53 protein-coding genes, 1 tRNA gene and 1 other RNA gene (1 of these 55 running past the window's edge) are annotated in these 57,671 nt (G+C 46.7%); 28 read left to right on the top strand and 27 right to left on the bottom strand.

Annotation, left to right across the window (positions count from 1 at the left end):
* From gldG to ACXYMU_RS06790, 5 genes are all read right to left on the bottom strand, one after another.
* Positions 1-192: the start of a gliding motility-associated ABC transporter substrate-binding protein GldG gene (gene gldG, locus ACXYMU_RS06810; protein WP_458985614.1), read on the bottom strand. It extends 1,494 nt beyond the left edge of the window; only the first 192 of its 1,686 coding nucleotides appear in the window; it begins with the start codon at positions 190-192; its stop codon lies off the left edge, out of view.
* Positions 192-920 carry a gliding motility-associated ABC transporter permease subunit GldF gene (gene gldF / locus ACXYMU_RS06805; protein ID WP_458985613.1) on the bottom strand — a complete coding sequence of 243 codons (729 nt, stop codon included), beginning with the start codon at positions 918-920 and terminating at the stop codon, positions 192-194. Before gldF ends, gldG begins: the two co-directional genes overlap by 1 nt.
* Positions 921-1,029: 109 nt before the next feature.
* Positions 1,030-1,941 carry a gliding motility-associated ABC transporter ATP-binding subunit GldA gene (gene gldA, locus ACXYMU_RS06800; RefSeq protein ID WP_458985612.1) on the bottom strand — a complete coding sequence of 304 codons (912 nt, stop codon included), beginning with the start codon at positions 1,939-1,941 and terminating at the stop codon, positions 1,030-1,032.
* Positions 1,942-2,056: 115 nt separating this feature from the next.
* Positions 2,057-2,761, bottom strand: a complete 705-nt coding sequence (locus tag ACXYMU_RS06795) for an SDR family oxidoreductase (RefSeq protein WP_458985611.1) — start codon at positions 2,759-2,761, stop codon at positions 2,057-2,059.
* 87 nt (positions 2,762-2,848) lie between these two features.
* A complete protein-coding gene (locus tag ACXYMU_RS06790; protein ID WP_458985610.1) occupies positions 2,849-3,556 on the bottom strand; it encodes an SDR family oxidoreductase in 708 nt (235 codons plus the stop codon).
* A 112-nt stretch (positions 3,557-3,668) separates the two neighbouring features.
* Here ACXYMU_RS06790 and ACXYMU_RS06785 point away from each other — a divergent pair, with 112 nt between their 5' ends.
* Together ACXYMU_RS06785 and ACXYMU_RS06780 are read left to right on the top strand one after the other, a co-directional pair.
* A complete protein-coding gene (locus tag ACXYMU_RS06785; protein ID WP_458985609.1) occupies positions 3,669-4,400 on the top strand; it encodes an MlaE family ABC transporter permease in 732 nt (243 codons plus the stop codon).
* A 16-nt stretch (positions 4,401-4,416) separates the two neighbouring features.
* Positions 4,417-5,199: an ABC transporter ATP-binding protein gene (locus ACXYMU_RS06780; RefSeq protein ID WP_458985608.1), complete on the top strand. Its 783-nt coding sequence runs from the start codon at positions 4,417-4,419 to the stop codon at positions 5,197-5,199.
* A gap of 91 nt (positions 5,200-5,290) precedes the next feature.
* Here ACXYMU_RS06780 and ACXYMU_RS06775 read toward each other — a convergent pair whose 3' ends face one another.
* The 4 genes from ACXYMU_RS06775 to ACXYMU_RS06760 form a co-directional block, all read right to left on the bottom strand.
* On the bottom strand, positions 5,291-6,595 hold the full coding sequence (locus tag ACXYMU_RS06775; RefSeq protein WP_458985607.1) for a NupC/NupG family nucleoside CNT transporter: 1,305 nt from the start codon (positions 6,593-6,595) through the stop codon (positions 5,291-5,293).
* A 100-nt stretch (positions 6,596-6,695) separates the two neighbouring features.
* The gene (locus tag ACXYMU_RS06770; protein ID WP_458985606.1) at positions 6,696-7,298 is read right to left on the bottom strand and encodes a bifunctional nuclease family protein; all 603 of its coding nucleotides are present in this window, start codon (positions 7,296-7,298) and stop codon (positions 6,696-6,698) included.
* A gap of 13 nt (positions 7,299-7,311) precedes the next feature.
* Positions 7,312-8,286, bottom strand: a complete 975-nt coding sequence (locus tag ACXYMU_RS06765) for an electron transfer flavoprotein subunit alpha/FixB family protein (protein WP_458985605.1) — start codon at positions 8,284-8,286, stop codon at positions 7,312-7,314.
* Between the two features lie 4 nt (positions 8,287-8,290).
* On the bottom strand, positions 8,291-9,031 hold the full coding sequence (locus tag ACXYMU_RS06760; protein ID WP_458985604.1) for an electron transfer flavoprotein subunit beta/FixA family protein: 741 nt from the start codon (positions 9,029-9,031) through the stop codon (positions 8,291-8,293).
* A gap of 66 nt (positions 9,032-9,097) precedes the next feature.
* On the opposite strand from ACXYMU_RS06760, the gene ACXYMU_RS06755 reads away from it, so the two are divergent.
* Positions 9,098-9,430: a tetratricopeptide repeat protein gene (locus ACXYMU_RS06755; RefSeq protein ID WP_458985603.1), complete on the top strand. Its 333-nt coding sequence runs from the start codon at positions 9,098-9,100 to the stop codon at positions 9,428-9,430.
* A gap of 234 nt (positions 9,431-9,664) precedes the next feature.
* Here ACXYMU_RS06755 and ACXYMU_RS06750 read toward each other — a convergent pair whose 3' ends face one another.
* On the bottom strand, positions 9,665-9,961 hold the full coding sequence (locus ACXYMU_RS06750; protein WP_458985602.1) for an antibiotic biosynthesis monooxygenase family protein: 297 nt from the start codon (positions 9,959-9,961) through the stop codon (positions 9,665-9,667).
* Between the two features lie 357 nt (positions 9,962-10,318).
* Between ACXYMU_RS06750 and ACXYMU_RS06745 the strand changes: the two genes are divergently transcribed.
* From ACXYMU_RS06745 to ACXYMU_RS06720, 6 genes are all read left to right on the top strand, one after another.
* Entirely contained in the window at positions 10,319-11,038 is a 720-nt protein-coding gene (locus tag ACXYMU_RS06745) for an SDR family NAD(P)-dependent oxidoreductase (RefSeq protein WP_458985601.1), read from the top strand.
* Between the two features lie 54 nt (positions 11,039-11,092).
* Complete coding sequence (locus ACXYMU_RS06740; protein WP_458985600.1) at positions 11,093-12,391, top strand: cryptochrome/photolyase family protein; 1,299 nt, start codon at positions 11,093-11,095, stop codon at positions 12,389-12,391.
* A 189-nt stretch (positions 12,392-12,580) separates the two neighbouring features.
* Positions 12,581-13,438, top strand: a complete 858-nt coding sequence (locus ACXYMU_RS06735; protein ID WP_458985599.1) for a DUF2279 domain-containing protein — start codon at positions 12,581-12,583, stop codon at positions 13,436-13,438.
* 128 nt (positions 13,439-13,566) lie between these two features.
* Positions 13,567-14,520 carry a DUF2027 domain-containing protein gene (locus ACXYMU_RS06730; protein WP_458985598.1) on the top strand — a complete coding sequence of 318 codons (954 nt, stop codon included), beginning with the start codon at positions 13,567-13,569 and terminating at the stop codon, positions 14,518-14,520.
* Positions 14,521-14,653: 133 nt separating this feature from the next.
* Positions 14,654-15,102, top strand: an RNA gene (gene rnpB, locus ACXYMU_RS06725) — RNase P RNA component class A.
* 207 nt (positions 15,103-15,309) lie between these two features.
* A complete protein-coding gene (locus ACXYMU_RS06720; RefSeq protein WP_458985597.1) occupies positions 15,310-16,302 on the top strand; it encodes a hypothetical protein in 993 nt (330 codons plus the stop codon).
* 61 nt (positions 16,303-16,363) lie between these two features.
* Here ACXYMU_RS06720 and ACXYMU_RS06715 read toward each other — a convergent pair whose 3' ends face one another.
* The 3 genes from ACXYMU_RS06715 to ACXYMU_RS06705 all read right to left on the bottom strand — a co-directional run bounded on the left by ACXYMU_RS06715 (position 16,364) and on the right by ACXYMU_RS06705 (position 17,912).
* Positions 16,364-17,071: an SIMPL domain-containing protein gene (locus ACXYMU_RS06715; protein ID WP_458985596.1), complete on the bottom strand. Its 708-nt coding sequence runs from the start codon at positions 17,069-17,071 to the stop codon at positions 16,364-16,366.
* Between the two features lie 151 nt (positions 17,072-17,222).
* Positions 17,223-17,567, bottom strand: a complete 345-nt coding sequence (locus tag ACXYMU_RS06710; RefSeq protein ID WP_458985595.1) for a hypothetical protein — start codon at positions 17,565-17,567, stop codon at positions 17,223-17,225.
* Positions 17,568-17,639: 72 nt separating this feature from the next.
* Entirely contained in the window at positions 17,640-17,912 is a 273-nt protein-coding gene (locus tag ACXYMU_RS06705) for a hypothetical protein (protein WP_458985594.1), read from the bottom strand.
* 208 nt (positions 17,913-18,120) lie between these two features.
* Here ACXYMU_RS06705 and ACXYMU_RS06700 point away from each other — a divergent pair.
* Positions 18,121-18,192, top strand: a tRNA-Glu gene (locus tag ACXYMU_RS06700).
* A gap of 159 nt (positions 18,193-18,351) precedes the next feature.
* Here the strand turns inward: ACXYMU_RS06700 and ACXYMU_RS06695 are convergent.
* The 5 genes from ACXYMU_RS06695 to ACXYMU_RS06675 all read right to left on the bottom strand — a co-directional run bounded on the left by ACXYMU_RS06695 (position 18,352) and on the right by ACXYMU_RS06675 (position 21,976).
* Entirely contained in the window at positions 18,352-19,074 is a 723-nt protein-coding gene (locus tag ACXYMU_RS06695; protein ID WP_458985593.1) for a DsbA family oxidoreductase, read from the bottom strand.
* A 36-nt stretch (positions 19,075-19,110) separates the two neighbouring features.
* A complete protein-coding gene (locus ACXYMU_RS06690; protein WP_458985592.1) occupies positions 19,111-19,875 on the bottom strand; it encodes a nuclear transport factor 2 family protein in 765 nt (254 codons plus the stop codon).
* 198 nt (positions 19,876-20,073) lie between these two features.
* The gene (locus tag ACXYMU_RS06685) at positions 20,074-20,943 is read right to left on the bottom strand and encodes a helix-turn-helix domain-containing protein (protein ID WP_458985591.1); all 870 of its coding nucleotides are present in this window, start codon (positions 20,941-20,943) and stop codon (positions 20,074-20,076) included.
* A 294-nt stretch (positions 20,944-21,237) separates the two neighbouring features.
* On the bottom strand, positions 21,238-21,543 hold the full coding sequence (locus ACXYMU_RS06680) for a hypothetical protein (protein ID WP_458985590.1): 306 nt from the start codon (positions 21,541-21,543) through the stop codon (positions 21,238-21,240).
* A 142-nt stretch (positions 21,544-21,685) separates the two neighbouring features.
* On the bottom strand, positions 21,686-21,976 hold the full coding sequence (locus ACXYMU_RS06675; protein ID WP_458985906.1) for a DUF983 domain-containing protein: 291 nt from the start codon (positions 21,974-21,976) through the stop codon (positions 21,686-21,688).
* 274 nt (positions 21,977-22,250) lie between these two features.
* Between ACXYMU_RS06675 and ACXYMU_RS06670 the strand changes: the two genes are divergently transcribed.
* The 3 genes from ACXYMU_RS06670 to ACXYMU_RS06660 all read left to right on the top strand — a co-directional run bounded on the left by ACXYMU_RS06670 (position 22,251) and on the right by ACXYMU_RS06660 (position 25,006).
* A complete protein-coding gene (locus ACXYMU_RS06670) occupies positions 22,251-22,814 on the top strand; it encodes an AraC family ligand binding domain-containing protein (RefSeq protein WP_458985589.1) in 564 nt (187 codons plus the stop codon).
* 78 nt (positions 22,815-22,892) lie between these two features.
* Positions 22,893-23,141: a helix-turn-helix domain-containing protein gene (locus tag ACXYMU_RS06665; protein ID WP_458985588.1), complete on the top strand. Its 249-nt coding sequence runs from the start codon at positions 22,893-22,895 to the stop codon at positions 23,139-23,141.
* A gap of 764 nt (positions 23,142-23,905) precedes the next feature.
* Positions 23,906-25,006: a Gfo/Idh/MocA family protein gene (locus tag ACXYMU_RS06660; RefSeq protein WP_458985587.1), complete on the top strand. Its 1,101-nt coding sequence runs from the start codon at positions 23,906-23,908 to the stop codon at positions 25,004-25,006.
* A 711-nt stretch (positions 25,007-25,717) separates the two neighbouring features.
* Here the strand turns inward: ACXYMU_RS06660 and ACXYMU_RS06655 are convergent.
* Complete coding sequence (locus ACXYMU_RS06655) at positions 25,718-26,494, bottom strand: response regulator transcription factor (protein WP_458985586.1); 777 nt, start codon at positions 26,492-26,494, stop codon at positions 25,718-25,720.
* Positions 26,495-27,030: 536 nt separating this feature from the next.
* Here ACXYMU_RS06655 and ACXYMU_RS06650 point away from each other — a divergent pair.
* Positions 27,031-28,980 (top strand): T9SS type A sorting domain-containing protein, encoded by a 1,950-nt coding sequence (locus ACXYMU_RS06650; RefSeq protein WP_458985585.1) that lies wholly within the window; start codon positions 27,031-27,033, stop codon positions 28,978-28,980.
* A 92-nt stretch (positions 28,981-29,072) separates the two neighbouring features.
* Here the strand turns inward: ACXYMU_RS06650 and ACXYMU_RS06645 are convergent, their stop codons facing one another.
* Positions 29,073-29,393, bottom strand: coding sequence for a DUF7149 domain-containing protein (locus ACXYMU_RS06645; RefSeq protein WP_458985905.1), 321 nt, complete (start codon positions 29,391-29,393; stop codon positions 29,073-29,075).
* A 520-nt stretch (positions 29,394-29,913) separates the two neighbouring features.
* Here ACXYMU_RS06645 and ACXYMU_RS06640 point away from each other — a divergent pair.
* Both ACXYMU_RS06640 and ACXYMU_RS06635 read left to right on the top strand, forming a co-directional pair.
* Positions 29,914-32,055, top strand: coding sequence for a copper-translocating P-type ATPase (locus tag ACXYMU_RS06640; RefSeq protein WP_458985584.1), 2,142 nt, complete (start codon positions 29,914-29,916; stop codon positions 32,053-32,055).
* A 60-nt stretch (positions 32,056-32,115) separates the two neighbouring features.
* The gene (locus ACXYMU_RS06635; RefSeq protein WP_458985583.1) at positions 32,116-32,574 is read left to right on the top strand and encodes a hypothetical protein; all 459 of its coding nucleotides are present in this window, start codon (positions 32,116-32,118) and stop codon (positions 32,572-32,574) included.
* 203 nt (positions 32,575-32,777) lie between these two features.
* Here ACXYMU_RS06635 and ACXYMU_RS06630 read toward each other — a convergent pair whose 3' ends face one another.
* Positions 32,778-33,392 (bottom strand): DUF2911 domain-containing protein, encoded by a 615-nt coding sequence (locus ACXYMU_RS06630; RefSeq protein ID WP_458985582.1) that lies wholly within the window; start codon positions 33,390-33,392, stop codon positions 32,778-32,780.
* Positions 33,393-33,845: 453 nt separating this feature from the next.
* On the opposite strand from ACXYMU_RS06630, the gene ACXYMU_RS06625 reads away from it, so the two are divergent.
* From ACXYMU_RS06625 to ACXYMU_RS06590, 8 genes are all read left to right on the top strand, one after another.
* Entirely contained in the window at positions 33,846-34,406 is a 561-nt protein-coding gene (locus ACXYMU_RS06625; protein ID WP_458985581.1) for a helix-turn-helix domain-containing protein, read from the top strand.
* A gap of 442 nt (positions 34,407-34,848) precedes the next feature.
* Entirely contained in the window at positions 34,849-35,403 is a 555-nt protein-coding gene (locus tag ACXYMU_RS06620; protein ID WP_458985580.1) for a hypothetical protein, read from the top strand.
* A gap of 323 nt (positions 35,404-35,726) precedes the next feature.
* The gene (locus tag ACXYMU_RS06615) at positions 35,727-36,293 is read left to right on the top strand and encodes an AraC family transcriptional regulator (protein ID WP_458985579.1); all 567 of its coding nucleotides are present in this window, start codon (positions 35,727-35,729) and stop codon (positions 36,291-36,293) included.
* Positions 36,294-36,580: 287 nt separating this feature from the next.
* Positions 36,581-38,044: a circadian clock protein KaiC gene (gene kaiC, locus ACXYMU_RS06610; protein WP_458985578.1), complete on the top strand. Its 1,464-nt coding sequence runs from the start codon at positions 36,581-36,583 to the stop codon at positions 38,042-38,044.
* 70 nt (positions 38,045-38,114) lie between these two features.
* Positions 38,115-38,390, top strand: a complete 276-nt coding sequence (locus ACXYMU_RS06605) for a circadian clock KaiB family protein (RefSeq protein ID WP_458985577.1) — start codon at positions 38,115-38,117, stop codon at positions 38,388-38,390.
* Between the two features lie 290 nt (positions 38,391-38,680).
* On the top strand, positions 38,681-40,084 hold the full coding sequence (locus ACXYMU_RS06600; RefSeq protein ID WP_458985576.1) for an ice-binding family protein: 1,404 nt from the start codon (positions 38,681-38,683) through the stop codon (positions 40,082-40,084).
* A gap of 11 nt (positions 40,085-40,095) precedes the next feature.
* Complete coding sequence (locus ACXYMU_RS06595) at positions 40,096-42,105, top strand: outer membrane beta-barrel protein (protein ID WP_458985575.1); 2,010 nt, start codon at positions 40,096-40,098, stop codon at positions 42,103-42,105.
* 273 nt (positions 42,106-42,378) lie between these two features.
* On the top strand, positions 42,379-42,570 hold the full coding sequence (locus ACXYMU_RS06590) for a cold-shock protein (protein ID WP_439882786.1): 192 nt from the start codon (positions 42,379-42,381) through the stop codon (positions 42,568-42,570).
* Between the two features lie 626 nt (positions 42,571-43,196).
* On the opposite strand, the gene ACXYMU_RS06585 is transcribed toward ACXYMU_RS06590, so the two are convergent.
* The gene (locus ACXYMU_RS06585; protein ID WP_458985574.1) at positions 43,197-44,486 is read right to left on the bottom strand and encodes an acetyl-CoA hydrolase/transferase family protein; all 1,290 of its coding nucleotides are present in this window, start codon (positions 44,484-44,486) and stop codon (positions 43,197-43,199) included.
* 289 nt (positions 44,487-44,775) lie between these two features.
* On the opposite strand from ACXYMU_RS06585, the gene ACXYMU_RS06580 reads away from it, so the two are divergent.
* The gene (locus ACXYMU_RS06580) at positions 44,776-45,627 is read left to right on the top strand and encodes a restriction endonuclease (protein WP_458985573.1); all 852 of its coding nucleotides are present in this window, start codon (positions 44,776-44,778) and stop codon (positions 45,625-45,627) included.
* Between the two features lie 229 nt (positions 45,628-45,856).
* Here ACXYMU_RS06580 and ACXYMU_RS06575 read toward each other — a convergent pair whose 3' ends face one another.
* From ACXYMU_RS06575 to ACXYMU_RS06555, 5 genes are all read right to left on the bottom strand, one after another.
* On the bottom strand, positions 45,857-48,583 hold the full coding sequence (locus tag ACXYMU_RS06575) for a cation-transporting P-type ATPase (RefSeq protein ID WP_458985572.1): 2,727 nt from the start codon (positions 48,581-48,583) through the stop codon (positions 45,857-45,859).
* 476 nt (positions 48,584-49,059) lie between these two features.
* A complete protein-coding gene (locus tag ACXYMU_RS06570) occupies positions 49,060-49,542 on the bottom strand; it encodes a hydrogenase maturation protease (protein WP_458985571.1) in 483 nt (160 codons plus the stop codon).
* Entirely contained in the window at positions 49,523-50,974 is a 1,452-nt protein-coding gene (locus tag ACXYMU_RS06565; RefSeq protein WP_458985570.1) for a Ni/Fe hydrogenase subunit alpha, read from the bottom strand. Before ACXYMU_RS06565 ends, ACXYMU_RS06570 begins: the two co-directional genes overlap by 20 nt.
* A 10-nt stretch (positions 50,975-50,984) precedes the next feature.
* Positions 50,985-52,274, bottom strand: coding sequence for an NADH-quinone oxidoreductase subunit B family protein (locus tag ACXYMU_RS06560; RefSeq protein ID WP_458985569.1), 1,290 nt, complete (start codon positions 52,272-52,274; stop codon positions 50,985-50,987).
* The gene (locus ACXYMU_RS06555; RefSeq protein ID WP_458985568.1) at positions 52,261-53,988 is read right to left on the bottom strand and encodes an NAD(P)H-dependent oxidoreductase subunit E; all 1,728 of its coding nucleotides are present in this window, start codon (positions 53,986-53,988) and stop codon (positions 52,261-52,263) included. The genes ACXYMU_RS06560 and ACXYMU_RS06555 overlap by 14 nt, the downstream gene beginning before the upstream one ends.
* Before the next feature lie 110 nt (positions 53,989-54,098).
* On the opposite strand from ACXYMU_RS06555, the gene hypA reads away from it, so the two are divergent.
* From hypA to hypF, 3 genes are read left to right on the top strand one after another with little or no spacing between them, the layout of a single operon-like run.
* A complete protein-coding gene (hypA, locus tag ACXYMU_RS06550; RefSeq protein ID WP_458985567.1) occupies positions 54,099-54,440 on the top strand; it encodes a hydrogenase maturation nickel metallochaperone HypA in 342 nt (113 codons plus the stop codon).
* Positions 54,441-54,451: 11 nt separating this feature from the next.
* Entirely contained in the window at positions 54,452-55,207 is a 756-nt protein-coding gene (gene hypB, locus ACXYMU_RS06545) for a hydrogenase nickel incorporation protein HypB (RefSeq protein ID WP_458985566.1), read from the top strand.
* Positions 55,208-55,213: 6 nt separating this feature from the next.
* Positions 55,214-57,550: a carbamoyltransferase HypF gene (gene hypF / locus ACXYMU_RS06540; RefSeq protein ID WP_458985565.1), complete on the top strand. Its 2,337-nt coding sequence runs from the start codon at positions 55,214-55,216 to the stop codon at positions 57,548-57,550.
* Positions 57,551-57,671 lie beyond the last annotated feature (121 nt).

Here is a 57,671-nt window from a genome sequence, read left to right as displayed (position 1 = left end):
ATCTACCACAACTTCCTCCTGAAGCTGCCCCAGCAGCTGTTTAGTCACTGGGGCGATGGTATAGCGCTTATCCTCCGTCAGGTCTAACCGGAAAAAGAAATTTGCAGCTATGATGTTCAGCAACACTATGCCCAGCACCCAGGCGAGGAACTGTAGGATGTCTTTGCTTTTTTTGCTCTTCAACTGTGCCATTACCACTTTCTGCTTTTAAGAACCAATCTGGTAGCCAGCACCATCACGGTAATGACACTTAAGAAATAGAGTATATCGCGTGAGTCGATCAAGCCTTTGCTGATGGCGGTATAATGATAGGAAATGCCCAGTTGGCCGATCAGGAAACTGACACCGGACAAAGCCGGAATGGAAGCTATCAGGTCAAAGCCCGTGAACACGATGTAACTCAGGAAAACAGCCAGCACGAAGGAGATGATCTGGTTATCAGACACGGAAGAGGCAAAAAGGCCAATTGCAGTGAAAACACCCGCCAGAAAGATCAACCCGATGTAAGAGCCCGCTACCGCTGCCGAATCAATGTTGCCCACGGTGCTGCCCAACTGGTATACCGACACATAGTAGAGCAAGGTAGGCAACAGGGCAAATAAGGCCAGCAGCAACGCCGCGAAGTATTTACCGAGTATAAGCCCTATATCTGTCAGGGGCTTAGTAAGCAACAGCTCAATGGTGCCTTCACGCTTTTCCTCCGCGAACGTGCGCATAGTGATGGCCGGGATCAGGAAAAGGAACAGCCAGGGCGCCATATTGAAAAGCGTCTGCATGTCGGCGAAGCCGTACTCCAGGACGCTGCTTTCCGGAAAAACCCACATAAACATACCGGTCGCCACCAGAAAAACTGCGATGACGATGTAGGCTATTAAAGAATTAAGGAATCCGTTGATTTCCTTTTTGAGAATGGCGAGCATTTACTATTTAAATTAAAAATTATGAATCAGAAATTAAAAAAGGAAGGGTTATACGCTCTAAGTCGACATCCTCCCTCTGCATTTCTAATTATAAATCCTGAACTTCCAGTTACTTCGTTAACTGTTGGAATATCTTTTCGAGGGAGTTTTCTTCCTGCCGCAGCCCAACCAGCGGCCAGTTGCGCTCAGCGGCAATCCGGAAAATGCTGGCGCGAATATCAGCCCCTTTGCCCGACACGATCCGGTAGGTATGGGCTGAGCCGATCGTGACACGCAGCACCCCTGGAATGGCGCGCAGCACTTCCTCTTCCACAGGCTGCTCAAATTCCACTAGGGTAGTTTTCTCCTGCTGGTTGGCTTCGTGCAAGCCCGATACTTCACTGTCGGCTACCAACTTCCCGCGGTTAATGATCACCACACGGTCGCAGATGGCCGTTACCTCCTGCATGATGTGCGTTGAGAAAATAACCGTCTTATTCTGCCCCACCCGCTTGATCAGCGCCCGAATTTCCACGATCTGGTTCGGATCCAAGCCAGTGGTTGGCTCATCCAGGATAAGCACCGGCGGGTCGTGCACCAATGCCTGCGCCAGCCCCACCCGCTGCCGATAGCCTTTTGACAAGGCCCGAATCTTTTTGCCTTGCTCCAACGCGAGACCGCAGAGTTCCACCATCTCCATCGCCCTTTCCCTTCCTTTTCTGCCCTTCAGCCCGTAAACAGACGCGGCAAATTGAAGGTACTCGTGCACGTACATGTCCAGGTAGAGGGGGTTGTGCTCCGGCAGGTACCCTACGCTGCGTCGCACGGCCATGGGGTCTTGCAGCACATCGTAGCCGTTCACCACCACCGTGCCGGCGCTTGGCGGCAGGTAGCAGGTGGCGATCTTCATGGTCGTGGACTTGCCCGCGCCGTTCGGTCCCAGAAAACCCAGGATCTGCCCCGGCTCCACCGTGAACGAAACATCGTCTACAGCGCGCTGTGCACCATATATTTTCGACAAATGCTTTACTTCAACAGACAATTTATAGCGTGCTGGTTAGGGTATAACATGGTATTAGGATAAGTTTACTAATAAAAAAGAGCTTTGCACCCTCCTTTCAAGAACGCAAAGCTACAAAAGCCAGGCCAGTCTTTTACTATTTTTGACGCTTCCCTTTTGGCATCAACGGGCGCACCTCAATATCCACGTGGTGGTAGTTGGGATGTGACTGCAACGCATGCAATATGGTGGAGGCGATATCCTCCGGACGCATCATGTTGTCGCTCACGGTCACACTGTCGATGTTATCGAAAAAGTTGGTTTTAACCGAACCTGGGTAAATACATGTCACCTTTACGCCATACTCGCGCACTTCCTTATACATCGCGTGCGAAATACCACGCACAGCGTGCTTGGTGCCGCAATAACCCGCCATCTGCTCTATTCCGGTTGTTCCGGCTATAGAAGAGATATTAATGACATGCCCTTCCTCGGCCTCTTTCATGCCCGGAAGCACCAGGCGGCTGCAATAAAACAGCCCGTTCACATTCGTCTCGAACATGGTATGCCAGTCCTCCAGCGCCATCTCATCGATAGCGCCAGCCATGCCCAACCCGGCATTGTTCACCAATACTGCTACAGGACCGCCTAAGCTTTGTAAAGTAGCTTTGTACGCTTGCTCTACCTGCTGGTGGTCGCGCACATCGCATTCAAAAAAATGAAAGCGCTTGTTCTCCAGATCCGGTGCAGTTCGTCCCCAGCCTGCCACTAGCATGCCTTTAGCTAACAAGAGTTCCACGGTAGCCAAGCCAATGCCTTTACTCACACCAGTTACAACCGCTACTTTTCCTTCTAACTCCATATATAAATCTTTAAACTTTTAATTAAAAATAATCTGCAGACGCCAGCGGTTGCAAACAAATTAGATTTAGCCGCTAGCCTAAAGAAACTACAAATCGCCCAGTTGAGGGCGGATCAACAGCTCCTCTACCACGCTGTTCTCAGAAAGAACATACGCATTGAAGATAGACATCGCCACATCCTCGGCTTTGATGAAACGCTCCGGCGGCAGATCCACACCTTCCCAACTGGCTGTAAGGGTAGCCCCAGGCAATATTGCCGTTACCCGCACATTATGTTCCTTAAGTTCTTCACGGAGCACTTTAGTCATGCCGTACAGCGCGAACTTAGAGATGCAATAAGAGCCTCCATTAATATAAGGGGTAATACTAGCGGTAGAGCAAAGCGTGAAAATATGCCCGGAGCGGCGACTGATCATATCCGGCACCAAGCCTTTTGTAAGGTAGTAAGCACTGTATAAATTAGTCTGCACCATAAAAGGCAGCGCCTCGTCGTCCTCTTCTGTTATCTTACCGGGCACGAACAGGCCGCTGTTATTCACCAGTACATCCACCTTCACCCCAAGGCCTTTCACATAGCCAAGGAAGGCTTGCACTGATTTTTTCTCACTTAAATCAGCCTCACGGTAAAAAACTTTTGAGAAAGTATAAGACTGCTCTATCTCCAGCTTCAACTTTTGCAGGTCCTTTTCGTTTCGGGAACAGGTAATGATATGGAAGCCCTCTTTGGCGAATTGTTCCACAACAGCTCGCCCTATCCCTTTCGTACCGCCGGTCACCAAAATGTATCGTTGCATAAATATGTGCAGTTTTATATGTTTTGTGATTTTAAACGTAATATAGGTATTAAACAGTATTTTTGCCCATTGTTCACCAGATTAGCATGATTCATCAGCTACTATAAGCCCTATGCTGCAACATTTCGGAAAGTATTTACTTTTTATGTCGAGTTTGTTTACGCGTAGCGAATCGCCGCGTATCCTCTTCAAAAGAACCATTGATGAAGCCATCCTGATTGGAATCAATTCCATATTCATTGTCGCCATCGTCAGCACCTTTATCGGTGCAGTAACCTGCGTGCAGGTTTCTTATAACCTGAACAACGCCTTCATCCCCCGCTCCACCATCGGGTTTATGGTGCGGGAAATGACCATTCTGGAACTTGCCCCCACCATCACCTCCATCGTGCTGGCCGGTAAGGTCGGCTCCAGCATTGCGGGTGGTTTGGGCACGATGCAGATCACGGAGCAGGTGGATGCCCTGGAAGTAATGGGTATAAACTCTGCCTCTTACCTGGTGCTGCCCAAGATAATTGCAGCCTTGTTCATGTTTCCGCTCCTGGTCATACTGGCCATGTTCCTGTCAATTGCAGGGGGATACATTGCGGGTACTTTATCAGGTGCCCTGACAGCGCAGGAGTACATCTCAGGTATTCGCGAGGACTTTATCTCGTATAACATTGTGTTTGCCCTGATCAAATCTGTGGTATTTGCCTTTCTGATTTCCTCTATCTCTTCTTTCCGGGGTTATTTTACCTCAGGCGGAGCACTGGAGGTGGGTGCGGCCAGCACTACGGCCGTTACCAACGGGGTAATCGCCGTGTTGATCGCAGACTTTATTTGTGCACAGCTACTGCTGTGAGCTACATTCCCATACTATGATAGAGATTCATAACATACATAAAACCTTCGGCGACAAGAAAGTGCTGGATGGCGTGAGCGGGGTTTTCGAGACGGGCAAGACCAACTTGCTGCTCGGCGCCAGCGGTACTGGTAAAAGCGTGTTGCTAAAGTGCATTGTCGGTTTGGTAAAGCCCGACATCGGCAGCGTAACTTTTGACGGTACTTATTTTACCAACAACAAGCTGGACATCCGGCAGGAGATTCGCCGCAAGATCGGGATGCTCTTTCAGGGGTCAGCCCTGTTTGACTCTATGAACGTAGAGGAAAACGTGGCCTTTCCGCTTAAAATGCTATCTCCGGAAATGAGTAAGAGCGAGCGGAATGACCGGGTGAACTTTTGCCTGAAACGTGTGGGGCTTGAGAACTCCAACAAAAAGATGCCTTCCGAGCTAAGCGGGGGTATGAAAAAACGCGTGGGCATCGCCCGGGCCATTGCACCCAATTGTACGTACCTCTTTTGCGATGAACCGAACTCAGGCCTTGACCCCCTGACTTCCATTAAGATCGACGAGTTGATCAAGGAAATTACAGAGGAGTTCAACATCACCACCATCATCGTAACACACGACATGAACTCGGTGATTGAGATCGGTGATAAGATATTTTTTCTGTATCAGGGCAAGAAGCTTTGGGAGGGCACCCGCGACATCATCATGGACACGGATGTGCCGGAACTGAATGAGTTCGTGTTTGCCAACCGCCTGATGCGGGATGCCAAGAAAGTGGAAGAGGGCGAAGAAAGCCAGAGCCATTTGTAAACCTGAAACCCTTAAGTCCAGCGATACCCTCAATCAAAAATGGCCGGCTACTTGAGAAGTAGCCGGCCATTTTTGATTGCTGTGCTTTATGTTATACGACGTACAGCATCCCTGCCAGGGTGGCTGTCATCATGCAAGCTAGCGACGCGCCCAACAAGGCGATAAAACCCAGTTTAGAGAGATTCCCCTGCTGGCTAGGAGCCATGCTGCCTATACCCCCAATCTGAATGGCTATAGAGCTGAAGTTAGAGAAGCCGCAAAGCGCATAGGTCGCCATCACAATGGATTTTGCTGACAGGGTGCCTGCATTCTTCATTTCGGCCAGGTCCAGGTAAGCGACAAACTCATTGATGGCTGTTTTCTGGCCAAGCAAACTGCCTACCTGCAAGGTGTCTGCCCAGGGAACGCCCATAATAAAGGCAAACACCCGGAAAATCTGACCTAATATGTATTGTAAGGAGAATCCGTTGAAGCTACCATTCGTGCTGGATACTACCCACCCGTTCAGGCCTGTCCATACCCCAACCAGGTCAGTGAGCAGGTAGTTTACCAGCGCAATCACCGCGATAAAGGCCAGAAGCATACCCCCTACGTTGGCAGCCAGCTTCAAACCGTCAGCTGCCCCTCTCGAAAGCGCGTCTATCAGGTTCACACCCAGTTGCTCCTCGTTCATCTCCAGCTTGGTAGTGATTTTCTCGGGCTCGTTTTCCGGCACCAGGATTTTAGCCAGCACTATACCCGCAGGCGCATTCATAATAGATGCCGTGAGCAGGTGTGCTGCAAAAACTGCTTTCTGAACCGGGTCATCGCCGCCCAAAAACGACACGTAGGCCGCCAACACGCCTCCTGCCAGCGTGGCCATACCTCCTGTCATCAGGCACATCAGCTCTGAGCGCGTCATGCGGCTAATGAACGGGCGCACCAGCAATGGCGCCTCGGTCTGCCCCAGGAAGATGTTGCCCGCCGCTGAAAGGCTCTCTGAACCCGACAAGCGCATGCCCTTGGACATTACCCAAGCAATACCGTACACGATTTTTTGCAGCACACCCAGATAGTATAACCCGGAAGACACTGTGGAGAAGAATATGATGGTTGGCAGCACCGAAAAGGCAAAGATAAAACCCAGGCCTCCGTTTTCGGCTGGATTGGCCAGGTTACCGAACAGGAATTGGGCACCTGCCTGCGAGAAATCCAGAAACGTAACAAAGCCCCGGCTCACCACAGCGAAACCATCGGCCACCATAGGCACCTGTGTCACGAGCACGCCAAATAAGATCTGAAGGGATACACCGAAGCCAACCAGCTTCCAATCGATTTTCTTCTTGTTTGTTGAAAACAGGAAAGCAATAGAGAGCAATATAAGCAGTCCTATGCTTCCTCGTAAAATGTCATACATGCCGTGGGGAAATTTGCCAAAATTAAATCTATTATCTCATAAAACAAAAAGTCCTGCACTTACGTAGTGCAGGACTTTTTGTCATTTTTGGTGGGAAGGTTTAATTACGTTTGTTGATTTCGTCGCGTATTTTTGCGGCGCGTTCGTAATCTTCCTTTTCCAGGGCATCGTTCAGCAGCTTATTCAACTCATCAACAGAAGTTTGGCTCAATGACTCTTTAGAACTGGATGAAACAGACGCCGATGAGCTTTTCACAGTCATCTCCTCAGTTTCTGACTCCTCCTCTTCCAGATCGCTCAAAATAATTCCTGCTTCCGACAGCACACTTTCTACCGTGTAAATCGGAACGCCAAAGCGCAAGCCGATGGCAATGGCATCTGAAGGCCTGGAATCCAGTTCAAATTCGCGGGCACCGTCGGTACACATAATTTTAGAGTAAAACACACCCTCCTTCAAGTCAGAGATCAGGATCTCGGTGATGGTGACATCTACCTGCTCTGCAAAGGTTTTAAACAAATCGTGCGTGAGCGGGCGATTCGGGTTTATTTTCTCTATCTGGATGGCGATGGACTGAGCCTCAAACATGCCGATGATGATCGGAAGCCTTCTGTTACCATCTCTTTCCCCAAGTACAAGCGCAAATGAGCCGGTCTGAGACTGGCTTGATGAGAGACCAAGTATCTCTAGCTGAATTTTCTCCACAGTTTATGTTAATCTATTTGTCTAAAGCTTTCGCAGCTTCTATTAGTTTTGGTACAACGTCAAAAGCGTCTCCAACGATACCATAATCGGCAGCTTTAAAGAAGGGCGCTTCTGGATCCTTATTAATAACGACAATCACTTTAGAAGAGTTAACCCCGGCCAGGTGCTGAATAGCACCGGAAATACCGATCGCGATATAGAGGTTCGGGCTAACGGTTATACCTGTCTGGCCCACGTGCTCGTGGTGCGGTCTCCAGTCCATGTCCGATACGGGCTTGGAACAGGCAGTGGCTGCACCGAGTGCGCTGGCCAGGTCCTCGATCAGGTGCCAGTTCTCCGGCCCTTTCATTCCGCGACCACCAGAGACCACTATCTCAGCCTCCGGCAGCAACACGCCGTCCGACTCCTGCATCACAGTTTCCTTTGGCTTCTCGGCAAAATCCGCATCCGCAAGATCAGCAGAGAAATTCTCGACAGAGGCTGTGCCGGCTCCTGTAGCAATGTCAATTGAGTTTTTCTTCAGGGCAATAATCTTCACCTCTGAGGTGAGCGCTACATCGGCAAACGCTTTGCCCGAGAACACACCGCGTGTCACGGTAAAGTTGCCGCCATCAATTTTCGGAAGCTCTGTTACGTTTGTCGCCAGGGAGCCGTTCAGGCGTATTGCCAGCTTAGCGCCGATCGCCGCTCCAATGTTAGAGTTGGAGAAAACAAGCACTTTAGCGCTTTCCTGCTCAGCTGCTTTCGCGATAACTTTTACGTAGGCACCGGAAACAAACTGGGTTAAGCGGGCATCGTTGTCATACAACACTTTACTGATCCCTTGCTCTCCTAATTTTTGAAGCGCCTCTTCGTGCACCTCCCCGATGGCTACCGCCGTGGCCGTGGTGCCTAACTGCTGTGCTACCTGGCTGCCGTAAGTGGCCGCCTCTACCGACGATTTCTTAATCTCGCCGTTCAGACCTTCTACAAATACTAATACAGACATATTCTTATAGTACTTTAGCTTCGTTTCTTAACAATGTAATCAATTCACCCGCATTCTCCGGGTCAATCATTTTAACGCCTTCTTTTTTGGCGGGCTTGCTGTAGCTCACATAGTCTGCCTTTACGTCGGCTCCTACGGGCTCTACCACGCTCAGTGGCTTTGTGCGGGCTGTCATGATGCCGCGCATGTTCGGGATACGTGGTTCAGACATAGGCTGTTGGGCGCTTGCCACAAATGGCAGCTTTACCTCCACTACTTCTTTGCCACCCTCAATCTCGCGCTCCAGGCGGGCCGTGCTGTCATCCAGCATGTCCAGCTTAAAGGCTGGCACAACAGACGGAATGCCCAGCAACTCGCCTACCATGTGGTGTACCTGCGAGCCATTGTAGTCAATCGACTCTTTGCCCATCAGGATCACATCATAGCTATTGTCTTTGGCCACGGCAGCGATTTGCTGCGCCACAAAAAAGGAATCTTTCGGAAAAGCGTTTACCCGGATCGCGTCGTCGGCTCCGATTGCCAACGCCTTGCGGATGTTGGGCTCTGTGTCGGCCTCACCTACGTTCAGCACCGTTACGGTGCCGCCCTTCTCTTCTTTTAGCTCAATGGCTCTGGTGAGGGCATACTCATCCCAAGGATTGATCACGAACTGAACACCGTTTTTGTCGAATGCCTTGTTATCAGCCGTGAAGTTAATCTTGGCTGTGGTATCCGGTACGTTACTAATGCAAACTAATATTTTCATGAGTAGAAATGTTAGCTTTTTAAATTTAGATTTGTGCGAAGTTAATTAAAATATAGCCAATTCGAAATGAACGAAGATAGACTAAACCAGCTGTTTAAATTTCTGGAAGACGACCCCAACGACGCTTTCACTTTGTACGCAATCGCCACAGAATACAGGCAAACGGACCAGGAAAAGTCTCTTTTCTACTACGAAAAACTTCTGGCTGAGCACGAGAATTACGTGGGTACTTACTATCATGCCGCTAAACTATACGAAGCGCTCGGCAAACCTGACCTGGCAGAACAAACCTACAAAAAAGGAATGCAAATCAGCAGACAGGAAGGCAACATGCACGCTTTCGCGGAGTTACAGCAGGCATACAACAAAATGATGGGCCTCGATTATGAGGACGACTGATCGGCTACCAGTGCTTTTTTAAATGACTACTCCGAAATATAGTATGCATGCATCATATTTCAAAGCTTATAACTAAAACTCGTCTGAAACGAAAAGGTTACCATTTATACTGACAACCGCCGAATGATCGGCTAATGACTTGCCCTCATACGCTTTACAATAGCCTGTACACTAAAACAGCAGCCAAAAACCAAATACGGTAGATGGCTGCTGTTTCTTTTATTTAACCTGAACCTACTCCGTGATATGATCGAACAGCCGTACCTTGGGGCTGTTCGGGACCAGGCGCAGCCCTTTGGGAATACCTTGGTGTGCCTCACGCATGTGGTTTTTATACCATACGGTATAGCTTTCCTCATCCGTCCAGAAGGTCATCATCCAAATCTCGTTGGCATTATCTTTTGGGCTCAAAACATCCAGGCGCACAAAACCGGGGGCATTGTTCACCAACTGCGGGCGGTTCACGAAAGCCTCTTTCACTTCCGCAGCCATATCATTTGCAATTTCAAATGTGCTTAATGCTATAAACATGTGATATTTAATTTTAGCATGCCCTCCCCCATAGGAGCGGCATACATATTGGTTAGCTCAAATACTGGGTAATTCTAAACATAAATCCTCAAAAACCATAATCGGGTTAAGTGGCAGGCCAATGTCCAAAGTCAGATACAACGGCATTTCTGGGTATCGGTTTGCCTTTAGCCAGTATATACTGGGTGTTACCTTCGTAAATGACAGCAGGTAGTTTGAAATTCTGCGTTCGCGGTTATGCCTGAATACATTTTCCCCGTATCGCTTACGCCCTTCTGTTGTCTGGTAACATAACTTTATGGCCGTGTTAAGGTTAGGGTATAAAACGCATCCATTCACCTCTGACAGCTTATACGCATGGCACTGGAAAACAAAAACATACTCATCGTTGGAGGAACCTCCGGGATTGGGCTTAAAACATCGGAACTTTTACAAGGGCAAGGCGCAAATGTGATTGTCGCCGCGCGCCATAACTCTGCGGAAGCGGAGGCACTTCACCTGCTGCATGTACCCCTGGATGTGATGGCGTTTGATCAGGACTTTGTGTCGCAGTTGCCTCCCGAGCTACATGGCGTGGTGTATTGCCCGGGCAGCATCAAGCTAAAGCCTTTTGAGCGACTGAAGCCAGAGGATTTTCAACAGGATTATGCCTTAAATGTGCTCGGGGCGGTACAAGTGCTGCAGGCGGTGATGCCGCTGCTGAAAAAATCCGTAGGCGCCAGCGTTGTGCTGTTTAGTACGGTGGCCGCAAGTGTGGGCATGCCTTACCATACTTCTATTGCTGCAGCCAAAGCGGCTGTGCAAGGCCTTACGGTGGCGTTGGCGGCTGAATACGCCGCTGCAGGTATTCGTTTCAATGCCATAGCTCCTTCCCTGACAGAAACGCCGCTTGCCAGCACGCTGCTGAGCACTCCGGGAAAAAAGGAAGCATCCGCTAAACGCCACCCCCTTGGCCGGGTCGGCAAGCCGTACGACATGGCTGCCGCCGCTCTTTACCTCCTCTCTGAGGATTCCAGTTGGATGACAGGGCAAGTCCTGCACATCGACGGGGGTATGAGCACCCTGAAACCATTTTAAACTCACCGTATTTACCTCTTCCTTCATCCTGTTATTCAACTTTTTTCATCGCCCATGCATCTTTTCTGGTTTCGCCGCGATTTGCGGTTACACGACAATTCCGGCCTTTCTAAAGCACTGCAAAGCGGCAAGCCCGTACTGCCAGTCTTTATTTTCGATCGTGCTATTTTAGATGAGTTAAGCGACCGGAGAGATGCCCGCGTAACGTTTATTCATCGCACCCTCGAGGCTATGCACCGAGAGTTAGAAGAAAGAGGCAGCACCCTGCTTGTGCAGCATGGCACGCCCGAAGCAGTATTCCGGAGCTTGTTGCAGGCCTATGACGTGGAGGCTGTTTATACTAACGAAGATTACGAGCCCTATGCCCTGGCGCGTGACAAACAGATTGAAGCACTCCTTTCAGAGCATGCCGTCCCCCTGATGCGCTTCAAAGACCAGGTAATTTTCGGGAAGGATGAAATCCTGAGTAAGAGTAATACGCCTTACCGGGTATATACCCCCTATAAAAATTCCTGGCTCAAAACCTTCAGTCCTGAGATGGCGCAGCCGAAACCTGTTGCCGAACACCTGCACCAGTTGCTGCAGCATCCTGCCACTCCCTTACCGACTTTGACAGAACTCGGCTTTGAAGCAACCGACATCGACCTGCCGCTCCCTAAGCTAACCCCTGACGTGCTCGAGCAGTATGATGAAACCCGCGATCTGCCTGCGCTGGACGCTACCTCCCGCCTAAGCATGCACCTGCGTTTCGGGACGGTGAGTGTGCGACAAGCCGTGCAGCTTGGCGTGGCCTATAACCAAACCTGGCTGCAAGAGCTGATTTGGCGGGAGTTTTTTATGCAACTGCTTTTTCATTTCCCCACATCCAGCCAAGAGAGTTTCTCTCACAAGTTCAGGCACATTGCGTGGCGCAACAATGAGGAAGAATTTGAGAAATGGTGTACCGGCCAAACAGGATTTCCGCTGGTAGATGCCGGGATGCGCGAATTGAACGCTACCGGCTTTATGCATAACCGTGTGCGCATGGTGGTAGCCAGCTTCCTTGTGAAAGACCTGCTGATTGACTGGCGCTGGGGAGAAGCCTACTTTGCAGAGAAACTGATGGATTATGAGATGGCCAGTAACGTAGGCAACTGGCAGTGGGCCGCTGGCACAGGTGCCGATGCCCAACCCTATTTCAGAATCTTCAACCCAGACAGCCAGGTAAAGAAGTTCGACAAGGCCCATACCTATATCAAGCGCTGGGTACCGGAATTTGGCACATACCAATACCCTGCTCCCATGATAAACCACTCAGAAGCTAGAGACAGGGCCATTTCTGCTTACAAAAAGTCGATTGCCGCTTCGCAGTAGGACACTAATCAGCAGTTACTTTCTCATACATCTAAAAAAGAATTACCCATACATTCAGTCGTGTATGAGCCAGTAAACTGAGCGGATAGGCAGACTATTTGGGCTTATGGGCGAAGTTCTATAATATTGCACATGCTCCCGCGCAAACTTTTCCCCATCCTCTGCTTACTTAGCCTCCTCGTAGGGCCAATGGGAAATGTCTTTGCTGCTATTTTTCCACCCGACTCAACGCAAACGCAGGTAAACCGGCAACGCCTGCTTGTGATGGGCACAGCCTTCGGCGCTGGGTATACCGCCATGCTGGTTTCGCTGAATAGGGCCTGGTATACGGAAGCACGCACGAGCTTCCATTTTTTTAACGACAACCACGAATGGCGCAACATGGACAAGGCTGGTCACTTTTGGGCTACCTTCCAAGAGAGCCGTGCTGGGATCGATATGCTCTGGTGGGCGGGCGTACCCGAAAAAAAAGCTGTGCTTTGGGGTGGCCTCACAGGCCTGCTCCTGCAAACACCCATCGAGTTGTTTGATGGCTACCAACCTGCTTACGGCGCATCTGCCAGCGATATGATAGCCAATGCCGCTGGTTCTGCCGCAGTGGTAGCGCAGGAACTTGCCTGGCACGAGATCCGCATCATGCCTAAGTTCTCCTTCCATACTACGCACTATGCCGCAGTGCGCCCCAATGTGCTGGGGAGCAGTTTAGGGGAACAGGCCCTGAAAGATTATAATGGCCAAACGTATTGGCTTTCAACGGATATAGGGGCTTTTCTGAAACCGGAAAGTAAGTACCCAAAGTGGCTGAACATTGCCGTGGGGTATGGCGCCGAAGAAATCGTATATAACCATGCACCCAGCAATTTGGCAGCCGGGTATGACGCGCACCGCCAGTATTACCTCAGCCCCGACCTGAACCTGATGCACTTTAAAGGCCGTAGCAAAGTGTTGAACACCGCTTTATACCTCCTCAGCATCATCAAGGTGCCTGCACCGGCCCTGGAGTATAACCGCAAGGACGGACTGCGCCTGCACCCGCTTTACTTCTGACAAATGCCTTGTGCCTCCCCGGGTGCGCCATCTCCGTGCCTTATTTCTGAAGCGATAATTGCGTACCTTTGCAGGAAGTGCGTTGCGGCGCTTTGCCGTAGCCATGCCATGAGATACACTGAGAAACCATGAACGTAGGAGACCGCGTGCGGTTGATGTCTGGCCGCGAGGAAGGCATCATCACCCGCATTTTAGAAAACAACATTGTAGAAGTAGCCATCGACAACGACTTCACTATTCCGGTGGCGCGCCGCGAGGTGGTGGTGATTGCAGCCGAAGAATCGAAGTACCTGAAGAACGAGGAGGAGGACAGCAAGCCGCTTGTTAAAAAAGTGATCGCTGCGCCCGTTTTGGCGGCACAGGGCATCTACCTTGCGCTGGCGCACCAGTCGGATGAACTGCTGGCTGTGACGGTGGTCAATAACTCGGACCATGATGTGCTGTTCACCTCCGGAGAGGAACGTGACGGCAAATACCGCGGGCTGCAGAACGATAAGCTGGCTCCTAAAAACACACGTATCATCACGCATTACCACCTCAAGGACTTCGAAAAGTGGCCGACCCTTATCATCCAGTTCATACAGCACCGCAACGGCAGCCCAAACCTCTATGAGCCCGTGACGAAGAAGGTGCAGTTCAGGGCCAACTCCTTCTACAAAAGCAAGAAAACAGCGCCTGTGCTCAACAAAGAGGCTTACCTGTTTCAGCTCGACCAGAAGCCCGTTGCCGTAGACCCTGACAAGATCACAGAGCAACTGATCGATTCTGCTGCCCAGCACGAGAACTTCAAACTCAAGGCCCCGGACCATGAAGTGGACCTGCACATCGAGAAGCTTCAGGAAGACCACAGCGACATGAGTAACACCGCCATCCTGAAACTACAGTTAGAGAAGTTCCAGGATGCGCTGGACCGCGCCCTGGCCGCCAACATGCACGAGATCGTGTTCATACATGGGGCAGGCAACGGTGTGCTGCGCAAGGAAATACAGAAAATCCTGAGCCGCACATCCGGAATCAAGTTCTTTGAGGACGCCCGCAAGGAGAAATTCGGTTACGGCGCGACCCTGGTAAAACTTAAATAAGTTCTGAGTTCCGAATTATGGGTTCCGGGTAAAAATGGCATTTTTAAAACTCGGAACCCATAATTCGGAACTCAGAACTCGAATCTGCACCAGAGGTGCAGATTTTCCCTATCTTTGCATGGCAAAAAATATAACAGCAAGCCGTCTTATCGCTGCCCTTTATGGGGAGAGGAAAGTCCGGGCAACACAGAGCATCCTACTTCCTAACGGGAAGGGTCCTGCGCAAGCGGGATACAGCCAGTGCCACAGAAAATAACCGCCCTTTACAGTTAACAGGGGGCAAGTAACAGTGATCAGTTTTCTGGTAACTGTTTACTGCTAACTGCACACTGAAAAAGGGTAAGGGTGAAAAGGTGCGGTAAGAGCGCACCAGCGGCTGGGTGACCAGTCCGGCTGGGTAAACCTTAGGAGTTGAAAGACCAAATAGGCTGACAGTGCCGTGCCTCGGCGCGGCTAAGGGCTGCTCGTCCGATGTCAGTGGGTAGGTCGATGGAGCCTGTGCGCGAGTGCAGGCCTAGATAAATGATAAGACGTGTGCCTTCGGGTGCACGACAGAACCCGGCTTACAGGCTTGCTGTTGTTTTTTGCTTTCCCCTCCTCTTTTCATAATCCTGGTACTTTGTTGATCAAGGTTCTTCTGCCTCTTGGTTCCTTTGAAGAAATAACAGCATGGCACGAATAGTAGCCTTTCCGTTTACTTAACATAAATAAGCAACCACACCCTTTATATGCACTCATTCGGAAGTGGCTTTGATGGTTGCTATCTTTGCAGTCTGATTCTGACAAAATATGATTGACCTGACTTTGTACGACCCGTTCGAGAAGATGCAGTTTACAGACACAAACTGTTTTCTGTGCGGCACGAAAATCACACCCGAGCACCGGGCTCCTGTATTTGCAGCATGGCTGCAATCGAAATACGGCCTGGCCCAGAAAGAACTGCTCCTCCTCGACAAAAGCGTAACGACCTTTAGCGAACTGACTATCCCCTGCTGCGATCATTGCCATACCCATTACCTACTCCCTCTCGAGGCTGAAATGGAGGAGGCAGCGGCCAAGGGCATTGCTGGGCTAAAAGCATTAGAACCACAGAAGCTTTTCCAATGGATTGGCAAAATGTACTATGGAACGCTGGTGATGGAGCTGATCAAGGAGATGAATCCGCTCATGACACCCCAGTATGCCGTGAGCGAAGACCCGAAAATGTTGCCTAAGTTTCAGGCTTTTTTCCAGGTGCTGCAGTCGCTCCGGGTACCGATGGTATTTTCCGATTTCATGCCTTGTTCATTGTTTTTGCTGGAGGTAGCACCGGCAGAAGACGCGCTCCCCTTCGAGTACCAGGACGAACTGACCACGATGGCATTTAGCATCAAAATTGGGTCTGTCGCTATCGTCTGCACGCTGCTCGATAACGGCATCATTGGCAAAGCGATGGGCAAACTCTACCGCCTAACAGAAGGCCGGCAACTTCACCCGATCCAACTGGCAGAATTTAAAGCGCGTACTTTTTATGCGGCGTACATCTTTAATGTCGTGCCCGAGTATTTTATACGTCCGGTCAAGCCCGAAGACGACCATTTGGTACTCGATACCCTGATCGACGATGTGCGCACCGAGATTTTCAACCCCTGGGACATGTCGGCTTACGCGCATATGCTCGAGGAAATGCTGAAACCCTGGAACATCCGTGAACAGGAGATTCTGGCAGACCCGCAACAGCCTCTGAGCTTTCTGGTAGATGAGCAGCTTCAGTTTAAGCCGCTCGCGCATTTCCAGAGATAGCGCAAATTTAAAGCGGGACCTCTGATTCAGGGTCCCGCTTTAAATTTGTGCTTAACTGTGCTTAGTCAATCAGGAAACTTACGTTTACCTCTGTCGAAACAATTACTTCACCACCGGCAATGGAGGGACCGGCAGAGCGGTCATAAGAGGCTTCCATCATGGTTGCTTTATACATGGGCTGAGGTCCTCGGCCACGCTCTATCTCATTGATGGCATACACACGCCCAACCCGCGCTCCCAGTTCGCCTGTCAGCACAGTGGCTTTTCGCTTTGCGTCTGCCACCGCCCTGCGGCGTGCCTGCTCTTTCAAACGTTCCTCATCCTCTACCTGAAAGTTAATGCCGTTGACCTGGTTTACCCCAGCATCATAGATACCGGCTAGCAGATCATCAAACCTGTTCAGGCGTTTCACCCGCACTGTCATCGTCTTTTGGGCATGGTAAAAATCTGGGCTGGTCTTTCCGAACTCACCTCCGGTATACATTGGCTGTAATGTAACATACGAAGTCTGTATGTCCCGCTCGCTTACCCCTTGCCTTTTCAGATAGCTAATTATGGAGGCAGCTTTTTTATCGGTTTCCTTACGGGCCTCCTCCAAAGTGTTGGCCCTGGTCTCAACTCCTAAACTTATAATCACCTCTGTAGGCGGCACCCGAATTTCACCAACACCGGTTACAGTAACCAATGGTGGCATCTGGGCTTGTTGTGCCTGCACCACTGTAATAGAGAACAGACAAAATAAAACGAGCAATAAAGGAAGCTTTTTCATATCAAGGAATTTTAAGGTATCCACAGGTTCTATATAGGCCTAACCTATATAGAACCTGAGTTATCAAATGCTATGCCATACCTGTTACAAATAAACAAAAAAGCCCCAGGTACAACTACCCAGGGCTTCCTGCTGTGATGTTTAGCATGGGTTATGCTTCTTCGTAGGCATATTCCTCGTCCGAAGAGCTGTAACGAGATACCAGTATAGCACCAATTGTCAGCGCACCAGCAGCTAGAATCAGTTGTGTGGTTGTAAACCTGCGCGAAGCCTTCAGTATGATATGCCCCATGTCCTGCATCAGGTCAGGCAGTTTATCTGGTCTTCCCTGCATCACATGCATGGCCGACTCTACTGTGCGCGACATGTCGTGCGGCTGCAGCAAAGACAGCACACCGCTGTCGGCGTTCTGCTGTTTTTGGTTTTGCTGGTTCTTGTTCTCGTTTTTATTTGAATTATCGTTCTGGCTCTGATTTTGAGAATTAGTGTTTTCCATAGTTTTAATTGCTGTCAGTTATGTAATATCGATTGAGTAAAAGGTACGTAGCTTGTGTCAAAAGGGTACTAGCTACTTTTTTTGCGGCCGTGCGCCGTGCTGCACCATAATCTCGTCCATGCGCTGCTGCAGTTTGTCTGCACTGATCATCATGCTGGCTGGGAAACCTACCGTCAGGTCAGCCAGATCTAGCTCTTCTGCTTCGGGTCTATAGTCGTACTTACCTGACACACCCTTTTCATTGAAGGTACCTTGCGTATTTTTCAGGTCAATCCCGTAGGTTTTTAGCTTTGTTTTGAGCTGTTCAAAAGCTTCCGGCTTCACGCCTTCGTATCGTAATGTCATGGCTATTTATCGCAAAAATTCGTGTTTGAAGATTTATATATAGTAACGCAAGAAGAGTTTATTAGTTAGCATTCGCAAGAAAAGGCACAAGACTGAAATTTTTAAAATTGATTATCAGCAACATAATATGCGAAGCGAAAAAATATTAGAGGGCCTTCTTGTAGATAAAAAAGTGGTCACCTATATTTGCACCACAATCAGACAGAACGGCCCGTTCGTCTAGGGGTTAGGACGCTAGATTTTCATTCTAGTAACAGGGGTTCGATTCCCCTACGGGCTACTACAGCAAAAAAAGCCGCTCCACATGAAATGGAGCGGCTTTTTTGGATCAATAATCTCCCCTTCAGTTAGATTCATCGACCTTTTAAGCAAATCAGCTATTTTGATAAACATCAAAAGGAAATTACTTTTCAGAAATCTCCTTTTGAAAACATTATCATTAGCCACAACTTCCTTGCATATCACAGGAATCACCTTTCATAATCTTGATTTCTGGCTTTGGCTTTTCTTCACTCCACTCCAGCCAGGCACGCTCTAAAACACCCAGAAATGCCTGAGGATCTTTCGCACCGGCAACAGCCAGTTTACCATTCATCAGAAAGAACGGAACACCAGACACCCCTATTCTTTGAGCTTCGGCGATGTCGTAACTGACCTCGTCGGCAAATTTATTACTGTTCAAGGCTTCTTTCACCTCAGCTTCGTCCAGCCCTATCTCCTTGCCTAACTGCACCAACACTTCTGTGTCACAAATGCTACGGCCTTCAGTGAAATATGCGCAGAACAGCTTTTCTTCAGCCTCGTTTTGCAGCCCTTTGGTTTTGGCATAAAGGGAAAAGCGGTGCGCATCAAATGTGTTGGGGAATTGGATCTTCTCAAAGTTGTAATCCAATCCTACCTCTTTTGCAAGTTGCGCTATCTGGTTGTGCATTTGCACACTCCGTTCTCTGCTCATACCTTTCAGCCTGCCCACAGTCTCATAAAAATCAGCTCCTGTTTGCTGCTTATAATCCGGGAACAGCTGATAGCTGTGCCACACAACCTCCACCTCGTCTCTATGGCTGAATTGTGCCAACGCAGTCTCAAACTTACGCTTGCCGATGTAGCAGAAGGGGCACACAATATCAGACCAGATTTCTATTTTCATCTTACTATCTTTCATGGCTAACTTTTCAGAATTAGTGGAGCCGTTCTGTATTCAGAACTTCCCGTTATTGTTTTTCCACTGGTCTTTTGAAGGAATGGTTTCCAGCACATCCCAGTGCTCTGCAATTTTGCCTTTCTCTACACGGAACAGGTCGTAAAATGCTGTATGCTGACCACCCAGTTGGCCCTCACTAACAACCAGCACGAAGTTGCCTTCGCCTAACACCTGGTGCACTTTGACGTACTGCATCATGATGCCTTGCTTCGCCCACTCCTCCAATGCCTTTCCTAATCCAGACAGACCGTCGCCGATGTAAGGGTTGTGCTGGACATAGGTGTCGCCGTCAAAGTAGCCGGTCAGCTTCTCCATTCTGCCGTTCACCAGTATGTCATCCACAAAGTTTTTAACCAGTGTCTTGTTTTCACCCGTTTTATCCAAGTCTTCCAACTCAGTAGCGCCATCAATCATAGTATGGCCGCTTGGATTAGCAGGCTGTGTCTCCTGCAGGTTGTCCCAGTGCTCCACAATCTTTCCTTCCTCAAATCGAAAGATTTCGAACCCGATTTTTGGGCCAAACACGTTGTATTCATTATGGGCAAACACATAATCTCCGTCCGCAAAAACTCTTACTGTATTCACTTTCGTTTCCCCTTTTGGAAGAATACTGGCGAATGCCACAAACCCTTCCAGACCATCGGCTACCTGTAAATTGTGCTGGATATACTTATCTGGGTTAATTACTTTAACAGGCTCTGTTTCTCCTGTTTCCAAAGCCTTTAATAAGGCCACTACCTTTTGCTTGTTTGATGTTTTCATTTCTGTCTTGTCTTTACCGTCTGATGGATTTACTTCTGATGTTCTGCAGCCGGCTATACTAATACCTGCCATCATTGCTAAACTTAATACTGTCTTTTTCATTTACTACTTTGTTAATTGATGATGCAAAGTTGCAATGAATCAACGCGTTGCAAAAGGTAGGTTTAGTCCTTTGGATGATACTTTTGGGCAGATGCCTTATGCAGCAAACTGCTCTCTGAATTCCACAGGCGTGCTGCTGTTGTGCTTGTGGAAGTACTTAATAAAGTTGGTAGGTTCCTGAAAACCCAGCGAATAGCCAATCTCTTTTATGCTGTCGTTGGTATGTGCCAGCAGTCTTTTTGCCTCCAGCATTACCCTTTCATCGATGATGCTTTTAGGGGATTTGCCGAGTATCTTCGTTGTTGCTTGGTTTAGTCGTTTTTCAGTCACACTTAGTTTAGCCGCATATCCATTAACTTGCTTCAATTGCCTGAAATCAGCTTCTACCAAATCCCTGAAAAGCATGGTATAGTCTAAGTCCGGCCCTTTCTTTAGCTCTGTGAAATCCTTCCTTCTGCGCTCTCTTTCAGCTAGCAACAGGAAACTATGCAGCAGGCTTTTTAGCGTATCGGCGTTGTACATTTCGTGCTTGTTAGTCAGTTCTGCTTCCATCAAGCGGAAGAGGACTTTAAAATTGTCTGTAGAGCTATCAAGCTGCACTTGGGAAACGCCTAGCAGGTCATTGAACAGAATGGAACTGCGGAGAAACTTCATGTCTGCCTCAGTCCTGAAAAAGAAATTGTCGGTAAATAGAATAGCTTTGGCTTCAAAGCTCTCTTTAGGGTCAAAGAGTTGAACCGCGTTTTTATTCAGAAAGAGCAGCGTTTGTGGTTTAATCTCGACCGGATTGAAATCTACCAAATGGGTTGGGGTGCCCTTTTGAAACCAGAGAATGTGATAGAAAGCCGTTCTATGGGGAGAAGTTAGTATGTCTTTGCTTTTCTTGTATAGGTCAGTGATGGATACAATTTCAAACTCGACAGGCATTCCTTCCTTAAAGTCATAGTTTCTGATTTGCTCTGTCATTTTGAATTGTGATATAATTACCGCTAAAAATAAATCAGGCAAATAGTGTCAGTTTTGCCTGTTTTACAAGAACCTATCAACAGTTCAACTCCTTTTACGGCATATAATTAAATGCATCTCCGTTGGAAGTCAACATACCTAGTTCTGCACTTTGTAGGATTCATAGGTTGCCTCAGATTCAAAATAAAATACTTCTCCATTTACAGAGCCTGGCCTAAGGGCAATAAATGCAATTGATTTGTCCACCTCTTTTCCAGTATATGAATCCAGTGCAACACGCACCTGACGCTCATTCTAGATAGTTTTCAAGCACATCTGACAGCATCCATAGTACTGCTTACCTTTAAATTCAACTGGAAACTGTGCTTTGCCCATGTAAAAATTGTTGACCATGCACACAAATTCTTTTGGAAGACCAGCATGTATTTGAACAGGTTCTTTTACACCTAATGATGCCACAAAGTCCTGAGATGCATGCACTGAACTGTTTTGCTCATTCGTTGATTTAGCTGCATAAGCGCTTTCCTGTGTTTTATATTCTTTGCAACAACTTAAAAGCAATACAAAGGCTACTGTGAAATAAGTCAGTTGCTTTTTCATTTCTTATCAGAAAATAATTTGCTGGAATAGCACTACTGCCATAATTATGAAAACAACGGCATACACAAACCTTTTCAGCCAAACCTGTCCTGTTTTAGGTGGCATTTCGTCACCTGTTTTGCAGCAATCCTTCATGACAGTATCATTTTGTGCTTTTTTGGGGAATGAGACTGCAAGGCCCTTCATACCTGACAAAAATACTGATCCACAATACCCTAGATAATCGGAAGATAACCGGCAGAAACCCAACAACCGTGATGGCCACTATTCCCATCATCATAGCCATCGTTACTTCTTCCACGAACTGGTGAAGTATAAAAAAGGATACCAGGAAGATGGCCACGTTAAAAGCGAAGCTAACATACATGGCTCCATAGTAATACCCAGTCTCAGGCTCAAAAGCTTGACCGCAGCACGAGCAATACTTATACATGTCTGCAAATTTGGTGGTATATAAGGTGCCTTCTGGAAACATATTCCCTTCACGACAACGTGGGCATTTAATAGTAAGCGCACTATATAAAAAAGAACTTTTCTGGCTCATAATTTTATTCTTTAATAACTCTACAAAGTTAACCCGCTAACAGGGCTATATATCTGCACAAAGGAGACGAATTACTGTACTTTTGTACCACATTTATGAATAAAGAAAATCGGGCTACACCTTAATAAATCAATCCGTAACTTAAACTGCGTAAAGAACTCTGATGCCGAAAGAACTTTTACCTATTTACCAGATACAGGATTTCAAGGCCCGGACACAGAAAGCCCAGTACTTCTACTTTAGTTCGTTCGCAGCGCACCTGCAGGAACACCTTTTTATACGTGAACCCCATAAGCACGACTTCTACATCGTGCTTTTCGTGAACCGGGGAACAGGGATTCATACCATAGATTTCAAGGCGTATGACGTAAAGCCGGGTATGTTCTTTTTTATGACGCCTGGCCAGGTCCACAGTTGGGAACTGTCTGAGGATGCCGATGGCTATGTCATGTTTTTCACACAAGAATATTATGCCAGGGAGTACCCAAGCAGAATACTTTTTGATTACCCCTTCTTCAATGCCTTACTCTACAACCCGTTTATGCATATCACGCAGGAAGATGAAAGTGTGCTCATCCCCATTTTGCATAAACTAGAGCTCGAGCACAAGCAGCCATTGCTGATGCGAGAAGCTATGCTCAGCAGGTATCTGGATGTACTTCTAATCGAGTTGACCCGTATCTTCCGGCCAATTGAAGGCAGAGCAAGCCATCAAGGGAAAGAATAAACCCTCCTGCAAAACCTGGAGCGACTTATTGACTTATATTACAAGGAACACCAGCCTATAGCCTTTTATGCTGAGCATTTGCATGTAACTACGAAGCACTTAAATACCGTCTGCAAAAATTATTTGAATAAGACACCAAAAGAGCTGATGCAACAACGGACACTGCTGGAAGCACAAAGGCTATTAGTTCATTCTGACTTGACTAGCTCTGAGATCGCTGCAGAGCTCGGTTATTTAGACAGCGCTTATTTCTTCCGCTTCTTCAAAAAACAGAGCGGGGTTACTCCCGAGCAGTTCAGAGTAACAAATTCGAAGTCATTACCTTAAACAATCTGGTTTTAGAAGTCCATACATTCTTCTAATATTATCAAATCCCTGTGGATAAAGTTCGATAATTCTATCCTTTGGTCTACCACAGTTAAAAAGCCGCTCCATGTAAAATGGAGCGGCTTTTTTGATTCGATAAGTATCGCTTTGGGTTCTTATAATTATTTAGTAGCCTCCCAAAGCCCAGGGCAGCCTAGATTAAAGCAGAAGAAAACATGATTCCTGCCTGACTTTAGAATGGTGAAAATGAAGCTAATTCATTGATCTTGTTTATATCAACAAACTTCTACTTTGCACCAAGAAACATTATATTTTCTAAAAAAAGCAGATAAGCTAGTCTTCGACTTTGGACATCTTATCAATTTCATCATCTTTCCCAGTTAAATCGCGCTTAGCTTTTTTTGCCGCAGTTTTTTATAAACTACTGATGTTATTTCCTTCCCTTAAATACTTTTTGATGCTGCTTCTCCTGTAGGTTTCTTGATCTGGTGCTGCATGTCTTAATTACTTTACTCTTAAATAATATTTGTAAATTTCTAAGTAACAAAATCATCTTTTTTGTACGCACGAACGAAATAAATCATTTTCTGCATTGGGGATAATACATGAATGCGATTTTCTAAATCAGGAAATCACTTAGAGACAGCCAAATATTAATGCTTTTCGTATGGAAACAACAGGTTTTATAATTATACTAGCAGTATATATAACTCCGGTAGTTTAAATTAATATCTTCACCTATACAAAACCAAAAGACGTAAGACATGACATTTGCCTCCTCCCGCCGCGACGTCCTGAAAAGTATTGCATTAGGTACTACCGCCGCTCTTTTTTCACCACATGCGTTACTGGCGGCCACACGCCAGCAAAAAGACCGCCTCGGTGTGGCGCTGGTAGGCTTGGGCTACTACAGCACCGATTTGTTGGCACCGGCCCTGCAGCAGACGAAGAATTGCTACCTCGCCGGCATCGTGACGGGTACCCCCTCTAAGGCCGAGGAGTGGAAGAAGAAGTACAACATCCCCGACAAAAATATATATAACTACCAGACTTTTGACCAAATCGCCAACAACCCGGATATAGATGTGGTGTACGTGGTGCTGCCCCCTTCCATGCATCGGGAGTACACAGTGCGGGCGGCCAATGCCGGCAAGCATGTATGGTGCGAGAAACCGATGGCCATGACGGAGCAGGAATGCCGGGAGATGATTGATGCCTGTAACAAAAACAAGAAAAAGCTGGCCATTGGTTACCGCCTGCAGCACGAACCCAACACACAGGAGTACATGCGTATCGTGAACCAGAAGCTACTGGGAAATGTGAAGCAGGCAAGATGCGGTGCCGGCTACCGCGAGAGCCGCACAAACCACTGGAAGCAAACTAAGGAATTGGGCGGGGGCGCGCTCTACGACATGGGCGTTTATGCCATCCAGGGCGCGCGACTGGGAACAGGCCTGGAGCCTATCGCCATTGCATCGGCGAAGATTTCTACTACACGCCCTGAGATATACACCAACATTGACGAGACAACAGTGGCAAAGCTGGAGTTTCCGGGTGATGTGGTTGCCGACATCAAGACCAGCTTCGGTGAGAACATTAACTACCTGAACATCGCCTGCGACAAAGGAACAATTAAGATGGAACCGTTCCAGAGCTATGCCGGGGTAAAAGGCAGCAGCCCGCTCGGAGAAATCAACCACCCCTACGAGGTGCCGTGGCAGCAGGCAAAGCAAATGGACGATGACGCTATGGCTATCATGCAGAACAAGCCGATGCTAGTGCCAGGTGAGGAAGGTCTCCGCGACATCCGGATAGTGGAAGCAATCTATAAAGCCGCAGAGTCGGGCCAGCGCGTGAAGCTTTAGGGTCAGAGTTACTTTCCTGTATACATCAGGTAAGCAAACGTTCATTTTATACATTTTATATGCCGCATAATGAGCATATGCAAACCCCTTTATTTGTTCGGCACCGTAAATTGAGAAAATATAGTGCTTGATGAATAAATCCTCGAAAACTGTATTGATAGATGTAGAACTTAAAAAGCATGTCTAATGTAAATCGGGCTTTGAAATGCTACTTCTTGTTGAAGCAATCCGCTCCTCTCCCACCTCAAAATACTTTCTCAAGACTGCTAAGTCCTTGTGGATTAAGTTCGATAACTCACTCCTTCGGTCTACATAAAAGGCCTCCAGTTAATTCTGGAGGCCTTTTACTTTTATAATAGGTTTCTATGTGGTCACTTCATCGTTTTAGACTAGGTGCATTGACCAAGTGGAATGAGAGACTGGAGGCTAGGTAAGTCGGCAGTACAATACCGTAAAAAAGGCAGCTCCATTCCTCTCTTACTTTTATCTGAGAGTCTGGACAGTACTTAGGGCTATCGATGGGGATTAGCAAGTGTAAGACAAAAGGCAAGACGAGGGAGAAAGATCGCTCACTTTAACCACTCATACTATGGAAAAGATGACAAGACAGTGTGTGGGCATCGACATCGCCAAAAAGAACTTCACCGCCTGTATTTGCAAATTATTCCCTAATTCCGGCTTGTGCTTCTCCCAGGTGATCCTTTGCTCTTATCAAACTATACCACGGGTAAGGGCGTAACTTAATAGCTCAGCCGTGCTGTTAAGGCCTGCTTTTCTTAATATATTTTTGCGGTGGGTTCTGACAGTTTCCGGGCTTAGAAATAACTGTTGTGCAATGAGACGGCTGCTGTTACCTTTTAATAAAAGTTTGATTATCTCCCGCTCCCGAGCGCTGAACTCTGTTTCAGCTTTATTAAACTTTAGATTCTGCGGTTCGATATGAAATACCTCATGCGTGTGACGGTTAATCTTTAGAGCCTGCGGCACTTGGGTAATGCCTAGGTAAGTAACATCAGTATATATGTTAGAGAAAACAAAGGGGAGGTTATTTTTGTCAAAGTAAAGCGGCAAGCACTGGTGTTGAACAGTGATTATTCTTCCGTCTTTTTTTCTTGCCCTGTAAAAATAAACAAAGAAAATTAGTTTTCTTTCCTCTGCCGGACGGCTTTCGAAATACTCCATCCCTAATTGAGTGACCAAGAGGTTAAACCTGTTATCCTCCGGCAAACCAAACTGCAACAAGAATTCAGCATCCTGGGCTAGTATCTCTTCCGCAGAGTAGCCGCTGACTTCTTCGCATTCCCCGGAGACCGATTCCGTATGCCAGGTACTGAGGTTAGACACAACAACAAAAGACTGCCCAATTGTCCACAGGTCTTTTATTAAAGGATGATTGGCCAGTTGTTTCTTATACTCATTGTCAGGCACGATAAAATGCTGGTGCTCAAATACCTTAAGAAGGTCTACAAAGGTATATTGCTTAGCCATAAGTATAAAAAGATCATCGCAGTACTTAACTGCGCTTTTATTGTAAAATACCTCAATTGGGGTATTGGATGCTGTCTGCATTAACCCTAACTTCGATAACACTAATAACTAAATGAATTATAAATTATTATTAAATTAATTAAATAGATAGAGGATTCCAAATTATCTGAATACTTGCTCTAATATTGCTGGCCCAGCCACATCTGGTCAACATGCTACTTAGTGTGCAGTGCTGGCGAGCCACTCGAGCTTATTGACTGACCCTCCTTAGTGTGTATAAAAGCCTATCAGGGTATAGTGAGCAGTAAGTGATTAAGTGGGCTTATGCACAGGTGAAAACCCTCTTGCTATTTCCTATATTCTTTGATTAATTTATGAGATGTACTGAAACCAATAATTAGAATCAACTCTCCTACTTGAGTGGCTACAAAGCATAGATAACAGAAAAAATCTAGCTTGAACCCTCCAATGCACTGCCAAGAGCATTTGTCTGTATCTGCTGTAATCTTCAGGAAAATATTTCTAATTAGTGTTTTATGGAAACTAAATATTTTTATCCTTCCGGCTCTTTACTGCTAAAAACTAAGCAGCTTTTTATAACCCAGCTGTCACCAGGTAGCGCAAAGGCGCACCCTGTTTTATGGCAGTTCCTTTTTGTCTATTTAGCCAGCAGCATGCTTAATATAGTATGCGCACAAGCCCCAACAATTCAGTGGCAAAAACCGCTCGGGGGCACTTCAGATGATGTCCCGCAAAGCATCTATCAAACCAAAGACGGAGGGTTTGTTATAGGCGGCGTGGCTGCTTCTAAAGACGGCGATGTGGTAGGCAACCACGGAGGTGGTGATTTATGGGTAGTGAAGCAGAGTAGTTCAGGAGATATTGAATGGAAAAAAGCACTAGGTGGCTCTGGCCAGGAAAAGGGGACATTGCTACAGCAAACCCTCGACGGTGGGTACATAGTAGGAGGCACAACTGCCTCCTCTAACGGAGACGTGGTAGAGCACAAGGGAAAGGGTGATATATGGGTGGTGAAATTGTCAAGTTCAGGAGCTATCCAATGGCAGAGATGCCTAGGTGGCCGGGCATCTGATGAAATCGTGGCACTGCAGGAAGTAGTCATCGACGGTGTTGCACAAGGCTACATTGTAGGAGGAAATACATCATCGAGCGATGGGGATGTTTCCGGGTACCATGGCGGAAAGGATGTATGGATTGTCAAGCTGTCTGCATCTGGTGAAAAACAGTGGCAGCGGGCTCTGGGCAGCGGTGGCGAAGAAACCTTGAACGAATTAAATCCCACACCTGATGGCGGATTTATTATTGGCAGCCGGACCAGTACGAACGGAGGAGATGTTTCCGGAGTGCATGGAAGTGTGGACCTCTGGATAGTGAAACTAAACAACTCAGGGGGCATAGTATGGAAACGCACTCTTGGAGGCTCGGGGCTAGAAAACTTCGCAGCGGTGAAACCCACTAAAGACGGAGGCTGTATTGTAGCAACTGACTCAGATTCTAACAATGGTGATGTAGGAGGCACCTCAGCAGATAGTAAGATTTGGATCGTAAAGCTTGATGCCTCAGCAAATATTACATGGAAGAAGCGGTATGATGAAAATGGAAGGTCATCTTACAAAAGCATTAAGCTGACCGGAGATGGCGGCTATATAGTGAGCGGCGAGGGACAAGACAACAGCAACTCAACCTCAGGAGGCGTGCTTGTGTCAAAGCTTAACGCTAACGGCACGGAAGCCTGGAGAAAAGAGCACGGCATAGGAAGTGAAGGGGTATACTACAATAACGAGCCGTACCTAATGCAGCAAACGGCTGATGCGGGGTATATTCTGGCAGGGGCAACGCAAAAAAAGGGCTCCTCTTATGATATCGGCCATTGGATGATGAAGTTGGATGCGATTGGCAATAAAACATGGGACAGAGTGTATGGCGGTAGCAGAGAAGACTGGTACTGGGCTGGCTGCTGCGGAGCAAATACTTTAAGCGGATATATCTACTTCTCCTCCCTCCTTCCCTATATGAACCTGCAGTCCAGTGATGGCGGCTACTACTTCGCTGTTTCAACTAAATCAATAGACGGGGATGTAAAAGGCCTTCATTACAGCCCCAGGCTGGGCCTGCGTGCTGATATGTGGGTAGTGAAGCTATATCCTGAAAGCCTGACTATTTCGAGGTCCCTGGCAGTAACAGCTGAAGAAGAAGCACCGGAAATATTTAGTAAAGCCAGCGCTTATCCCAACCCGTTTTCCGCTCAAGCAACCATTCAGTTTACAGCAACAGAAACAGGAACAGCTTCCGTTGAATTGTACAATATTACCGGCGCAAAAACAGGAACACTATTCAACGGTAAGGTTAAAGCCGGTGAGAGTTATTCCGCTAAAATAAGTGATACCAGGTTGGCAAAGGGTACTTACATATATTTGATTAGAAACAACCGTAGCCACATGAGTGGCCGGCTGATCAAAAACTAAGTTTCATGAAAGTTAGGCTTGACATCCTTACCCTTACAGGTTGATTTAATTTTAGTCCTCCTGTAGGACAGTCCAAATAAATACGTGATGAATTAAGCGCCATAATGGCGATTCTTATTAATGTCAGCGGTAGTTTGAAGCAGCTTTACCTCCGGCAGCACCCCAGCCGGGCTTTTAGCCGTGTTCCCGGTATGAATCATAAAGTCGGTTTTACCCATTGTGTTCACGCTATACTTATCATAGTAAGCCGCCTTCAGGAAATCGCGCAAATGGTTCTTCAGGCGCTCTTCGCGCTCGTTCAGGTCGATGGTGGTGAGGCATTTCTTGAGCCCCGCCATCTCGGCACGGGAGGTTTTATTACGCAGGAACGCCTTGTTCCGCGCCTGTTTCGGCTTAAGTACGGTGGGGTGCAGGGCGGCATGTCTGTTTTCTCAGGCAGGATGAATAAAATCGAACGTATGTTATACTCTCTTTCTTGCCACCAGCTAACCTGGGTCTTCTACAACTCAGAGCCCTTTATGATTAAGTTATGATGTGTATCTGCTAATTGTGATGAGGTTACCCACTCGAAGTTTATGTTGCATGCCCGTTGCAACACTTGCAAAACAAACCTTGCAACGGGCGAGCAACTTTATCCATTGCATTAAAAACACATCGAGTGGCAAGGCTAATTCGTCTTTGATTGAAAGTATCTAATTCACAGGTTATTCATCTAATCAGAATTACTGCAGGTTTTGTCATAAACTTGTTTGCTATTATCAAATTTCCCGATTCCTTTTATTGGACATCCGTCTGATCGATTGAAATAAGACTTCTTGTTATCTAGCACACACAATAATCATTCAAAATAGCCTAGCAACCTTCGCGTCGTTTTTCGTTTACAAGGGTATTGTGCTGCTACACAAGGCATTGCAAAACACAAACCCCCATACTATGAACGACAAAGAGCATGAGCACCTGCACCATGCATCAGGCGCAAAGCATAAGGCAGAAGATAAAATTGACAGCATTGAAGAACATTTAGAGGATAAGACGCTGCACGGCCATACCGGGGCCATCCAAAAGGACACCCTCAAGCACCCACCGCACACTGAGCATGCGGAACACGGCAAGCACGAAGGCCACCAGGACCACCACCGCATGATGATCGAGGACTTTAAGAAAAGGTTCTGGATATCGCTTGCCCTCTCTCTGCCGGTAATCATTCTGAGTCCGATGATACAGGGCATCTTGGGCTATACCCTCGATGTGCCTTATAGCATGTTCATTGCCTTTGCACTTTCCAGCATTATCTATTTTTATGGTGGTTGGCCGTTTCTGAAAGGGCTGGTAGAGGAAGTCAGGAAAGGATCGCCGGGTATGATGACCCTGATCGGAGTGGCTATTACCGTGGCCTACCTCTACAGCACTGCCGTGGCTTTTGGCCTCGAGGGGATGGACTTCTTCTGGGAACTCGCTACCCTGATCGTGATCATGCTGCTGGGTCACTGGATCGAGATGCGCTCGGTGCTTGGGGCCTCCAAAGCGTTGGAATTGCTGGTTAGTATGATGCCCGACGAGGCACAGTTAATACGAAACGGGGAAACAGTTACGGTGAGCGTAGATGCCCTCCGCCCAAACGACATCATTCTGATAAAACCCGGTGAGAAAGTGCCAGCTGATGGTGTGGTAACGAAGGGTGAGAGTTACCTGAACGAGAGTATGCTGACAGGTGAGAGCAAGTCCGTGCAGAAAACACCCGAGGACAAGGTAATCGGGGGCTCTATTAACGGGAACGGATCGTTGCAGGTACGCGTGCTGACCACCGGAAAAGACAGCTACCTGAACAAAGTGATCAAACTGGTGCAGGATGCCCAAAAAACAAAATCGGAAACGCAGCGGCTGGCTGACAAAGCGGCCAAATGGCTGACCTTTGTAGCCCTCACGGCGGGCTTTGCCACTTTCTTTGCCTGGTGGCTAATGGCCGATACCGCGTTTGGCTTCGCCCTAGAGCGCATGGTCACTGTTATGGTTATCTCTTGTCCGCACGCACTTGGTCTGGCTATACCTTTGGTGGTGGCTATCTCTACGGCTGTATCAGCTAACAATGGGCTTCTTATCCGTAACCGTACCGCATTTGAGAACTCCAGGCTCATTACCACCATCATATTTGATAAAACGGGAACGCTTACACAGGGCTCGCACGAGGTAGCACAAATCGTTGCTTTTGACAAGAACTATACCCAGCAGGAGCTGCTTCGCCTTGCCTCAGGCGTAGAGCAGAACTCGGAGCATTATATTTCGCAGGGTATCCTCCGGAAGGTAAAAGCAGAGGGAATAGCTATACCTGCCGCTACAAAGTTTACCTACCTGCCAGGCAAAGGCCTTGAGGGTATTGTGGAAGGAAGAGATGTTAAAGTTGTAGGCCCTAATTACATGAAGGAGTTTGGTGTGCAGGTGCCGGAAAGCCAGGCCGAGGAAGGCGTGGAAACTGTGGTATACATTATGGTAGACCAACAAGTGACAGGCTATATCACCATGCGCGACCAGATCAGACCAGAGTCTGCGGATGCCATCAGGATTCTGAAAGAGAACGGCATCAAAAACCTGCTGCTAACCGGCGACAACGAGCGGGTGGCCAAAAGCGTGAGCGACAAACTGGGTATGGACGGCTACCTTGCCAACGTGCTGCCCCACGAGAAACAGGAGAAAATCAAGGAGCTGCAGGCGCAGGGCGAATTTGTGGCCATGACCGGAGACGGCGTGAACGATGCCCCTGCCCTTGCGCAGGCTGATGTGGGCATTGCCGTAGGCTCCGGTACCGATGTGGCCGCCGAAACAGCTGATATTATTCTCGTCAACAGCAACCCCCAGGACATTGCCTCCCTGATACTTTTTGGTAAAGCTACTTATCGAAAGATGATCCAGAACCTGATCTGGGCAACAGGTTACAACGTGATCGCCCTGCCCTTGGCAGCCGGTGTGCTCTACCAGCAGGGCATTATGGTCTCTCCTGCCGTGGGTGCTGCCCTTATGAGCTTAAGCACTGTAATTGTAGCTATAAACGCGCAGTTGCTGCGCAAAGAATTGAAGTAAATCAAGGTATAAGTCTCCTGCACAAGGGGTTTCTTTTAGATCACTTTAACAAACAAAACTATGAAAAACATTCTGATAACATCGTTTGCTCTCTTACTGCTAACTGCCTTCGGTTGCCAGTCCGATGGAAATGTGCATGCTATTATGAGCGATGAGGCACAACGCCAGGAAGTCTATAACATGATAGTGGACAATGATGAAATGCAACAGGAAATGATGCAGGTGATGCGCGACAAGAACAGCGAAGGTATGATGGAGAATGGCATGATGGGCGAGCACGGCATGATGGGAAAAGACGGGATGATGGGCAGCATGAACCGGGGACAGATGCAGCAGATGATGCAGCAAATGATGGATGACTGCGCCCAGGACTCTGCCAATTGTTCGATGATGTCGAAAATGATGCTAGGTAACAGCAGCATGATGCATAACATGATGATGCAAATGCACGAGAAAGGCATGATGAACGAAGCCTGCTATCAGCAAATGATGTCGAACATGAGCAAGATGGAGAAATAATCGGAGCAGGGTTTCATCGCTTCTAAAACCGAAAAGCCGGGGCCAGCAACGTAACGTTGCTGGCCCCGGCTTTTTGGTAAATGGCTGTCAAGGTTTTTGGGAGGAATGACCTGTATACCTCTTTGTAGCAAGTGTAATAACCTGCACTCGTTTTATTTATCTGAAATTAAATAGAAAAGGAGTGGATTTAAACGGTTGAAAGCCTAAGAGGCAGTTTGAACAGGCACTTCAACTCTTAGTTTATCCCAGGAAATCTGGATAGCTCCTTCCGAACCAGATGCAGCGTTTACTTCATACTTCAGCCTTTCCTGGTGCTGCCCCAGCGTATTTGGTTTTACCTGCACACGTACAAGGTCATCCTTTTGGTCATAGTTGTCTGCCAGGTGCTGCTTGAAATTCTTGTTGATGATTACAGTCCACTCCTCGCGGCCCGGAATCGTGAACAAAGCGTACTTGCCTGCCGGTAGTTCTTTTCCGCCGATAATAAGGGCCTTATCCGTTTCGAGGGTAGTGGCCATGTGTGCGCCGGTTACCCAAACCTGGTCATAGGCAACCAGACCGCCCCAGATGGTACGCCCCTTAACGCCGGGTGCGTGGTAGGTTAGCTTCAGGTTTGCATCCCCAATCTTGCCCGTAGCATCAGACGGAATGCTGCCTTTTATGGTATCCTGCAAGGCCGCTGTAGTTTCGGGTGCCTCTACGGCTACTGGTGCGGTGGCCTGCTCGTTATTGGCAGTCTCCTGGTTTTCATTAGTGCAGGCGGCAAATACAGCCGAGGTGGTTGCTACTATGGCAAGTAGCCGAAGCGTTCTCTTCATTGTCTTTCGTTTTAAGCGCGTTAGTTTAAAAGCAGTCTGCAAATATAGTGCTTCTGCTTTTTACTATACAAAACCTGGTTGCGCAGCTTCTTTTTTACTTTTCTAACAGATGGAGACAAAACGTAATACAGGAGAAAGCCCGAAAGCACTGTGATAATGCTTACGTGTTCGAACCCTGACGGAGGTGCGCCAGAAGGCCGAGGAGTGGATGAAAGGATTACAATCACCACCGGTCGCACCAGGCACTGAATTTCAGAGCGCTGGTGGAATTACTGGAGGAAATTGTAACTTGAAAACTAAACTTTATCACGGCTCAATTTTCTGGAAGCTTACAAATAGCTACTATACCCAACTGAGATTGTGTACATTTACATTCCTTTGATTTAAAATTGACTGGGAAAGTACAAAGCATCGCATTCAAGCCTAAATATATACCTGTGTAAAATATTAGTTATGAAGCTGTATATTAAATACATGGTGAGCCTGCGCTGTAAAATGATGGTAACGGAAGAGTTGAATAAGTTAGGTTTACAGTTTGTGGTAGTTGACTTAGGCACTGTTGAGATACTCGAAGCCATCACTCCAGAACAGCGCATGCAGCTTAAAGCCAACCTGGAAAAGTCTGGGCTAGAGCTGCTGGATGACAAGAAAAGTATACTGATAGAGCGGATAAAGAATGTGATCATTGAAATGATCCACTACTCAGATGAATTTCCGAAGGCCAATTATTCAGACTATATCAGCAAGAAACTAGATCATGATTATACGTACCTGGCCAACATTTTCTCCGAAGTCAAAGGCATCACCATTCAGCAATTCATCATATTTCATAAAATTGAAAGAGTGAAAGAGCTGCTCTTATACAAGGAGCTTAACCTGACTGAGATCGCTCATAAACTACACTACAGTAGTGTGGCTCATTTATCGAACCAGTTTAAAAAAGTTACGGGTCTCTCCCCTTCTTTTTACAAGCAATTAAAGCAGAAGCGCATGGCCAACCTGGAAAACATGTGATTTATGTAACTTATTTTTTTTACTGTGTAACATAGGTCAACAGGAATATAGTCACCTTTGTATTATCAAAAACAGCTGAACAACATAAGGTTCAGCTTCCGCCAGTAACGGATACTAAAACCTAGCAATTGATCAAAAATCACCTGTCACCAGCATTGCCAAAATCACCTACAACAGAACACCAGCAGAACAGTAAAAAAGACGTGCTGCGTTAGTACAGATTCCCACTCCTCAGGTTACTGGTTTATCACTGGTATCCAATTATCAAACCATTCAATTTTTCCTTTAAAACTGATCAACACGCTTAGCGCTCATTTCAGAGACAGATGAAATAGTGTGCTGTAGGTTGCGCCTCAGAAATTTTGAATATGTACTGTACCTGTTATGCTTTGGCAAGACGGGAGGTCTAAAACTATCCTTATCAAAAACTAAAAAACACCATATGAAGCGTTTATTCACTATTACATTAGCCATACTATGTATCAGCTTTTTCCAGTTTAATGCAGTTGCCCAGGAAAAACATGGCAGCACCTTAAATTTAGGAGTAGGTATAGGTGGCTACGGCGGTTATTACAAATATGCCAACAGCACTTTACCTGTTATCAATGTAAACTATGAGTTTGACGTGGCAAAAGATTTTACCCTTGCTCCTTTTGTCAGCTTTTCGACCTATTCGAAAGACTATTACAAGGATAAAAACACTTACTATACTTACCGTGAAACTATAATCCCAATGGGTGTTAAAGGAACATACTATTTCGATCGTATCCTTCAGGCAAACAGTAAATGGGATTTCTATATGGCTGGCTCATTGGGATTTGCTTTGATCAACTCGCGTTGGGACGACAGATATGATGGCGATAGAAACTTCTACCGTAGAGGCAACCCCTTATTTCTGGATCTCCACATAGGCACAGAATACCACTTTAATAACAAAGTAGGTGCATTTCTTGACCTTTCAACAGGCGTATCTACCATTGGCCTGGCCATACATTAAGCATCCACTACAAGTAAAATCATAACCTCTACTGCTGCTACAAACCGGATTTAATATTCGGTGGCTAGTTGCAGGATAGGTTATGCTGGTTTAAGCATAAATATTCTTTATAGAGACAGTAGTGTAAGTATTAAAAAATGCACGACACATTAATGAATTTGTATTGAGCCGAATACGTAACAAGTAGATAATTATAGATCCTGTTTACCACATTTTTTAGTTCTGATTTCATTGCTCATCATTTCGGAACAGGTTCTGATCATTTTGCCAGTAGCAGCGCCGTACCATACTCCCGGTTTTGAGTATGCACTTTACCACCATTTATGAAATTATATATAAAGTATATGGTCAGCAATCGCTGCAAAGCGCTGGTGCAAAATGAGCTTTTAAGCCTTGGATTGCAATCGGAATATGTAGTAGTAGACCTGGGCGTAGTTGAGATACACAAAGACATTACCGACATTCAGCTCGAACAGTTAAAGGAAAACCTTAATAAGGCAGGCCTTGAATTATTAGACGACAGTAAAAGCAAACTTATTGATAAAATAAAGACGCTAATCACTAAAATGATCTATTCTTCTGAAGAGCAGCCCAAGGTTAACTACTCAGTCTACATAAGCGAAAAATTGGGTTATAATTATAACTACCTTGCTACTATATTCTCCGAAGTAAATGGCATCACCATTCAGCAATTCATTATTCTTCATAAAATTGAGAAAGCCAGAGAACTCATTTTTAAGGATGAACTCAGCCTTACCGAAATTGCCCATCGACTGCATTATAGCAGTGTAGCCCATTTATCAAGCCAGTTTAAAAAAGTAACCGGCCTATCCCCTTCATTTTACAAGCATTTAAAAGATAAACGAGAGGGTGTACTCGAAAATCTGTAAAATTTGAAACATACTTGAACAAGTATGTAAAACATTGCTTTCATAAACCCGGCACCTTTGCACATCCTTAAATTTGTCTACTTCAAATTAAAGGATGAGTACGTATGTCTGCCCCGTTTTTATTCCTGAACTAGTTTTTAGACAAGGGATGCTATAATAGGAAAGATGAAGAATGCCGACGAAATCAATAAGTCACCATCACCCATTTTAAATGTCCTGACATGGTAACGCCTCGACCTGAAAGCTCGGAAAAATACCTCTATTTCATAAACCGCTTACGTTTGCCTATGCAACTTCAAAAATTGGAAACCGGAAATGCTTCCTTTGATCATATTTCTCATGGCGGACTACCGTTAGGCCGAACTACGCTTGTAGCAGGCAGCTCTGGTAGCGCAAAGACCTTGTTCGGAGCGCAGTTTCTGGCAATGGGTATTCTGTTGTTTGATCAGCCTGGTGTGTTTGTCACTTTTGAAGAACAAGTGGATGATATTCGTGAAAACCTGAAAAGCTTTAACTGGGACATTGACACGTGGGAAAAGGAAGGAAAATGGACTTTTGTAGATGCGGCACCGAAAGAAGAAATCATTATAGCTGTAGGTGATTTTGACCTGAGTGCCTTCAGAATCAGATTAGAGAGAACAGTTAAAAAGACCAAAGCGCAACGGGTGGTCATAGATTCTATAGGAAGTATCTTCACTCAGTTTAACGAAGAAATACATTCTATCAGGCGAGAGCTGATTCAGGTAGCACTTACTTTATCGCGGTTAGGAGCAACATCCATTATCACAGCCGAACGACTTGAAGAGTATGGCAAAATTACTCGCTTTGGGGTAGAAGAGTTTTTGACGGACAATGTGGTTATACTTCGAAATGTGCTGCATAACGAAAAGCGCCGCAGAACCATCGAGATATTGAAATTTAGGGGAAGCAACCACGAAAAAGGTGAAAATCCATTTTCTATAAACCCCGAAAAAGCGATAGTTATCATCCCTCTATCGGCCATGAACCTGAAGCATGTAACTACCAATGAGCGGGTAACTTCTGGTATACCGGAACTGGATAACATGCTTGAAGGCGGATTTTATAAAGGCTCGATTAACCTGGTTTCAGGGGCTATAGGCGCAGGAAAAACACTATTGGCAGCAAACTTCATCAACGGTATCCGCGAGAAAAAGGAGCGCTGTCTGCTGGTTGCTTTTGAGGAGAGCCATCAGCAACTATATCGTAACGCAAATAACTGGGGTATAGACTTTAAACAACTGGAGGAGGAAGGCTTATTAAAAGTGATGTGCCTGTACCCTGAAATATATTCACTGGAAGACCATTTTATAAATATCCAGGAAATGGTGAAGGAATTTAAGCCAGACAGAATTGCCATTGACAGTTTATCGGCTTTATCAAGAGCATCGTCTGACAAAGGTTTCAGGGAGTTTATCATCGCTTTTACATCTTACCTCAAGCACCAGGAAATAACCGGGATGTTTACGTCTAACACACCATTACTGGCAGGCGGCACTTCTGATACGGAAGGTAACATCTCTCCTATCACAGATTCGATCATACTATTGCGCTATGTAGAAATGTCTGGCGAAATGCAGCGAAGTATAGCTGTGCTGAAAATGCGCGGCTCAAAGCACGATTCATCTATCCGTAAGTTTACGATCACAGATAACGGGGCCAACATAGGGAAGCACTTTGAAGGCATAAGCGGCATACTTACAGGTAACCCTATGCTTATTAAGCTTGAGTAGCAATTTTAGTATCCTACCAATAATACGTGGTAGACAACCAACACTTTTAGCCAAATTTCAATCAACGAGCATGCATGTATTTCAGCTCTTTATTAACGGACACAGCCCTAATTCAATTGATGCAGTGGATACACTTCTTAAAATTTGCAAGGAGAATTTAAACGGGGATTATAAACTTGAGATAATAGATATACAAAAAGATCCTGATAAGGCGGAGGAAGCCGGCATTATTGCCATACCAACACTCATAAGATTAGAACCAACCCCTATTAACCGTATTATAGGTGCGTTAAATGTAAGAAGCCGCATTTTGGCTGGCTTGGGTATATCCAGTATATATGTATAAAGCATGAATTTGCAGGCAATGTTAAACTAATGTAGCGTTTAGCATTGCCTGTAAGCATTATCAGTCTTACCTGCCAATTCCTAGTCCCAAGCGCACTCTCCCTCTTTATCCTTTATTAAACAGAATCAGCTACAGGTTCAAAATTAGAAAAACATGTGATTTATGTTACATAGTTTATTTACTATGTAACATAGCACAAGAAGAATTGCACCACCTTTGTATTATCAAAAACTGCCGTGCTTAATAAAGACGCACGCACCCGCCAGTAACGGAAAATTAACAAAAACAGATTGAATTTAAGAAAACTAGTGACTGCCCTTGCGCTCGCATCGGTTGTCGTGATTGCCGGATGTAAAGAAGATACATTCATAGAAGAATTTGGGGTTTGCCCCGTTGTTTTAAACACCACTCCTAAAGACGGTGATACAGCAGTCTCCCTCAACTCTCAGATAACAGTTACCTTTAATGAGGAAATGAATCCTGAAACGATCACCCAAACATCCTTCACCCTATCAGGAACAGGGAAAGTACCCGGTAAAATATCTTACAACACAGAAACCAACACGTTAACATTTGTACCTGACAAGGACTTGGATTATTCCCAAAAATATACAGGCAACGTGGCCCCTACTGTACACGATGCCATGGGTAATGCCCTGCAAAGAGAGTATGTATGGACTTTTACTACAATTGATCCTTCGATTCCTCAAATCACTTTAACCAACCCAACTAACCTAGCTACAGGTATAGCGGTTAATGAGGTGATCAGTGCCAATTTTAGTGAAGAGATGAATCCTACAACAATCAATGCAGCGTCTTTTACCTTAAAAAGAGGAACCATAACCATTGGTGGCCAAACTAGCTACAATGGCACCACTGCAAGTTTCACACCCAATAATAGCCTGGATGCTAACACAACCTATACGGCTACTGTAAGTGCTGCTGCTAAAAGCACAAACAATGTTGCGATAGCAAACAACTTTGAGTGGACATTTACAACGGCTGCTAATGGCCAACCAGTCAATACGCCAATAGGAGTCGATCTTAAATCTGTTGGGCGCTTCGGCATATTTGCAGGAGTGGGCATTAGTAACAATGCAGGGTTTAGCGAGATCAGAAATCTGGACGTTGGTATAACACTTGGTGTGCGTTCATCAATAACAGGTTTTCCGCCAGCAATTGTTATGAACGGTGCCCTTTATGCATCTGATGATTCTGCACCTGCAGGCACATCCGCCATGCTGACCAAAGCGAAGCAAGATTTGTTGGAAGCTTACCTTTTTGCTGAGGGTGCAAGCTCACCGGCACCAGCTACTGTAGCCGGTGATCAGGGTGGCAAAACACTAGCCCCAGGTATTTACAAATCAACATCTACTTTGCTTATACAAGCCGGTAATTTAACACTCGATGCACAAGGTGACCCAAATGCGGTCTGGATCTTTCAGATAGCATCAGACTTTACCTCAGTGGGTGGTGCCGGGGGTAACATTATACTTACAGGAGGAGCTCAGGCTAAAAACATCTTCTGGCAAACCGGCAGCTCTGCCACTATCGGCGACGGTACTTCCTTTAAAGGAAACGTACTTGCCCTTACCTCTATCACCATGAACTCAGGTGCTACCGCAAAAGGTAGAATGCTTGCCAGAAACGGTTCGGTAGTAATGACCAACACAAACATCATCGAGAAGCCTTAATCAACACGCACATGACAATCAAAAATAATAATACCGGATCGCGCAAAGCGTGGTCTGCCTCTAAGCTTGCGCTCAAAAGTATCGTTCTTAGTACTATCCTTATCACAGGAATTAACACAACTACTCAGGCCCAGGATGCTCCATTCACTAAACCATCGTGGTGGTTTGGTGCAGCAGCAGGTGCAAATTTCAACTTCTACAACGGGTCTACCCATAAACTTAACTCGCAGTTCACACCGCCGGTTACTTTTCATGAAGGCAACGGAACAGGTCTTTTTGTGGCTCCTCTTATAGAGTTCCGTAATCCAGAATCAAGATGGGGATTTAATTTACAGACAGGTTACGACAGCCGCAAAGGTACTTTTGACCAACAAGTAACACCTTGTGATTGCCCTGCTGACCTATCAACCAAGCTTAGCTACATTACAGTAGAGCCAAGCCTTCGCTTTGCCCCTTTCAAAAACGCAGGTTTTTACCTGATGGGTGGTCCACGACTGGCCTTTAATGTGAAAAAGGAGTTTACTTATGATCAAAGCGTTAACCCGGCTTATCCTGATCAGCAAAAGAACCCGAATGTAACCGGTGATCTGAGCGATGTAAAAGAGAGACTTCTTTCTATGCAGGTAGGTGCCGGTTACGACATCGCGCTTAATTCGCAGAACAACCGCTCGCAGGTTATACTTTCTCCATTTGTAACGTACCAGCCATATTTTGGCCAGTCGCCGCGCAGTATCGAAACCATGACGGTTAATACGCTAAGAGTTGGCGCTGCAATTAAGTTCGGACGCGGAAAACCAAATCCGGCTTTAGCTGCCACTAATGTAAAGTTCTCTGTTAATTCGCCTGCCAATGTTATAGCAGACCGCAGGGTAAGAGAAACATTCCCGCTTCGTAACTATGTGTTCTTTGACCAGGGTTCTACTGCCATACCTGATCGTTATGTACAGTTAAACAAAGGACAAGTAAAAGACTTCAAAGAAGATCAACTGGAAGTATTCACCCCTAAAACACTCGCTGGCCGTTCGGATCGTGAGATGACAGTATACTACAATGTGCTGAACATTTTGGGCGATAGAATGGACAAAAACCCAGCTGCAACTATAACTTTAGTAGGCTCATCTGAGAATGGCCCACAAGAAGGTAAAGTATTAGCTGAAACCGTTAAAAGTTACATGGTAAACACCTTCGGAATAAAAGCTGCACGCATAAACGTTGAAGGTCGTAACAAACCAAAACTGCCTGCAGAGCAACCAGGTGGAACTAAAGAACTGGAGTTACTTCGTGAAGATGACCGCCGCGTGTCTATCGAAAGTAGTTCAGCAGCATTGTTAATGGAATTCCAGAGTGGCCCTGAAGCTACACTTAAACCAGTTGAGATCACAGCCATACAGGAAGCTCCGCTTGACAGTTATGTAACATTTACTGCAGCCGGTGCTGACAAAGCTTATACTTCATGGTCTTTAAAATTAACAGATGATAAGAATGTGGTTCAGCAGTTCGGACCATTTACACAGGAAACTGTAAGTATACCAGGCAAATCGATTTTAGGAACACTCCCTAAAGGCACGTACCTGGTAACGATGTCAGGCACTAAACAAGATGGTAGTATCGAGACGAAAGAGACAGCTGTGCAAATGGTGCTCTGGACTCCGGCAAAAGCCGAAGAAGGTCAACGTTATAGTGTTCTTTACGAGTTTAACGATTCTAAAGCAATCGCTACTTACGAAAAGTATCTATCTGAAATTGTAGCTCCAAAAATACCTGCTGGTGGCAAAGTGATCATACACGGTTACACTGACATTATCGGTGACGATACCAACAACAGAAACCTTTCTTTAGCCCGTGCAAAAGACGTAAAAAGGATCCTTGAAAACAGCCTGGCTAAAACAGGCAGAAAAGATGTGACCTTTGAAGTACACGGATTTGGTGAAGATCAGGTGATGGCCCCTTTCAACAATAAATTTCCAGAAGAACGTTTTTATAACCGAACAGTTATAATCGACATCATCCCTGGTAAATAAGCATCCCATTTATTTATGAGTAAAGAAGCTGCCTGATTTATTTCAGGCGGCTTTTTACTTTTAAAGCCCCGGCAAATTGCTGGACTCCCTCTATTAATAGTGTTTTTAAAGCCGTTCATTTATTTAATTTGAGAAAAGAGGTTGAATTATCTAAAATTAACCTTGCTAAAGATCATTGAACAAGTATTTGTAATTTATTTATTGTATATTGTAGAAAATAATGAACGTATATACCTGCAGATATGTAGTAGGTGTATAATAAAAAAACACAATATGAATAACGGAACAGTAAAATTCTTTAATGACGAAAAAGGATTCGGATTTATTAAAGAAACAAATTCAGATCAGGAATACTTTGTACATGCTTCTGGCCTTGTAGATGAGATCAGAGAGAACGACGAGGTAAGCTTCGATCTTCAGGAAGGAAGAAAAGGACTAAACGCAGTGAATGTAAAACGCGCTTAGTTCTAAGCTATAGATTTCTGAAAAAGCCTTACCTCCGGTAAGGCTTTTTTTTTGGTTATCGCAATAATTGTCATGACGGATGTAGGCTGATAGTCTCTGATATTAAACAAAATTCTACCTGACATTTCCCTCTTAAATTTTTTTTCCTGATCCCCTCATGCTAAATCATGGAAGGGTGGTGGAAGAAAAACGAACCTGTAAGACTTCTGCTACTTAGATGAGCAGTAGTGTCAGGTCAAGTAGTGGCAATTATAAGTTATGGAAGCTGTCACCTCTATAAATTACTAAAGAATCCAAATCCCTGTGGAAGTGGTTCGATGATTTCATCCTTTGGTCTACAGAGTAAACATCAAAAACCCGTTCATTTTGATAAATGAGCGGGTTTTTCGTTTCTAGAGTAGCATAAAAGCAATTAAAACTATTTTTAGCCTTGTTACTCTCTCCTCCTTATCCCTCTGATTCAAAACTATTCACTTGCATTTCTCTCTTTGTAAAACTCCTTGTTAGCTCAGTTTGAACGATCATGATATTCCTTAGTCTGATCTGACCCTTAGCAGCCAGCCTACTCTTGCGGTGGAAGTGCACAGATCTGAGGGACCAGATAGCAGCTTAATTCATCAACAGACCTACAAATACATAAATCGCTTTCTTGCTGCGTCTTCCAAGCGGTCGCGGTGGTTGGGGTGTGCTATTGCTATGAGGGCTTTGGCGCGTTGGCGCAAGTTCTTCCCATAAAGGTAGGCCACTCCGTATTCCGTGACCACATAATGGACGTTTGCCCGGGTCGTGACTACGCCTGCACCAGGGTTTATGATGGGTGTAATACGTGAAATGCCCTTTGCGGTAACAGAAGGTAGCGCGATGATCGGCTTCCCTCCTTCCGAAAGTGCCGCACCCCGAATAAAGTCCATTTGCCCACCGATGCCGGAATACTGGTAAATGCCGATCGAGTCAGACACCACTTGCCCTGTCAGGTCTATCTCGATCGCGCTGTTGATGGCAGTCATTTTGGGGTTAGTGCGGATGATGGTCACGTCGTTTACGTAGTCTGAGCGGAGCATCGTGATGAGCGGGTTGTCATCCACAAAATCATACAGCTTGCGGTTGCCGACGATAAAGCCGGTGGCAATGCGGCCAGGGTGCTTTACTTTAAACTCGTTCGTGATAACGCCTTTCTCCACCAGCGGTATGATGCCGTTCGAGAACATCTCGGTGTGTACGCCTAACCCTTTGTGGTTCATCAGGCAGCTTAGCACGGCATCGGGCACACCGCCAATACCCATCTGCAGCGTCGCGCCGTCTTCGATCATTTCAGCTATATACTGCCCGATCTTTTGTTCGATGGGGCTGACTTTTAAACTGTAATCAATTTCAGGGAGAGGCGTATTTACCTCCACCAAGGCGTCGAAACGGCTAACAGGCACCTGGGCTTCACCATGCGTACGCGGCATCTGGGGGTTTACCTGCGCGATAACGTGACTGGCACTTCTGATAGCCTCTTTGGCAATGTCGAGCGAAACACCCAACGAACAGAAACCATGTTTGTCGGGGGGCGATACGTGCACCAATGCGACATCGATGGGCATGATGCCACAGCGAAACAACCGCGGAATCTCACTCAGGAAAATGGGCACATAGTCGCCGCGCCCGCTGTTCACCGCATCGCGCACATTACCCGACACAAAAAGAGAGTTGATAAAGAAGGAGTCCGCATACCGGGCCTCCGCAAGCGGCATGTCTCCGAAGGTGCTTATACTCACGATCTCTACTTTTCGCAGTTCCTCTGCGCGCTCTGCCAATTTGTGAATCAGGTATTGGGGGGTAGCCGCGCTGCCGTGCAGGAACACCCTGTCACCGGATTTCACAACGGACAATGCCTCTTCTGCGCTTACGTAAGGTAGCTTTGTAACAGCCATACCTGTTTATACGCAGGCGTCGCACTTCTATACCAAATGATGGGAAATAGGGCTGCACAAGTGGAATGCCCCACGCCTTAATTTTCACAGATCTTAAGCGAAGCACTTAAAAAGTAGCGTACCCGTTCAAAAATTCCGTCTCTTTGTATTTCTATAAACCAGGACGCTTTAAGGCAGAATATTGCACGTATAAAAGCAGTAGCGACAGGGAGGCGCTATACCCGAGTAAGTTTCTCAGCGGAACCCCAACTCTGAAAAAACAAGCAACCCGCATGATACCCCCGACACTATGGACCAACTGAACGTTACTAAAGCCTCTGGCGAGAAAGCAGGTTTTTCGGTGAAAAAACTAAAGGCATCCTTGCGCAAATCCGGTGCCGGGAACGCTGTGGTAGATGAGGTGCTGCATCAATTAAAACCCATGCTGTATGAGGGAATCTCAACCAAAAAAATATACCGACACGCCTACACCATCCTCAAAAAACTATCGAAACCCTCGGCGGCTCGGTATAGCCTGAAGAAAGGGATCATGGAGCTTGGCCCAACCGGATTCCCGTTCGAGAAATTCGTATCGGAGTTGCTAAAGGCACAGGGCTTTACCACCGACATAGGCGTTATTGTGAACGGACGATGCGTGCAGCATGAAATTGACGTGATTGCCTTTAAAGAAGGGAAGCGCTTCATGATCGAGTGCAAATACCACAATCAGCACCTGACGAAGTCCAATGTAAGAATCCCGATGTATATCCATTCCAGGTTTAAGGATGTGGAAATGGCCCCTGATGCACCTGAAGGGTCGGATGTTCGCTTTCACCAAGGCTGGGTGGTTACCAACACGCGCTTCACAGACGATGCCATCCGCTATGCCACCTGCATGAATATCCATTTGGTAGGTTGGGACTTCCCTATAAAAGCAGGGTTAAAAGACATGGTAGATTCGTTTGGCTTATACCCCCTCACCTGCCTCACCACGTTGTCAAAAGTCGAAAAACAGCGGTTACTGGATAATAAAATCGTGTTGTGCAAAGAACTGTTGCACAACACAAAACTCTTGCAGCGCGCGGCTGTGAAAGAGAAACACCAGCAAAGCGTACTGAACGAAGTAGAAAACCTGTGTGGGGAGCATAAGCAAAATACCTGATGGCATCGCGCATTTATACCCCTGCGCCCTCAGCAGCGCCTTACCCATTAAAATATTTCTATCACCAACTGTGGGAATATCGGGCCAGGCAGTCGTTTAAACTCCGGATGGATGATGCTATTAGAAAAGTTGATGACCAGGAATACAGGATGGATGCACTACAGTGCAGAGTTTTAGTAATTCCTTACCTTAATAAGATGTATTATCATACCGAGTTCAGAGAAGCAGCCTAGTTTTGCCTATCCTTCACTTTCAGCCTGATGATTTTTTCAATGGACACGATTGCAAACAGCAAAACACCAGCCCCTAAGATTCTTAACCACGACATAAGCCCAATCGGGCTGGAATGAAACAGCTTGTTCATAAAGGGCATATAAATAAAAAGTGCTTGAAAGAAAAACATGGCCAGGATACCATAGAATATCCACATGTTGGAGAAATAACCAATTTGGCGCAAGGGCTTAATGAGCGAACGGCAGTTTATAAGGTAAGCAGACTCTAGCACCACAAACACCGTTGCCGCTACTGTTTGGGCCTCTGACAACGAAGCGCCCAGTATACGGCGCTCATACAGGTATAAACCAAAAGATGCGATCAGCAATAAAAATCCAACCAGGAGTGTTCGCATTATCAGCTCAAAATTCAAGATAGGTTCATTTGCAGGGCGTGGAGGGCGATTCATGATATCAGGCTCCATTGGCTCGAAAGCCAGCATTAAACCCAAAAACACAGCGGTGGTCATGTTGATCCAAAGTATCTGTACGGGCTGCACAGGCAACTGCGTGCCTAGAACAATCGCGGTTAGAATAACCAGGCCCTCGCCTAGATTTGTCGGAAGTGTCCAGACGATAAATTTGGTGAGGTTGTCGAACACGCCACGGCCTTCCTCTACGGCTCCCTCAATGGATGAAAAGTTGTCATCCGTCAGCACCATATCCGCTGCATCTTTGGCAACATCTGTCCCCGTGATGCCCATGGCAATGCCAATATTTGCTTGCTTCAGCGCGGGGCCATCGTTCACGCCGTCCCCGGTCATGGCAACTATCTTCCCGCGGGCTTGCAGCGATTTTACTAACCTGAGTTTCTGATCCGGTGAAACACGGGCGAAAACAGATGTATTCGTTACGAGTTCTTCAATCTCCTGATCGCCCATATTCTGAAGCTCTTTGCCCGTTACAGCAACAAGCCTTCCGTTCTCCCGCTTCCCTGCAAGGCCAATCTGGCCCGCTATGGTGGAGGCGGTGACTGCATGGTCTCCGGTAATCATTTTAACATCTATACCAGCGTTTTGGCATAGTTTTACTGCTTCAATCGCCTCTCTGCGGGGCGGGTCGATCATGCCTTGCAAGCCTACAAAAGCGAATTGACTCGCTACATCGGAATGACCAATCGTTCCCTGGTTTTCAGGCATCTCCATTGTTGCGAATGCCAGCACGCGCAAACCCAGTGCAGCCATTCGGTTTACCTCGGCGTTTATGATGTTTTTGTCTAAGGCTGCAAGTGCACCATCAGGGTTCATGGCAAACGTGCTTCGTGCCAGGATGGCTTCTACAGAGCCCTTAATATATAGAACAGGCCGGATGGAAGCATGTAGCGTAGCCATATACTGATACTCCGACTCAAAGGGGATAGTATCAACGCGAGGAAACTCTGATTGCAGTTTTCCCTCTTCTAGCCCCCACTTGCGGGCAGCCACCAGCAAAGCGCCCTCAGTAGGGTCTCCATCAATATTCCACCTATCTTCCTGTTGCCGCAACACGCTTTCGTTGCAGAGCATACCAGCCTTCATGCATTGCTCTAGTGCTTTGTTCAGGTGCCCGCTTGCAGCCGCCTCAATTGGTCTTATTTCTCCTGAGGGGTCGTACCCCAGACCTGTGACCGTGTAATAGCTCCCCCCAGCATATATTTCCTGCACAGTCATTTGGTTTTCAGTGAGGGTCCCTGTTTTATCAGAGCAAATCACGTTTGTGCTACCCAACGTCTCTACAGCAACCAGCTTCCGGATAATAGCTCTTCTGCCAGCCATTTTGGATACCCCAAGCGCCAGCATGATGGTGACAGCCACGGGCAACCCCTCCGGAATGGCACCTACAGCCAAGGCCACCGCCACCATAAACATTTCTCCTGCTGTTTCGCCTCTTAGCAGTCCTACACCAAATACAATTACAGAAAGGGCTAAAATAACCTGCAGGAGCAAATGGCTGAACTTCCTGATTTTTATGGTTAAAGGAGTTTGCAGGTCCTCGGCTCCCAAAATGGATTTCTGTATCTTCCCGACTTCTGTTGCATCTCCTGTAGCCACCACGATACCTTTCCCCTGGCCATACGTCGCCACTGTGGAGGCATACCCCATGCTGAACCTATCCCCTGTCACCTCGTCGGCCTTTACGGGTGCTGTGTTCTTTTCTACAGCCATGGATTCGCCTGTTAAGGCTGATTCATCCACCTTCAGGTCCCGGACATGGATCAGGCGCACGTCAGCCGGAATCTTGTCCCCGGATTGAAGCAGCACAACGTCTCCCGGAACCAGCAGTTGGGCATCAATATTCTTCTTAGTACCAGCTCTTATTACCTGAGCCCGTAAAGCCATGCTCTTGGAAAGCGCATCGATAGCCTTTAATGCCTTTGACTCCTGAATGAACCCAATGATGGCATTGATGAAAACAACTGAAAAAATTACCAGTGAATCCAGGTACTCACCTAAAAATAGAGTAACCAACGTAGCGATTAGCAATATATATATGAGGGGCTGATTGAACTGCAGCAGAAACCTGACAAAGACATTTTGTTGCTGCTTCGGGGTGATGGCGTTTGGGCCGTAGTGCGCTAACCTCTTCTCTGCCTCTGCATCAGTTAGTCCTTTGCTGCCAGAGACGAGCAGGTGGCGCTCAACATCAGTTATCTCTAGGCTATGCCAGTTATTTTGATTCACTTGCAGTGTTTCTTTGCTAACCATTGTTCAGGAGTTTATTAAAGTCATCACGGCTAAGGTGAAGAGTAAAACTAATATCACTTTTTGTTAACGCGCTAAGGATGTAGCCCTTAAAAGAAGCTATAGTTGACTGAATTTAATTGCATACGTATAACAAATCGAATAGTATTTAATAACGAACCAACAGGCGCTAGACATTCGCTGAACGTTCCTCTGAAATCCCGGCAGCCTTCTCCTTCTCTTTCAGGCTACTATACGCCTTCCAATGCAAGCTAAAACGCTTCCTGACGAAAGTACCTTATACAGGCTGTGGATGGAGCAAAAGAGCGAGTACATACTAAGGAAGCGCGTATGGGCATGTCTTGGTGCGTGGGTTGTAGTCCTGAGCTGTCAGCGTCTACTATCAAGGAACTGACTGCTTACGCTCAGGCGCATGCCAAATAACCGCTCTGTCATTTCGACCACCGGGAGAAATCTGAGGATATAACAGGTTGAACGATTCAGATCTCTCCTATTGTCGAGAGGATGGGCTTATCTATCTTGAAATTTTTGAACCACGCAAAAGCCTCTTCTAAATTCACTAATGCCTTATTCGTTAACCCCTCCTTTAACTCCCATTCATACCCCTGAATAGCCAAAACCCAGGCATGCGGCTGCTGGCGATACAATTGCTGGCATACATACAGCGCACTTTCCGGGGCCAGCAGGTGCGTGGAATACTCTGAATTGCTAGATGGGAAACAAGGATTATAAGTGAACCCAGCTTCCAATTCGTTTTTTGAGGCGTCCACAAAAATGACCGTATCATATTGAGAGATCAGTTCGGCATCTTCGATGTTTAGCTGAAACTTATACTGCACATCTCCCTTAAAAATGCCTTCAGACTCTACCTTTTCAAGAAACGCCCAGCCTAGGCCATCGTCCTGTCTTGCAGAGTTCCCGATACCGATCAGCAGTATTTTTTCAGCCTTTTGCTCTTTCATCCACAAGTTGATTTTCTGAATCGAATAAAGAGATTTTCAGGGGCATTTGGCCTAAGGCATGTGTAGCGCAACTCAGGCAGGGATCGAAAGTACGGATCGCTGTTTCAACCTGGTTCAGCAACCCTTCGGTTATTTCAGGTTTGCCGTCCAGTACTTTTTCTGCCACCCATCTCACAGCCTGGTTCATGGGTTCGTTATTGTGGGTCGTGGAAACGATCAGGTTACATTTCGTGATCATACCGTCGTCGTCTACTTCATAATGGTGGATGAGCGTACCGCGTGGGGCTTCGATCACGCCAATCCCCAAGTTTCGGTGCTTGCCTTCGCGCACTAGTTCACCTTTATCCAGGGTGTCGTCCTCCAGCAACAACTTCATGGCCTCAGCGCAATGCAGCACTTCAATCATACGGGCCAGGTGCGTATGCATCGAGCTGTTGTTGGTCTTCCTGCCTGTTAACGATTTGAAATACTGCCGTTCTCTTTCCGCCAGGGGCGTAGGTATACGATTGCACACATTCAGCCGGGCCAGGGGGCCTACCCTGCTCCAGCCTTTCTCGCGCCCAAGGCTTTTCAGGTATGGGAATTTAAGATAGGTCCAGGGCTCGGTGGCTTCGTTAAAGATAACTTTATAGGTAACATCAGCAGGCGCCTCCAGAATCTGGGTTCCGGCAGCATCTACCGCTCGGAAATGCCCGTCGTATAGTTCAAGTTCACCCTTAGCTGTCACCAAACCCAGGTGATTTGATGGGAAAGCCGCAAATTCATCCATCCAATTCTGATGCTTTTTGTGGTAGCTTTTCAGGAACTGCACCATCTCAACAGACCATTGGATCATGGTATCCACAGAAGGTATGACTTTCCCATCCAGAAAAAACAGTCTTTCATCCTTAGAAAGGCCTTTGTGCACGCCCCCAGGCGTTACGGAAATGCCGTGTATCTTTTTCCCGGCGATCGCCTGTATCAGTTCCTGCCCAAACTTGCGCATCTGAATCCCTTTAATGGCCATCTCTCTGTTCTGAACGGCCACTTCCATAATGTTGCGTTTCTCGGGCGGGGCATCCGTCCCGAACAGCAGGTCCGGGGAGGCCAGGTAAAAGAAGTGGGTGGCATGCGACTGGAAAACCTGAGCAAAATGGAGCAGCCTCCGGATTTTGGTAGCTGTTGGCGGCAGATCATCCGGGTCAATCCCGACAATTTGATCAACGGCTTTGCCAGCGGCGATATGGTGGCTGACAGGGCAGATACCACACAAGCGTTGCACCAGCATGGGGGCCTCCCAGTAGGGGTGCCCTCTCACAAAACTCTCAAAACCCCGGAACTCCACAATATGGAAACGCGCCTCCTTTACACGGTTCTTCTCATCTAGGTGCAGGGTCACTTTGCCGTGTCCTTCAACTCTTGTGATCGGGTCTATCGCTATCTTTCGGCTCATCGTGACTTGTTTAATCGTATTTAAAGGCCTCGTATGGCACCTCGAAGTTTGTTCCGAACAGGATATTCTGAACCACTTTATAGATATGTTCAGCCCCCGGCGGACAACCCGGTATGTAGTAATCTATTTTTACTACTTCGTGGCAAGGGTATACTTTGTCGAGTATCTTCGGCAAGTCCTCATGACTCGGGATTTGTGCTGAATCATCTGTGGTAGAAGTATCCAGGTAAGCCTCTTTCATGGTTTGCTCCAGCGGCATCCAGTTGCGCAACGCAGGCAGGTTTCCGTTAATGGCGCAGGCCCCCACCGACACCAGTATGTCGCAGCTTTCCCTGAATTTCCGGAGCACTTCCACGTTCTCATCGCTACAGCAGCCTCCCTCTATCAGCCCAATATCGCAGCGTTGGCTGAACTCTTTTATATCGGTAAAAGGAGAGCGGTTAAATGTGACGAGCTCGATCAGGTCCAGCATCCCAAGGTCCACATCCAGCATCGACATATGGCAGCCAAAGCAGCCTGCCAGCGATACTGTTGCTACTGATTTCTTTTTCGCCTTAGTGGCTGTAGCGAACTCCAACCCGGTTTTATCTTTCTTTGTAGCCTTACCTTTTTCGGCGATGGAGGTAGTATCATACTTTCGGTAGCCGGGTGTTTCGAAGGTGTCTTCTTTCACCAGGATAGTGCCAACCGGGCAAATCTCCATCGCAAAAATGGCCTGCTCATGACTCAGCTTCGCCTCCTGCTCATAATCCACGGCCACCACCATTTCTGTGCCTCGTTGCTGGAAATAAAACACCGGCTTTCCCTCATCGGTAAACACATCTTCTACGCAGCGTTTGCATTGGATACAACGGTGGTTTTCCATGATTAAATGCTTTGGCTTGTAATCTATCTCGCGGTTCGGAAAAGTATAAAAGAAGCGTGGCGTATCCATACCCAGGGCATAGGCATCCGCCTGTAGCACGCACTTTCCGCTTTTCTCGCAGAGGGGGCAAATGTGATTCCCTTCTGTAAAAAGCATCTCCACCACTGCCTTTCGGGTATCCAGCAGTTCAGGCGTCATTACCTCCACCTCCAATCCCTCTTTAGTTGTTAACTGGCAGCCAGCCGTATACTTGCCGCCAACCTTAACCGTGCACACACGGCAAGTTCCCAAAGGCGGATCAACATGGTCGAAGTAGCAGAGCGCAGGTATAAAAATACCGTTCTCACGGGCTACCTTCAGCAGGTTCTCCCCTTCCGGGCATTTTATATTTTTGCCGTCCAGTATAATGGTAACTGTTTTCTTACTGCGCTTCATGCGTAATCCGGTTATAGTCTTCGGTGGCTTTCTCTAGGTCAAAATCAGGTATAAGGCCTTTGTCTTTTACCAGCTTTTGCCGGAATACTTGCGGGAATTTAAGTATAGCCTGCTCCAGAGAGTTAGGTGATGTTTGGCCCAGTCCGCAGCGGCTACTGTGCTTGATTATAGCAGCCCACTGCAAGGCTTTATCCAGATCAGATGGCAACGCCTGTCCCACCGCTATCTTCTCGATCATGTGCAGCATCTGCGGATTTCCGGCACGGCAAGGGGTACACAGGCCACACGACTCGTAGGTGAAAAATGCGGAGAAATTTCGAAGAATAGTCAAAAGGTCGCGCTGTGTGTTAAAGATCATCACTGAGCCTCCGCAGCGTATATCCTCGCAGGAAATGATTCGGTCTTTTTCCTTTACGGAAATCAACTCCCCCGAAGGGCCACTCATCTGTATGTACTTTGCCTTTTCAGCACCGCACAGTTTCAGCAATTCTTCTACCTGCATGCCCCACTCAACCTCATAAAGTCCCGGGCGTTTACAGTCGCCGGCAACGCTCAGCAGTTTCGTGCCCGTAGATTTTGGAGAACCCAGAGATTTAAATTTCTCGACGCCCAACTCTATAATGCGGGTAGCAGCGCAGAAAGTCTCTACATTATTAATAACCGTGGGTTTCCCTAAAAAGCCTTTATCTGTTGGGAAGAATGTTTTCAAACGGGGTTCGCCCCGCTTTCCTTCCAGCGATTCCAGCAGGGCTGTTTCTTCGCCGCAGATGTATGCCCCGGCACCCAACCTAATCTGAATGTTGAATTTATACTTGCCTGAACTGGCTTTCCCGTTCCCAAGCCAGCCTTTAGAGGTATAAATTTGTAACGCCTCCTGCAATTTTGGAAGTAGCCATTGATACTCGGCCCGCAGGTAGATGATGCCTTCGAGTGCCCCCACCGCATAACCAGCTATAATCATACCCTCCAGCAGAAGTTCAGGATAGAGGGTAAGCAAAGCGCGGTCCTTGAAGGTACCCGGTTCACCTTCATCAGCATTGCACACGATGTACTTTTGCCTGCCCTTTGCCTTTCGGCATAACTCCCACTTCATACCTGTCTGGAAGAAAGCGCCACCCCTACCCGATAAGCCAGACTCTTTGATCATGGAAATCACTTGGTCTGGGGTAAAATCCTTCAATTCTTCTAGTGCTTTGCCAGGTATAAACTCTCTAAATAGAATGGTTTTATCCGGTTCCGGGGTATACTGTATATGTTCCTCGATTGTATCGGCTAGTTCAGCTGGCGTTTTGCCCGATCTTAGGCCATTTATGATGTGCTTTACTTTTTGTGGAGTGAGGCTTGTGAAGGGATGGAAATTGATGAGTGCCGCAGGCTCCCGATCGCTCAGCCCAATACAGGAAGTCGCATATAAACCGAAAGTGCCGGTAGGGTCTGTTCCTCCTATTTTAGCACCAGTCTCTTGCTCAAGTGCCGCCTTTACATCCTCGAAGCCATGAAACCACGATAGGATGCTGTTATTAAGGTAGATGGTATATTTGCCCGCTGGCTCTCGCTGAAAAAAATGGTAAAAGCTGACCACCCCTTCCACATCTAACGCAGCTATACCAAACAATTTCGCTGTTGTGGCAATATCGTCGGCATGCAGGTAGCCTCTGGAATTTTGTAACTCCCAAAGATGCGTTAACAGCAAGGTTCTATCCTGAATTTTCATGGCAACAGGTGGTAATATCTGGAACAAACCAGCATCCTTCACGTTCTAATTAACGTGCTTAAAGTCAATTAGATAATAATTTTTTCATATTCAATCTAGATGTATACACCGTGCATGAGCTTTCCATTGCCATCAGTATCGTTGAAATAGCAGAGGAAGAAGTGCGGAAGGCGGGAAGCACTAAAGTAGAAGAGATTGTGCTGGAGATTGGGAAACTGACCTGTGTTGAAGATGAAGCATTGCACTATGCCTGGGAGGAGGCAAGAAAAAATACGGTGCTGGCAGAGGCTATGTGTATAGTGGACCATATAGAAGGCCGGGCCAAATGCCTTACGTGCAATGTAGAGTTCACCCTTAAAAATATGTATGACCTGTGCCCCACCTGCCAGGATTTCGGAAAGGAAATCCTACAGGGGAAAGAGATCAGAATTAAATCTATGGTAATCCTTTAAAATCAAAAGCTATGTGTACTACCTGCGGATGTAGCGCTGACGAGCCAGCCAAAATGACCCTCCATGCAAAACAGTTAAAATCGCTGGTAGTGGCTGGTCCTCCACAAAAACAATTGCACCTGCTGGAGCGTGATGTGCTGCACAAAAACGACCACGATGCCATGCACAACAGGTCGCATTTTGAGGACAAACACGTGCTAGCCATTAACCTGGTCAGTTCACCGGGGTCGGGCAAAACGACGCTCTTGGAGAAAACGATAGATGCCTTAAAGCATGAAATCCCTTTTTATGTGATCGAGGGCGACCAGCAAACTTCACAGGATGCTGACCGCATTGAGGCCACCGGGGCTCCCGTTGTTCAGATTAATACCGGCAAAGGCTGCCACCTGGATGCTTCGATGGTACACCGGGCGCTGCATGCCATTAACCCTGCGGAACACTCGATTCTTATGATCGAAAATGTCGGGAATCTGGTTTGCCCTGCCCTTTTTGATTTAGGAGAGAAGTTTAGAGTAGTGATTATAAGCGTGACGGAGGGCGAAGACAAACCCCTGAAATACCCGAACATGTTTGAAAGCGCGCACCTCTGCATCATCAACAAAACAGACCTGTTGCCTTACGTGGATTTCAGCGTAGCCAAAGCCAAGGAATATGCCTTGCGGGTAAATCATAAGTTACAGTTTCTAGAGGTTTCGGCAACCAAAGGTGATGGGATGATGGAGTGGTATAACTGGTTGAAACGAGCGCATGCTGCTGTGCCTGCCTGATATAAAGTGGCTACTTATCTTATCCATATCGCAGGGCGTGTACAAGGAGTCGGATTTAGGCCCTTTGTGTACCGGCTTGCCAAATCCTTACATATTAAGGGACAGGTGAGTAACGAACCCGATGGGGTAAACATTTATGCCAATGCAGATGAGGCCACGATACAAAAATTTTTCCACAGGGTTTTAGGTGAGTTACCTGAGCATGCCGAAATCACGAACTCTAGGCTTGAGAAAATAAAGCAAAGGCAGTTTGCTGATTTTCAAATCGTGAGCAGCAATTCTGAAAAAAGAACCCATCTTTCGCTTACGCCGGATCTTGCGATCTGCGACGCTTGCAGGAGTGAAATAAAGGCTCGTAATAACAGGCGTTACGGGTATGCTTTTACTACCTGCACAAACTGCGGTCCGCGCTACACGATCGTAGAAAATCTACCTTATGACAGAGAGAACACCACAATGGCGCCATTTGACATGTGCCCATTTTGTGTACAGGAGTATAATGCCCCAGGTAACAGGCGCTATTTTTCTCAAACAAACTCATGCCCTAAATGTCCGGTCAGCCTTACGCTGTATGACGCGCAGCAAAACTTGCTTTCTGCCGATCAGGCTGACGTGATTGACAAAACGGCTGCGCTGCTGTTGAACGGAAAAATTGTGGCTGTAAAAGGCTTAGGCGGTTATATGCTTATGGCAGATGCTACCAATAGTAAGGTCATTCAGCTACTGAGAAAGCGCAAACATCGGCCAGCTAAGCCCTTAGCGCTCATGTACCCAAACCTAGCGTTAGCAGAAAAAGACTTTATGCTTTCAAATCAGGAAAGAGCCACATTAAAATCAGCTGTTTCGCCTATCGTTTTGTGCAGGGTACGAGCATCGCGTTACACTTACATTAAAGTAGCATTGATAGCGCCACAAAATGCTAGAGTGGGTGTCATGCTACCTTATACTCCCCTTTTCGAACTTATACTCGGTAAGCTGAACAAGCCTGTCATTGCGACCAGCGCCAACACCCCTAATAGCCATATTATTTATCAGGATGCATCGGCATTTAAAAGCTTAGCCGGTATAGCAGACTACCTTTTAGTTCATGACCGTGAAATCAAGGTTCCGTTAGATGATTCCGTCGTGCAGTTCAGCACCAGGCATGCACAGAAGATTATCCTGCGCAGGTCGCGTGGCCTTGCTTTAACGATAGATAATTACCGAGGCGTGGACGGGCTTTTGGCGATGGGTGCTGACATGAAAAGTACCTTTGCCTTTACGGCAGAAGGCCTAACCCATGTAAGTCAATATCAAGGCGACCTCTCAGCCTATGACAATCAGTTAAACCTGGCCTATAATCTGAAGCACCTGACTGATTTACTGCACTTTAAACCAAATGCGATTCTCACCGACAAACACCCTTTATACATATCCAGGATGCTCGGTGAGTCTTTCGCAAAAGCGTATAAAATTCCAGTTGTAAACATTCAGCACCATGAAGCACACTTTGCAGCTGTACTGGCAGAAAACAAACTTTTAGCGCTCGATGAACCTGTGCTGGGTGTTATCTGGGATGGGACCGGGTATGGCACAAACTCAGAAATAAGAGGAGGTGAATTTCTTATTTATCATCATGGTGCTATCAAAACACTTAATCAGATGCAACCCTTCCCGAATCTGGCGGGAGACAAAATGGCAAAGGAACCGCGCTTAGCTGCCTTATCCCTTAGCTATAGTTTGGAGGGAACTGCCACAGTCCTGCGAGACAAGTTCACAAAATCAGAATGTGAGCTTTATTACCAGTTACTTATTAAGAAGCATAATACGATCTATACCACCAGTATGGGTAGAGTGTTTGATGCCGTTGCATCCTTCCTAGGGCTTTGTGATTTCAATAGTTACGAAGGGGAAGCAGCCACTTACCTGGAGCAAAAAGCGAGTAGCTATAGCGACATATTCAATTTAGATGGGTATGAATTAAGGTTAGCCAGTTCAGATTTTATACCCCTGCAATCAGTTATGCAACAAATCATAAGGGATAAACTGAAGGGAATCTCAAGAGCAAAAATAGCAGCAAAATTTCATGTCACACTGGTAACTATAGTTCAGAAAGTAGCGGAAAAACAGGGGTTTAAAAAACTGGCATTCAGCGGTGGTGTGTTTCAAAATACATTGCTCGTCGACCTGTTACAGGACAAACTAAGCAAGACACATGAACTGTATTTCCACAAACAATTACCTCCCAATGATGCATGCATCTCCTTTGGGCAGTTGGCTTGGATGAAAATGAATGAGAGAAATAAGGGAAAGGCTGCCAAGCTCACGCATAAATCGATGCTAAAAGAAATGAAATGTGCTTAGAAGCTGTTTTAAAACCTATTTAAATCTTTTTAACATAACAGCTATCATGGCCAAATAAAGCATGCTTTGGGCATTGACTCTGTTTTTCTCATAGTCTTTGCTCAAGCGTCTTGCGTGCAGC

This window comes from Pontibacter sp. CAU 1760, assembly GCF_054482735.1.
This window is presented reverse-complemented; position numbering and strand designations above follow the sequence as displayed.

Coding starts and splice junctions, on each gene's coding strand:
- ACXYMU_RS06695 (WP_458985593.1), bottom strand. CDS start 19,074: ATGAAAGATAGTAAGATGAAAATAGAAATCTGGTCTGATATTGTGTGC.
- ACXYMU_RS06660 (WP_458985587.1), top strand. CDS start 23,906: ATGACATTTGCCTCCTCCCGCCGCGACGTCCTGAAAAGTATTGCATTA.
- ACXYMU_RS06735 (WP_458985599.1), top strand. CDS start 12,581: ATGGGAAATGTCTTTGCTGCTATTTTTCCACCCGACTCAACGCAAACG.
- ACXYMU_RS06570 (WP_458985571.1), bottom strand. CDS start 49,542: ATGAAAGAGCAAAAGGCTGAAAAAATACTGCTGATCGGTATCGGGAAC.
- ACXYMU_RS06580 (WP_458985573.1), top strand. CDS start 44,776: ATGGACCAACTGAACGTTACTAAAGCCTCTGGCGAGAAAGCAGGTTTT.
- ACXYMU_RS06705 (WP_458985594.1), bottom strand. CDS start 17,912: ATGACATTACGATACGAAGGCGTGAAGCCGGAAGCTTTTGAACAGCTC.
- ACXYMU_RS06790 (WP_458985610.1), bottom strand. CDS start 3,556: ATGCAACGATACATTTTGGTGACCGGCGGTACGAAAGGGATAGGGCGA.
- ACXYMU_RS06780 (WP_458985608.1), top strand. CDS start 4,417: ATGATAGAGATTCATAACATACATAAAACCTTCGGCGACAAGAAAGTG.
- ACXYMU_RS06775 (WP_458985607.1), bottom strand. CDS start 6,595: ATGTATGACATTTTACGAGGAAGCATAGGACTGCTTATATTGCTCTCT.
- ACXYMU_RS06640 (WP_458985584.1), top strand. CDS start 29,914: ATGAACGACAAAGAGCATGAGCACCTGCACCATGCATCAGGCGCAAAG.
- ACXYMU_RS06635 (WP_458985583.1), top strand. CDS start 32,116: ATGAAAAACATTCTGATAACATCGTTTGCTCTCTTACTGCTAACTGCC.
- ACXYMU_RS06675 (WP_458985906.1), bottom strand. CDS start 21,976: ATGTATAAGTATTGCTCGTGCTGCGGTCAAGCTTTTGAGCCTGAGACT.
- ACXYMU_RS06715 (WP_458985596.1), bottom strand. CDS start 17,071: ATGAAAAAGCTTCCTTTATTGCTCGTTTTATTTTGTCTGTTCTCTATT.
- ACXYMU_RS06555 (WP_458985568.1), bottom strand. CDS start 53,988: ATGAAAATTCAGGATAGAACCTTGCTGTTAACGCATCTTTGGGAGTTA.
- ACXYMU_RS06650 (WP_458985585.1), top strand. CDS start 27,031: ATGGAAACTAAATATTTTTATCCTTCCGGCTCTTTACTGCTAAAAACT.
- ACXYMU_RS06630 (WP_458985582.1), bottom strand. CDS start 33,392: ATGAAGAGAACGCTTCGGCTACTTGCCATAGTAGCAACCACCTCGGCT.
- ACXYMU_RS06585 (WP_458985574.1), bottom strand. CDS start 44,486: ATGGCTGTTACAAAGCTACCTTACGTAAGCGCAGAAGAGGCATTGTCC.
- ACXYMU_RS06690 (WP_458985592.1), bottom strand. CDS start 19,875: ATGAAAACATCAAACAAGCAAAAGGTAGTGGCCTTATTAAAGGCTTTG.
- ACXYMU_RS06605 (WP_458985577.1), top strand. CDS start 38,115: ATGCATGTATTTCAGCTCTTTATTAACGGACACAGCCCTAATTCAATT.
- ACXYMU_RS06720 (WP_458985597.1), top strand. CDS start 15,310: ATGATTGACCTGACTTTGTACGACCCGTTCGAGAAGATGCAGTTTACA.
- ACXYMU_RS06620 (WP_458985580.1), top strand. CDS start 34,849: ATGAAGCGTTTATTCACTATTACATTAGCCATACTATGTATCAGCTTT.
- ACXYMU_RS06750 (WP_458985602.1), bottom strand. CDS start 9,961: ATGTTTATAGCATTAAGCACATTTGAAATTGCAAATGATATGGCTGCG.
- ACXYMU_RS06625 (WP_458985581.1), top strand. CDS start 33,846: ATGAAGCTGTATATTAAATACATGGTGAGCCTGCGCTGTAAAATGATG.
- ACXYMU_RS06740 (WP_458985600.1), top strand. CDS start 11,093: ATGCATCTTTTCTGGTTTCGCCGCGATTTGCGGTTACACGACAATTCC.
- ACXYMU_RS06560 (WP_458985569.1), bottom strand. CDS start 52,274: ATGAAGCGCAGTAAGAAAACAGTTACCATTATACTGGACGGCAAAAAT.
- ACXYMU_RS06615 (WP_458985579.1), top strand. CDS start 35,727: ATGAAATTATATATAAAGTATATGGTCAGCAATCGCTGCAAAGCGCTG.
- kaiC (WP_458985578.1), top strand. CDS start 36,581: ATGCAACTTCAAAAATTGGAAACCGGAAATGCTTCCTTTGATCATATT.
- ACXYMU_RS06745 (WP_458985601.1), top strand. CDS start 10,319: ATGGCACTGGAAAACAAAAACATACTCATCGTTGGAGGAACCTCCGGG.
- ACXYMU_RS06760 (WP_458985604.1), bottom strand. CDS start 9,031: ATGAAAATATTAGTTTGCATTAGTAACGTACCGGATACCACAGCCAAG.
- ACXYMU_RS06670 (WP_458985589.1), top strand. CDS start 22,251: ATGCCGAAAGAACTTTTACCTATTTACCAGATACAGGATTTCAAGGCC.
- ACXYMU_RS06795 (WP_458985611.1), bottom strand. CDS start 2,761: ATGGAGTTAGAAGGAAAAGTAGCGGTTGTAACTGGTGTGAGTAAAGGC.
- ACXYMU_RS06685 (WP_458985591.1), bottom strand. CDS start 20,943: ATGACAGAGCAAATCAGAAACTATGACTTTAAGGAAGGAATGCCTGTC.
- hypB (WP_458985566.1), top strand. CDS start 54,452: ATGTGTACTACCTGCGGATGTAGCGCTGACGAGCCAGCCAAAATGACC.
- ACXYMU_RS06565 (WP_458985570.1), bottom strand. CDS start 50,974: ATGAGCCGAAAGATAGCGATAGACCCGATCACAAGAGTTGAAGGACAC.
- ACXYMU_RS06710 (WP_458985595.1), bottom strand. CDS start 17,567: ATGGAAAACACTAATTCTCAAAATCAGAGCCAGAACGATAATTCAAAT.
- ACXYMU_RS06785 (WP_458985609.1), top strand. CDS start 3,669: ATGCTGCAACATTTCGGAAAGTATTTACTTTTTATGTCGAGTTTGTTT.
- ACXYMU_RS06575 (WP_458985572.1), bottom strand. CDS start 48,583: ATGGTTAGCAAAGAAACACTGCAAGTGAATCAAAATAACTGGCATAGC.
- ACXYMU_RS06655 (WP_458985586.1), bottom strand. CDS start 26,494: ATGGCTAAGCAATATACCTTTGTAGACCTTCTTAAGGTATTTGAGCAC.
- gldF (WP_458985613.1), bottom strand. CDS start 920: ATGCTCGCCATTCTCAAAAAGGAAATCAACGGATTCCTTAATTCTTTA.
- ACXYMU_RS06590 (WP_439882786.1), top strand. CDS start 42,379: ATGAATAACGGAACAGTAAAATTCTTTAATGACGAAAAAGGATTCGGA.
- ACXYMU_RS06765 (WP_458985605.1), bottom strand. CDS start 8,286: ATGTCTGTATTAGTATTTGTAGAAGGTCTGAACGGCGAGATTAAGAAA.
- ACXYMU_RS06595 (WP_458985575.1), top strand. CDS start 40,096: ATGACAATCAAAAATAATAATACCGGATCGCGCAAAGCGTGGTCTGCC.
- ACXYMU_RS06730 (WP_458985598.1), top strand. CDS start 13,567: ATGAACGTAGGAGACCGCGTGCGGTTGATGTCTGGCCGCGAGGAAGGC.
- ACXYMU_RS06680 (WP_458985590.1), bottom strand. CDS start 21,543: ATGAAAAAGCAACTGACTTATTTCACAGTAGCCTTTGTATTGCTTTTA.
- ACXYMU_RS06755 (WP_458985603.1), top strand. CDS start 9,098: ATGAACGAAGATAGACTAAACCAGCTGTTTAAATTTCTGGAAGACGAC.